The following is a 57,671-nucleotide window of genomic DNA, read 5'->3' as shown; positions in this document are numbered from 1 at the left end:
GCCATTCGTCTATCACAATTTTTTGTGTTATTTTTATTTATGATTACTGTTAATGGGATGCTTGAATCCTATTTACAGGCATACCGCAGTTTTATACCTGCGCAAGTTTCGAGGATATTTGGAACTCTTACTGGGGCATTTTTTGCTCTTGCTTTTTCTAATATATGGGGAATCGATAGCCTGGCATATGGTTTTGTCACAGGAATATTTCTCGGCATCGTTGTCCAAGTAGTTTACCTGAAAAAGTATGGATTTAAATGGATGCCAGTATTTTCGTTGGAGAAAGAATTCAGGATTACCTTTTTGAGCTTGTTTCTTCCGGCAATTCTGAGTGCGGTACTGGGGCAAATCAATGTAACCGTGGACCGTATATTTGCGTCTAACACAATTGAGGGAGCTGTTACTTATTTAAATAACGCGTCCCTGATTGTAAGTATACCGAATGCCATTCTTGGAACGACAATCATCGCGATTGTTTTTACACTGCTTTCTGAAAATGTTAAGGTGAAAGCCAAATTTCAGGAAACGGTTTTGTTAGGGCTTCAGATGTCAGCCGTGTTGTTACTCCCGCTTACCGCAGGGCTTGCAATATTGGGGAAATCAGTGATTGGCTTTATTTTTGAAAGAGGAGCATTCACTTCAGCTGATACAATCAACACTTATTTAGCTTTATTATTCTACTTGCCACTTATCGTCACGCAAGGGTTGCAAATAATTGTGTTGAAGGCTCTTTATGCGAAAGGAAAAACAAAGCTGATTTTTAAGTTAAGTTTTGTCACAATTACTTCCAATATGATCTCTAATTATTTCCTTGCAAAATGGCTAGGGTATTTAGGCCCTGCGCTTTCAAGTTCAATTATTGCAGTAATATTTTTAGTGTTAACATCGAAGATTATGTACAAAGACTTTGATGAAGGTGAAGCTCAAAAGTTTTTCCGGTCTGCCGGAAAACTTATCTTACCAACGGCAATTATGGCTGTAGTTGTGACGGTTACTAATTATTTCAGTGTTAGGTATATAAATTCTTATATAATTTTGATCATTTTAAATGGCATAACGGGGATCATTGTATATTTTGTTGCTTTAAAATTTTTTAGTCCTGCTGCCTTTGCAAAATTAATGACTCTTTTACCTTTGAAACGTTTTAAAAAGTGATTGCATTAAGAGACGAGTGATGAAAATGACAATGAATAAAATTAACATTTTAAATATGAGGTTTGATTCCTTGCTAGCGAAAGAACTAGTGGGAAAGTTAAGTAACCGAGTCGCTCAATCAGAGAAGACCTTCGTGGTGACGGCCAATCCTGAAATTGTCATGTACGGGGAAAAGGATGAGCGGTATTTAGATGTAGTAAACCAAGCTGACTATGTAATTCCCGATGGGTACGGGGTAATCCTTGGTTCAAGAATACTGGGACGACCTCTGCCTGAGCGTATTCCTGGATTTGATTTAATGAATGAACTGCTCAAATCAGGGAATGACAAGGGTTGGAAGGTCTATTTACTTGGAGCTAAAAATGAGGTAGTCAGCAAGGCTGTGGAGAATATTAAAATGAAATATCCACAGCTAGAGATTGTTGGGTGGCATGATGGATACTTCGATTGGGAAACAAATGAAATAACAGAAGAGATAATTGGCCTTGAACCAGATTTAGTATTCGTGGCTCTAGGTTTCCCGAAACAAGAGATGTGGATATCAGAAAATCTGCCTAGCTTCTCCAAAGGATTATTTATGGGAGTTGGCGGAAGTTTTGATGTATGGGCAGGCACAGTTAAGCGAGCACCTGAAATTTGGCAAAGGCTTAACCTGGAATGGTTTTATCGTCTGATCCAGCAGCCAAGCAGATGGAAGCGGATGTTGGTTTTACCATTGTTTGTTTTAAAAGTAATAAGTAAAAAACTAGGGAGCAATAAACAATGAGGGTTCTTCATCTTAATGCTGGTAATGAGACGGGTGGGGGAATGATCCATATCCTCTCTCTCTTAAGTCAGTTAAAAAGTGATGATATTTATCTTGGGCTTTTGGAAAAGAAAGAGTTTTATTATAAGGCAAAAGAACGGGGAATCAATACTCTTACTTTTGAACAAAGCTCTCGGTATGATTTTTCGGTAATAAAAAAATTAATATCTTTCATTAAAGATCAAAAAATTGATATTATTCATACACATGGTGCACGAGCGAATCTATATGGTTATTTTATAAGTAAATTTACAGATGTGAAGTGGGCAATTACAGTCCATAGCGATCCAAGAAATGATTTCCTTGGGCGTGGAATTAAAGGAAAAATGTTTACAAGCCTAAATTTGGCGGTATTGAGAAATGCAGACCATTTTTTCGCCATTTCCACTCGTTTTAAAGAGATGGTTGAGGGATTTGGTGTAAGTTCCCGTAAAATCACAACCATTTATAATGGTATTGATTTTAACGAGGGTCTAATAAGTTCGAGAAATGTTTCAAGAGGAGATATGAAACTTTTGCAAACGGATTTCGTCTTATTAATGGTTGCCAGGTTTGATCCGGTGAAACGGCACGATATTGCTCTTAAAGCAGTGGAACAAGTTAAACATGTTTATCCAAATGTCAAGCTTCTTTTGTTAGGGGACGGACAAACAAAACCGGAAATTGAAAAACTGGTTAAATCAAGGGATATGGACAAAAACGTCATTTTTCTTGGTTATAAGGAAAATGTAAGAGATTTTTATCGATTAGCGGACATAACATTACTCACCTCACGGACTGAAAGTTTTCCGTTGGTTTTACTGGAGTCAGCAAGGGAAAACGTACCAGTGATCACTACGGATGTTGGAGGAGTACATGAAATGATCCCAGACAGTAAGATGGGTTTTATTGTTCCGGTTGATGATGAAGATTCCGTTGCAAATGCTATCTTCAAAGCTATTAAATTAAAGGAGACAGGCGATTTACAGATCATGGGAACACACTTTAACACATTTGCGTCTGAAAACTTTTCGCTTCAATCCTTTGCTGATAGTGTCTATCAAGCCTATCAATCTTTGTAATAAAAATATAATTTTATTAAACTATTGACTGTGCTATAATCAGGAAGGATTAATTAAGGTACCTTTTATCAAAAAGTTACCATGGATTTTCAAATACATCATTGGACATGATAACTATTACGGAGGGGCTGTATGTTTTACTTAACATTATTGATAAGCTTTTTCGCGGCAATACTCCTCACACCATTAGTGAAAAAATTCGCAATTAAAATTGGAGCGACGGATAAGCCCAATTATAGAAAGGTCCATCAAAATATCATGCCACGCCTTGGTGGCTTAGCTATCTACATTAGCTTTTTAATCGGTATTTTTTTGATATCACCTGATATAAAGTACTATTGGCCGCTCATTATTGGCAGCTTCATAATAGTATTTACAGGTTTCATTGATGATATTAAGGAAATTTCACCAAAAGTGAAATTAACAGGTCAGATTCTTGCTGCTTTGATTGTTGTAGTTTGGGGAGATTTGAATGTTGAGTTCATAAATTTACCGTTCGGCGGTGGTCAGCTCAACTTTGGTATTATGAGCTACCCAATTACAATGATTTGGATCATTGGTATTACAAATGCAATCAATCTTATTGACGGCCTTGATGGTTTAGCTGCAGGAGTTTCCACTATAGCTTTGCTTTCTATAGCCGGCATGGCGGTTGTAATGGGGAATCCATACGTAATGATGATTGCCCTTATCGTGGCAGCTTCGTCCATCGGTTTCCTATTTTATAACTTCCACCCAGCAAAAATCTTCATGGGAGATACAGGCGCACTGTTTTTAGGATATATAATTGGTGTACTTTCATTATTAGGGTTCAAGGGAGTTACTGTTCTATCCTTGATCATTCCGATTATTATCTTAGGAGTGCCAATTTCAGATACGTTCTTTGCAATCGTTAGACGACTGGTTAATAAACAGCCGTTATCAGCACCTGATAAGTCCCATTTACATCATTGTTTATTAAGAACGGGTTATTCTCATCGACAAACAGTTTTGTTAATTTATGCAATGAGTGCAATTTTTGGCTTAACCGCGTTTATTTTTTCACAATCCACTGTATGGGGTTCGGTTATCATACTGACCACATTGATTATTGTGATTGAGGTTATTGTTGAGAAAATCGGATTAGTCAGGGAAGATTATAAACCATTGATTAAATTCTTTAAGGGATTAAAACCTGTAAATGCTAAGGATAAATATTAAAAAGCAGCCAATGGGCTGCTTTTTTTGTTGTTCGTTTAATGTAATAATAAAATAAGACCCAATTAATGTTAATTGGGTCTTTTGGTTAATTAGTATCCTCTGACATAAATTCATCGCTATCAGTTGCTTTTGTAAGAGTATTATCATTTGTGTTATTGTAACTTTCAATCGCCAGGTGATTTCGGAGAACAGACCTGATTTCTTCTACTGAATCTTCGTCCGGCTCATAATAATAAACACCTTTGATCATGGCATCTTTCCCAGCGATATTTAGCGTTTCAATATTTAAGTTATCTAATGCTAATGCATAGTCTGTGAAAGACTTCATTTCACTGAATGTCAGGTTAGTAGTCATATTATCACCAACTGCTTCAATAACATTTGAATAACTTGTTATTGATGAAGCAGAAGCAGCTTTTTTAAATATTGCTTTGAAAATTTCTTGCTGTCTTTTGCCGCGTTCAATATCATTATCAAGTTTTCTTGTCCTGGCGAGTGCCAGTGCCTCTTCTCCATCAAGCTTTTGGTATCCAGCTTTCAGACTGATTGCATCCGCATTATCTTCGGAATCTTGCTCTGAAAAGGCATATGGCACATCAACCTTAATTCCATTTAATGCATCGACAACATCAATAAACGCATTGAAATTTAATTTCACATAGTAATCAACCGGAATGTTCAAAAATTCTTCGACTGTTTCAATAGTTAATTTTACTCCACCGTACGAATGTGCATGGTTAATCTTCGTATAGACGTCCTTTTCAGGAATATGAACATAGGAATCACGAGGGATACTTACTAACTTAACTGACTTTTCTTTTTCATTAAATGTGGCTAACATTAAGGCGTCCGTTCTGGAACCCTCTGAGAATTTTCTTGTTTCACTGTCATCTACCCCTACAAACAAAATAGATATATTGTCTATATTGGGATCTACTCTTTTTTCACGCTTAGAATCACGGTCCAGAGGCTTATATGAATCAGAAATGACGGATTGTGCTTTATTATATAAGAACGCTCCGTAAGATGCGGTGCTGAGAAGAAGAACGATTGTTGGGAGAACGATCCAATAAAATATTCTCCGTCGCTTCTTCCTTACTCTCTCCACTTTAAACGAGCGTCGGTCGTTATAAGACATATGACAATCTCCTTTTATTTATAAATGTCCTAGTGCGAATCTTCAGCACCAAATTCCATTTTACTACTATTTTAGAAAGAGGTAAATTGAATTTTTAAATTGAAACATTTGAAAATATTACGCTTGTGAGCCACCAATTGTATTGACGAAAAGATGGGGGAAAAGTTACATGATTTTTAGTTCTTTATTTTTGACGCAAAGGTTGAAAGTGTCATTCCGGGTAATATAGCTATCCTATTGAGCTGGAACTTATCATCACCAATTTTTACCTTGCCTAGTTTCGTTGTGAATGCCATTCTATACTCAAGTTTTCTCAGTAGGCTAATCGTATTTTCATTGTACTGCCCAAATGGGTATGCAAAGTAAGAAGAATCCAACTTTGATTTGCTGAGCAGAAGATCTGCTTCGACAAAGCTTTCAGGCTGAATGACTAAATAACTCTTCTTTTCTGTATTATATTGATGAAGGTCATCCGTATGACTATGGAATTCGAATACTTCCTTCATTTCATTCATTTCTGGAAGTGAAATATATTGTAGCCCATCTGGATGGAATTCTTGTGGGGAATCATATATTTTACTGGTTATCATGAATTCCGAAGCCCGGAAATCGTATTGATTCAATACTGGAAATGCATATTTATAAACAGACTTCAGACCATCGTCAAAAGTAATAACCACAGCATTCGATGGAAGGTTGCTTCTTTTATCTAAATAACTTTCCAGTGTTCCTAGAGTGACTGGAATATATTCATTATCGAATAGATACTTCATTTGGCTTTCAAACTCTAAATCAGTTATGGTAGTGGACACGTTTCGAAAGATTTTATTTTCTTCATCTTTCAGGATGTGATGGTACATAAGTATTGGAATCCCATTATCCAAAGAAACATCTTGTTTTCTGATATATCCGTTGAAGCCACCGATATTGATTATAAAACTGTCGTTGGTCTCAGCAGAGATCGGTAAGCGTTGTCCTTTTTTTAATGTAACAAGTGGTGTGTTAAGACTTCTGTCAAAGATATTGACGTCCTCTTTGTCTAAAAGGATGGTTATGTCTGTATTCCCCGGATTGTTCTCTAGATTTTTCACCATAAAGATTTGCTCAAAATCCATATTCGATATTGCCATACTATTATCTATTTTTATCTTTGAATTTCCATAGGGAACAACAATATCTTCTTCTGAATCTTCACCAGAGAAGATAACATCCGGATACAAAATGCCAGCATCATTTATCTCTGAATTCAAATCAGAAAAATTTAATGGATTCTCTAGTGAAAAAAATGTTTTGGACTGCAATTCCAAGAGTGCCTTTTCAGCCATAGGGCCAATTGCGTTCTGTCCTCCTAGAATATTGAAATACTGAGTGTTAAGTTTTTTGAAAAATAACTGTGCGCTTAAGGGGATATCTGTATTCACTAATACAATTGGTTCGCCATGGACTGAAGCCAATATTGAACCAGTTAAAGCGTCAGCAAAATGATTACCGGTCGCAATATAGGCAGTTTGAATATCTTTATCAAAGTAATGTACAATTCGGAGATTCGTTTCGTATCGATTCTTGCCACTGATACGAATCGTTTCTGGGAAAGGCTTCAATATAGAGTCATTTACTGCCTGCTGGCCGCCAGCAATTATCGTCATTGCTCGCATTTGTCTGTGTATCTCTAATGGGAGCTTATCAGACCTTGTAAGAAGAATTGGATAACTGTTCTTTGCTGCATAAGGTGCAGTTGCCAGTGCGTCGGGAAAGTTCTGGCCATTGGCTAAAATAGCAGTGTCAGAAGGGATTCTATCAGCAATCAGAGCTGAAGTCTCATATCTGTTTTTTCCTGCAATTCTCTCAACCTGCAAGCCCAATGCTTTTAGTCCATTGACAACTTCTGTTGATATGGCTGAAGTACCACCGAGTATAATCGCTTTTTCAGCACCTAATCTCTTTATTTCATTTGCTGTCTGATCTATTAACTTTCCTTGTGTGGTCGTTAATATGGGGGCATTATACATAAATGCTAATGGTGCCCCAGATAATGCGTCAGGAAAATCAGTTCCTGTCACAAGTACAACAGTATCCGTTCCCTCCGGAAAAGTAGATTTTGAGATTTCTATAGCTGTGTCGTACCGATTTTTACCTTGAATTCTCAAAACATTGTTTTCCTGGGCAGTGACATTAGTAGCTAACAGAATCCATAAAACCATAAGAAATAAAATTGAAGCAATTTTTTTTTGCACTGGTGTAAACCTCCTTGAAGTAATTACCTTTTAGCAAGTCGTTTGACCTGCTTATTATCGGCAACGTTTACAAGGGATTTAATGGATTTTAGATATAAATGTATAGTTATTTGGAAATGAGATGTAAAAAAGGATTCCTGATTGGAATCCCTTTGGAATTTTTTAGTGCTATTGAACTATGAGAGTGTGTTAGTTTATTGATTCTTCCAGGTAAACTGTTTGTCCTTCTTGTATATGAGACTGTCCGCTCGTCAGGTCTGTCATCCATTCTTGGAAGGTAGCTGTTTGAGCCTCTTCAACATATGTCTCAATTTTCACTTTGTCCAGATAGTGAATTTCCTTCAATTTAAATAAAGAAGACCTAAGCTCATTTTCCACTTTACCAAGCATGGTATAGTCAATTGTCGTATGCATAACCTTCATAAGCTTGCGTTCTACTATACCTGTTGAGCTCAGACCTTCAGATGTAGCTTTTCCGTATGCCCGAATTAATCCGCCGGCTCCAAGTTTAATGCCTCCAAAGTAGCGGGTAATGACAACGACGGTATCTTTTAGTTGCCTCTTCTTGAGGACTTCAAGAATTGGTACACCAGCAGTCCCGCTTGGTTCTCCATCGTCATTTGCTTTTTGGATCTGGTCGTTCTCACCAATCATATAAGCCGAGCAATTGTGAGTCGCATTCCAGTTCTGCTTTTTAATTTTCTGAATGAATTCCTGTGCTTCTTCCTCAGTTTCTGCTCGTGCAATATATGCTATGAATCGGGATTTCTGGATCTCGATTTCATGTTCTCCATATCCTTTTACTGTATGGTAACTTGGCAGCAATTCTTTCTCCCCCTCTATCGAAAAATTTCCCAACTTCATCTATTAAATCTTCGACATCGTTTTTATGTTCGACAATGGTACTTAGTGCTACAATTCATTATAAGTTGACGGCAATCGGGGGACAATGGTGTCTTATGATTGTAATATAACTTTAATACTGAAAATGGGTTTGAATGTTATAATAGTTAGTGGTCTGACAAGGCCTGAATTACTTTTGGAAAAATGTTTTTATTTTAAAATTGGAGTTTAACTCCTAAAATAATAGGATATAAGACTTAGAATCGAAAATCAATTCTGTGTCTTTGTATCGATTTTCGGCAAAAATGGCATGATTTTCTTGTTGAAAATTAGTAACAAATTAGTTTTCAAGTTAAAATAACTTTAGTGCCGCCCTTGGGGGAGTTTTACATGGCGATTAAAAAATTCGACACGAAAGCCCTCGATCTGATTTTAGAAAAAATGATCGAAACCGTTGGAGACAGCAAAGACGAAATCTTCCGAATAGGCGAACAGTGCCGGACGGATTATGAGTCTATCACCGACGAATTAAAAGAGATTAAGAGGAAGGTCGCCCAAATCATCAATGATGGCGACAAGCTGGATGCCCAGGTTAGGAGGGCGAGGCTGCGGCTATCGGAAGTAAGTAAGCATTTTAAAGACTATTCCGAAGCGCAGGTTCGTGAGGCATATGAAGTGGCTCATAAGCTTCAGATGGACCTGACTATGAATAGACAATCGGAAAAGCAGTTGCGGGAAAAACGCGATGACCTTGAGCGAAGGCTCGTAGGTTTAAATGAAACGATCGAACGCGCTGAACATCTTGTTTCGCAAATTTCAGTCGTTATGAACTATATGATGAGCGATATCCGCCAAATGGGTGAAGCGCTTGAAACAGCGAAGCAAAAGCAGGACTTCGGGCTGAAGATCATCGAAGCCCAGGAAGATGAGCGGAAAAGACTTTCCCGTGAAATTCATGATGGCCCGGCTCAGATGATGGCTAACGTCATGATGCGCTCCGATTTGATTGAAAGGGTTTATAAGGAACGAGGAGCAGAGGAGGCAATCCAGGAAATCAGGAGCATGAAAAAGATGGTCCGTTCTGCCTTGTATGAAGTCAGAAGAATCATTTATGATTTAAGGCCAATGGCACTTGACGATCTCGGCCTGGTCCCTACCCTCAAAAAGTACTTGCAGACAATCGAAGAGTATCATAAGACAACCAGAATTCAATTCACTAATATCGGTGAAGACAGAAGACTGCCATCCAACTATGAAGTTGCCTTGTTCCGGATCATCCAGGAATCGGTACAGAATGCACTAAAACATGCGGAAGCGTTATCGGTTCAAGTGAAACTGGAAATCAAGAGAGACCACCTCATGGCTGTCATAAAAGATGATGGCAAAGGTTTTGATATTAATGAAAGCAAACCAGAATCATTTGGACTGCTTGGAATCAGGGAAAGAGTTGAACTACTGGAAGGTGAGCTGACGATTCATTCAAAAATTGGCACTGGAACGCTGGTCATCATCCAAATTCCGATGAATTTATAAACAATAATAAAATATAGAGAAAAATAGAGATAGAAGCCGTAAGGGAGGCGAATGTTATGACAACAAAGATTGTCATTATTGACGACCATCAACTATTCAGAGAAGGGGTAAAACGGATCCTGGATTTTGAACCATCATTCGAAGTGGTTGCAGAAGGAGACGACGGCAGTGAAGCTATTTCGCTCGTTGAACAGCACCAGCCTGACGTAGTCATTATGGATATCAATATGCCTAACACGAATGGTGTGGAAGCAACATCTGGATTAATTGAACAGTATCCTGAATCAAAAGTCATTATCCTATCCATCCACGATGATGAAAACTATGTCACTCACGCACTAAAAACTGGAGCTACAGGCTACCTATTGAAAGAAATGGATGCCGATGCACTGGTTGAAGCAGTTAAAGTCGTGGCAGATGGCGGGTCTTACCTGCATCCGCGAGTTACGCACAATCTGGTTAAAGAATACCGTCGATTATCTGCTGATGAAGGCGGCCCAGATAAGTACATATCACCGGTCGAAATTCGCCGGCCGCTTCACCTGCTGACACGCCGCGAATGCGAAGTCCTCCAGCTACTTGCAGATGGCAAGAGCAACAGAGGGATTGGCGAAGCACTGTTCATCAGTGAAAAGACAGTTAAAAACCACGTAAGTAACATCCTGCAAAAAATGAATGTAAATGACCGTACCCAGGCAGTGGTCGTAGCGATCAAGAACGGCTGGGTAGAGGTAAGATAATCTTAAGAAACCACATTTGTCGAATCGACAGATGTGGTTTTTTGTCGATTTCTGTATGAATATGTTGGAAAAATACGACAGAAAATCTCCTATTCATTTACAAAAACTTAATAATATCCGATATAATTAGGAAAACGAAAAGTAAATGCAGAAGGGGTGGTCACAATTTCTTTACTTTGGGAACTCTCAGATGAAAAATTAATCGAAGCATACCAACAGGCTACTCTGTTGAATCTAGATGAAAACTTTATTGAAATGCTAATAGAAGAAATAGATACCAGAGGGCTTGAGATTAGAATCAATTCATATGTTTCTTAAATTTGTGACGCTGCGCAATCGATTGCCAGCGTTTTTCTTTTATAGCCAGTGTAAGGACTGCTTTTACTATAATTTTCTTATTAGGAGGAGTCTTTAACCCGAACTGAAGTGTAAATTCTAAGAAAAACAATTCAAATTCTTGTCGGCGAGTTATGGGAATTTTGATTGTTTTTCTTCTATTGTAATAACATTGCTTGAATTAAAAAAATTTGAATCGGGGTGTGAAATTTTGACGATGTGGATGAAACTCACTCTTATTACAATAATCTCTTTCATGCTACTTTTTGTGCTGATTGGTTTAGTTAGTTTTTACTCTGCGTAGGACTACCAGTTGTCGCTTTATTGAAAATTGAAAAAACATAGTACAAAAATAAATAACAGTAAATTTCGTTACGACTCCTTAAAATCAAGCCGTCCATTTCTTGCCTCAACTAGAATGTGAACACCCTTTACAAAATACTTTTTAAGAAAACATGCAATTTGTATTAAGTTCATATAAAATGGGATTGTACAAACTGTAGAGAAAAACATAAGGATGGTAATATAATAATGAAAACGGCAGTTATCACGGATAGCACTGCGTACATCCCGAAGGAATTGCGGGAGAAATGGAATATCCACATGATTCCGTTAAGCGTGATTTTTGATCATGAGACATATAGAGAAGAAATAGACATCAGCGCTGAAGAGTTTTATGAAGAAGTGAAGCATAGGGAGCTTCCGACAACGTCGATGCCTCCAATTGGCGAGTTCGTTGAGCTTTTTGAGAAATTGGCCAAGGATTACGATTCAGTCATCAGTATCCATTTGTCCAGTGGTATTAGCGGCACGTACCAGGGTGCGGTGAGCGCTGGTGAAATGGTAGAGGGTATAAAAGTATATCCATTTGATTCTGAAATCAGCGCAATGGTCCAGGGGTTCTATGCTCTTGAAGCAGCAGAGTTGGCAGAGCAGGGTGTTGAACCTGAGAAAATCATCGAGCGCTTGAATGAAGTGAAAAAATCCATCCGTGCTTACTTCATGGTGGATGATTTAAGCCATTTACAACGTGGTGGAAGATTGTCCAGTGCCCAGGCGTTGATTGGGAGCCTGTTGCAGGTGAAGCCTTTGCTTCACTTTGAGGACAAGAAAATTGTTCCGTATGAGAAGGTCCGTACGCGTAAAAAAGCAATGAACCGTGTTGTCGAATTGCTAGCGGAAGATGCGAACAGCGGCGGTAAATACAGGGCGGTCGTCATCCATGCTAATCGTGAAGCAGAAGCACTTGAATGGAAAAGTGAGCTAGAAGCTCAGTTCCCGAATGTTGAATTCATGCTCAGCTATTTCGGTCCGGTCATCGGAACCCATCTTGGAGAGGGTTCGATGGGGATGGGCTGGTACAAAAAGTAATTTACGGAAAAGTTCTTACAACAATGATGAAGCGCCAGATCCGTAGGGGGAGTTGGCGTTTCTTTTCTTTATCCACATAAAAACAGTGGTTACCAACAAAACGATCCACTTATTAACAGGTATTTAACACCCCACTCCTATTTATCCACAGTAATAACCGCTTACATCAACTTGAACAAACACTTACCAACAAATTAACCCACATTATCCACATTAAAATTATGTTATCCACATAAAAATCCACAAAGGTTGTGATTAACTTTGTTAAAAGAAGAAAATTTAGTCCCCAATTCAAAAAATCCTGTTGATGAACGGATATTCACCAACATGGATGCTCCTCAGTTTTACTCGTTATCCACAAATCGTTCTTTCCAATACAATCCTGAACTGCAAAAAATCTTAACTGGGAAACAGCTGTTGCTGGAGGAATTGTCATTTTCGATGGAGGAAGTACGTAGACACCATGAAGAGGGTTATGTACTTTATCGGAAGGGTATCAATCATGATCAAGTGTCATGCACAAGATGCGGCGTGACTGATCCTTCGTGGTTTGCGGAGTTTCCCTGTTCGCGTTGTGAAAAAGTTGAGATGTATTGCCGTAAGTGTTTAATGATGGGAAGAGTGAGTGAGTGCACGCTGCTTTTCAGCTGGGCGGGACCGGAGCCGGAGATCAATAGAATTGTGGAACCTCTTCAATGGGAAGGGAATTTATCAGCAGGACAGAAGATTGCTTCCAGTCGAGTTGCCGAAGCTGTGGAAAACTCATCGGAGCTCCTTGTCTGGGCGGTTGCCGGCGCTGGTAAGACGGAAGTATTATTTGCAGGGATCGCACAGGCTCTATCCACAGGCAAGCGGGTTTGCGTGGCTACGCCAAGGACGGATGTGGTTCTTGAGCTGGCTCCTCGTTTTGAAAAAGTGTTTCCGGGTATTAAAATTGCCGCTCTGTATGGTGGCAGCGAAGACCGCCTCGAATTTGCCCAGCTTACCATCGCTACCACGCACCAGCTGCTCCGCTTTTACAGGGCGTTTGATGTTATGATCGTCGATGAAGTTGATGCCTTTCCTTATTCCATTGATGAAACTCTTCAATATGCTGTGCAGCAATCCAGAAAGCCCACTTCCTCTTTGATTTACGTAACTGCCACCCCAAACAAACAATGGCAAAAAGAATGCCGGTTAGGAAAAAGGGATTTCGTCACGATTCCTGCCCGATACCATCGACACCCATTGCCTGTGCCTAGATTTGAATGGTCAGGGAACTGGGAGAAGAAGCTTTCTAAGGGGAAACTTCCTCCTAATATTATGAAATGGGTAGAAGCTAGATTAGCCAGCAGGAAACAGCTCCTTATTTTTGCCCCGAAGATCACCGTCATGGAGAAAATCCTTCCTATCTTTCGTCAGTTGAATCCTCTCATTGAATCAGTTCATGCTAAGGATCCTGACAGGAAAGAAAAGGTTATGAAGTTCCGAAACAAAGATATCCCCATCTTGCTTACAACAACAATTCTTGAACGCGGTGTTACCATCCCTAATATTGATGTAGCTGTCATCGGCTCAGAGGACCGGATTTTTACCGAGAGCGCTCTTGTCCAGATTGCGGGCCGGGCAGGGAGAAGTGCTGTGTATCCAACGGGGAATGTTACATTCTTTCATTATGGTAAAACAGAAGCAATGCTCAGTGCCCGCGGTCAAATTATGATGATGAACAAAGAAGGGGTCAAGAAAGGGCTGATTGATGTATGAAAGGGAGTCATTGTCTGATATGCAATGAGGAGATTGAAGCTATTCTATCTTGGAATACTCTTTTTGGCAAAGAAGAAAAAGAACCAAAGATTTGCGGAGAATGCAACGAAAACTTTGAGCGTATTACAGGCGAAGTATGCGAGATTTGCGGCAGGCCATTTGCCTTTTTGAAAGCGGAATATAGAGTGGAGAATTTATGCTTCGATTGCAAGCGATGGGAGGAAGACGTGCACTGGAGCGGGAGTCTCGACCAAAACCGCGCACTGTATCGTTATACTGATTTTGCAAAAGACGTAATGGCGAAATTTAAGTTCAGGGGGGACTATGTACTTGCGGAGGTTTTTGCAGAAGGTCTCTGTCAGGCTTTGCAATCTTTCCAATATGATTATATTGTCCCCATTCCGCTCAGTGAAGAACGACTCCACGAAAGAGGCTTCAACCAGGCAGAAGCGCTAATCACCACTGCCGGCTTTAAACCAACAAACATGCTCTCCAGAGTCCATACCGAAAAACAGTCAAAAAAATCACGTTCAGAAAGAATAGATCTACAGCAGGTGTTCAAATTTGATACAGACCAAAACCTTAACAGTAAAACTATTTTGCTGATTGACGATATATATACTACAGGCTCAACGCTGAGGCATGCGGCCAAAATACTAAAAGAAAACGGAGCGGCGAAGGTGTATTCATTCACTTTGGCCCGCTAGATGAGATAAAATTGAAGGAGGAAGGACATTGGACCTTCAAAATTGCCCAAAATGCGATTCACTCTATGTGAAAAATAAATTTCGTGATGTATGTGAAAAATGCTGGAAAGAGGAAGAAGCAGCGTATGATACGGTAGCTAAGTTCATGAGAAAGCGTGAGAACAGAGCAGCAACTGTCTTGCAAGTCGTGGAAGCGACTGGTGTCCCGGAAGACCTTATCTTAAAATTCATCAGGGCAGGCCGGTTTCAGCTGACTCAATTCCCTAATTTCGGTTATCCTTGTGATAAGTGCGGAAGTGTCATTCGTGAAGGCAGAATCTGCGCTGCTTGTGCAAGCAGTCTAAGAGCTGATTTGAAAACGGTGGAATATGAGGAACAACGGAAGAAAGAAATGGGAAAACGCGCGACTTTTTTCACACATCAAGATTAGGTGAAAAGAATCATTAAATATCGCCAGATAATTGCCGATAATAAAAGTAGAAATCGTTCTGAAAGTGAGGTTTAGACGATGAAAATCAACAATAATATAGGTCCATCAGGGATCAATCCATATAAACGCCAGATGAACAAACTAGATGCAACAGCGAATACGCAAAATAAAAAGGCGGATAAAGTGGAGATTTCTTCGACTGCAAAAGAAATGCAGCAGCTTTCCCAAGTATCCGTTCAGCGCCAGCAAAAGGTGGAAGAGCTGAAGCTTCAGGTTGAAAACGGTACTTATAAGCTAAATCCTAAAGAAACAGCTAAAAGCATCATTAATTTTTATCATAATAAATAGGTCGAATACTCGTCTTTCTGACGAGTGTTTCTTTATGCGGAAAAGGTGAATTTTCTAACTTAGAGTAGTGTCCAGCTCCAGCACCTAGCCCCTCGAGTCGCTTCGGCCCGCCCAATGAAGTCAAAGAGAGACTTCACTGGTCGGTCCTCCAGCGCTTGTCGGGGCTGACCAAGGTGCTTGCGCTTTTCACAGAAGGAGGGCAGTGTATGTCTGCTGAAACACTTGTTGTAATTATGAATAAAATGCTCAAATTGCATAAAAGCCTTTACGAATTGACCGTAAAAAAAACGGACATCGTGAAAAAAGGAGACACAGCTGCCCTCGACCAGCTCTTGAAGGATGAACAGGCGCACGTGACTGCGATTAATAAGCTGGAGCAAGAGCGGCTGGCGGTAGCTAAAAAATTTTCCCCTGATGCGTCATTACAGGAAATAGCAGAGGCGAATCCAGCCGAGAATGATCAGCTTTTGACAATCAAAGAAGAACTGGTAGAAGTCATTTCAGAAATAAAGGCACGAAACGAACTGAATCAGAAATTAATCCATCAATCACTGCAATTCATCAATTTTTCAAAGAGCCTTGTGATGCCGCAGGAAAAGGAAATCAACTACGGACCGCCTGCCGGCAAGAAAGCAAAGCCTGGTCAATCACCGGGGATGTTCAACTCAAAAGCATAATATTTGGAGGAACGAAAAATGCGTTCAACCTTTATGGGATTAGAAACAGCGCGCCGCGGAATGTTCACGCAGCAGAGCGCTTTACATACAACCGGACACAATATTTCAAATGCCAACACACCTGGCTATACTCGTCAGCGTATTAACTTTGAGCAGACTGAGCCATACCCAAATGCTTCACTTAACCGCCCGCAGATTCCTGGGCAGGTTGGTACGGGTGTAAAGGCTGGATCGATTCAGCGTGTGAGAGAGAGCTTTCTGGATATCCAGTACCGCAGTGAAAATAATAAACTGGGATACTGGGAAACTAGAGCAGAAGCTTACACTAAGCTTGAAGAAGTGTTGAATGAGCCTTCTGAATCTGGCCTCGCGAAGACGATGGACCAATTTTGGCAGTCACTGCAGGATTTAGCGGTTAACCCGACAAATCCTGGTGCTCGCTCAGTTGTTCGTCAGCGCGGAATTGCAGTAGCTGAGACATTTAACTATCTGCAAAATTCTCTTTCTTCCATTCAACGAGATTTGAAGAATGAGGTTTCTGTTACTGAAAAAGAAATCAACTCATTAACTTACCAGATTAGTAAGATTAACGGTCAGATTGCGGATGTTGAACCACATGGTTATCTGCCAAATGATTTATATGATGAGCGCGACAGGTTGATCGATCAATTGGCCTCAGTGGTAAATATTAAAGTTGATTATACAAATTCAGGCGGCGATGCACTGAAAATGGCAGATGGACAAGCCGTCATCAAGATGGTCAGCGACAGTGGGAAAGAGCTGGGTATTCTTGTCAGTGGAGACCGTAATAACAAGATGACGGTAAACTTTGATGGTGCTGATGATTCAGTTAAAACGGTTTCTATTGGCGATACTAAATTTAACTTTACAGATTTAAATTCAACAGGAAAGCTTAAAGCTTTAGTAGATTCATATGGGTATGAGGCAAACGGAAAAGTGGCTGGTGTCTACCCTGAAATGATGAAGGAATTAGACAACCTTGCCTTTACCTTTGCGACTGAGTTTAATGATGTACACAAGGATGGAATGAGCCCCAATGATATTGCCAGCACAACAAAGGCAAGAAATCCATTCTTCGCTGATGCGGATAACACCAACCCTCTACGTAATGGGTTCGCAAGTCGAATTGAACTAGCGGATGCGATTAATCAAAGCCTGGATAATATCGCAACAGCAGATGGAAGTAGTATCACTGGAGCAACAATCGGTGACTCTACTAATATCTTAAAGCTAGCGAACATCATTAACGATAAATTTGATTATGCTGGAGACAACGAACAAGCAAACTTCCGCAATTATTATGAAGGTGTAATTGGCGGCATGGCCGTAAAATCACAAGAAGCCGTTCGATTAACTCAAAACAGCGGTTCACTAAGAGAATCGGTGGAAAATCGCCGGAAGTCAGTCGGCTCCGTGTCACTGGACGAAGAAATGACAAATATGATCCAGTTCCAGCATGCCTATAACGCATCAGCCCGGATGATCACCCTCCAGGACGAGATGCTCGATAAAATCATCAACGGCATGGGAACCGTAGGAAGATAGGTGAAATAAAATGCGCATAACACAATCAATGCTTTCTTCTAACTCGCTTCGCAATTTAAGCGAAAGCTACCGCCGTATGGGCCAGTATCAGGATCAGCTTTCTACTGGCAAAAAAATCACTAAACCATCGGACGATCCTGTTGTTGCAATGAAGGGTATGTTCTACCGTTCAAATTTGACTGAGGTCGAGCAGTATAAACGAAATCTTTCTGAACTTTATTTGTGGATGGAGAACTCTGAAGCGGGGATTGAACAGGCGAATAATGGCTTGCAGCGCGTGCGGGAACTGGTCATCCAGGGAAAGACAGGTTCATTAAGTCCGACTGACCGGGAAGCGATTGCCCGAGAGGTTGAGCAGATTAAGGATGATTTAGTACAAGTTGCGAATACACAGGTTTCCGGCCGTTATATTTATCACGGTACAGATACGGACAATCCGCCGGTGCCAACTACGAATCCGCCAACGGTAGCAGCTAACCTGGCTGACCCAAGCATCAATACTTATAAAGTGGAAATATCGCGCGGGGTCTCCTTAAGAGCGAACGTCGATCCAAACGGCGTTTTCAATCAGGAACTTTTTGATGTTGTCCAGGGTATACAGACGGCATTGGATGATGACAAAACGGCTGATCTTGAGGGATTGCTGGGGCGTTTGGACGGAGCGATGGACAAGCTTTCATCCGAACGTTCTGAGCTGGGTGCACGCTATAATCGTCTTGAGATGATCGACGACCGGATTGCTCAGCAAGAAATAATGGCAAACCGTGTTCTCTCAGATAACGAAGACGCGGATATTGAAAGGGTCATCACCGATTTAAAGACCCAGGAAAGTGTCCACCGTGCGGCACTTGGAGTCGGAGCCCGAATTCTGCAGCCGACACTATTGGACTTTTTAAGATAGCTATTCTCATTGGGAATAGCTTTTTTTTCTAGGAGGGATGAATGATGCAATTTCCTCAAATACGTTTGCAATCAACTTTTGCCCAGACAGAAATCCGTACCCAGCAGTCGCGGCTTGAAATGGAGCAGCCCAAAGCGGAATTGAGCATACAGCAGCCGGCAGCCGAGCTAAATATTAACCGTAAGCCAGCAAGACTGACGATTGATCAGACTGAAGCTCGCGCGGATATGGATTTAAAGCATATATCCCGCCGTATTGATGAGGCGGCACAGCAGGGTTACCAAGATTGGCTCTCTGGTCTCGCGCGTGTGTCCCAGGATGGCGATGAATTGATGATGATTGAGAATGGTGGCCATCCGATTGCAGATCAGGCGAAGCGGAACAGCGAGTCGCCAATGCTTGACTTTAATATTGGCTGGACTCCCTCTGCTGGTAGTGTGAAAGTAGAATATGATCCTGGCAAAGTCGAGATCAACTGGAAAACAAACCGACCAGTGATTGAAAGCCAAATCAATAAGCCAGTGATCAGTTATACGCCAGGCAAGGCGGAAGTCAACCTGAAGCAGCATCCATCATTGAAAATAGATTTTGCCAATTTAAAGCATGTCGGAATTAATTATGAACAATCTATTTAAGGAAGGGTTCTAATATGAAAATAAACACGAAATATCATGGTGAAGTAGAAGTGGAAGAGATTCTAACTTTTGAAAAAGGGCTACCGGGTTTTGTGGATGAAAAGCAATTTGCCTTGCTGCCCTTGTCTGATGACGAATTCTATTTTGTCCTCCAATCTGTGTCGACACCGGGACTGGCGTTTGTATTGACGAATCCGTTCCATTTTATGAAAGAGTATGATTTTCAGCTGGAAGATGCGACGGTCGATGAATTGAGCCTGGAGAGCGAGAGAGATGTCGCTGTCTATTCCATCCTCACCGTTCAGGATCCATTCGAAAAAACAACCGCAAACCTGCAGGCACCAATTATCATTAATCAGAGAAACCGCAAGGCAAAGCAAGTCATCCTGCACGATGAACAATACAAGACCAAACACCCAATCTTTAAAAAAGCAAAAGCGAAGGGGTGACCAGACATGCTCGTACTCACAAGAAAAAACGGCGAAAGCATCAAAATCGGCGATGACATCGAAATCACCATCGTCTCCGCTAAAAATGACCAAGTAAAAATAGGCATCAAAGCACCAAAAAACATCGAGGTCTTTCGAAGTGAAATCCTCGAACAAATCAAAACCGAAAACGAACAAGCATCACAAGACATCTCAACCCTATTAAAATTTATGAAAAAAAATTAAAAACACTATTAAACAATCCAAAACCCAAGACGATAAAACTATTGTAAGAGAAAATAAGGGCGGCCGACCTTATCAACTCAGACAAATAAAACCATTGTTCACAAGGATGTGAACAACAAATTCAAGGAGGAAATAACGTAATGAGAATTAATCATAATATTGCGGCGCTTAACACTTACCGTCAGTTAAACAGTGCATCAGGTGCACAAGCTAAATCTATGGAGAAATTATCTTCAGGTCTTCGTATCAACCGTGCTGGTGATGATGCAGCGGGCTTAGCAATCTCTGAGAAAATGCGTGGGCAAATTCGGGGGTTAGATCAAGCATCTCGTAATGGACAAGATGGTATTTCTTTAATTCAAACTGCTGAAGGTGCTTTAAATGAAACACATTCTATCCTCCAACGTATGCGAGAACTAGCAGTTCAATCTTCAAATGATACAAATACTGATGTGGACCGTGAAGAAATTCAAAAAGAAATGAATCAATTGGTAGAAGAAATAGATAGAATTGGTAACACAACAGAGTTTAATACAAAAAAACTAATTAATGGTGGAGCTAATGTTAGTGGTAGCGTAGGAGCTTCTCTTACAGATAAAGTTGCAGTTGTAGGTGGTACTGGAGATACAACCGTAGGGAGCACTGTAGTTGTAACAGATGCTACTGTAGCTACTGCTGCTACTGAAACAAAAGCAGCTGCGTTTACGTCAGGTGCTGTTGCAAGCTCCGCATTAAGCTTTACGGTTAATGGAACAAGTTTTTCTTTTGCAGTTGGAACAACAAATGAAAAAGTTGCAGAAACAATTAATAATGCAGGGCTTGGAGTAAATGCAACATACACTGCTGCTAATTTAACTCTTACGACTCAAGCAGTAGGGAGTTCAGCTGAATTAACTACAACTATGTCAGGCTCACTTGCAACCGACACAGGTTCAGATGCAACAGTTACCTTGAGCGGTGGAGAACAATATTCTGCAAATGGAAACAAGGTAACTATTGAAAGTGGCTCAGCTAAAGGATTAGAATTAGAAGTCAAAGCTGCTGTAACAGGTGCTTCGGGTGCGGCTGCGACTGTTACTGTTGCAAGTAACGGTACCTTGAATTTCCAAATCGGTGCTAATGCTGATCAAGAGATGAATATTTCTATTAGTGACATGAGGAGTGGTGCACTTGGTGTCAGTGGAATTGATGTAACAAGTCAAACATCTGCAAGCGATGCTATCACTACTATTCAAAGTGCAATTGAAACCGTATCAGCAGAACGTTCTAAATTGGGTGCTTATCAAAATCGCTTGGAACATTCTATAAATAACCTAAATACATCTTCAGAAAACCTAACTGCTGCGGAATCTCGTATCCGTGACGTAGATTATGCTTTAGCTGCTTAGGCAGTGACAAGCACAGTCGTCCTGGCTGGTAACGGCTAGAGATCATAATCGGGTGAATTGCTGGAAACCCCTTAGAGCTTTTCTTGCCACAACGAAGTTGGAAACGACAAGCGTGATGGCTTTATAAAAGAAAAGATTGGGCAATCAGCAGCCAAGCTCCTGTCTCTAAAGAGTGGAGAAGGTTCAACGACTAGGATAGACCATCTAAGGCGAAAGCTATGATGATGAAATCCGTAGGTGAAACAATGGTCATCAGCATTGTGAATCCGAAGTGCCCGACCCCTACTAGATTGCTAGAGGGTGAAGATATAGTCTGGTCATTTGTGAAAGCAAATGTTCGCACGATGGCGAAAGAAATGATGAACCAAACTAAGAACTCCATCCTATCTCAAGCTGCTCAAGCTATGTTAGCGCAGGCGAACCAGCAGCCACAGGGAGTTCTACAACTTCTTCGTTAATATCATTAAGAGGTCTGTCCATTGGATAGGCCTCTTTTACTTTTTGTGCAAATAATATCGTAAGAATCTCACTCATTCGCAAACCTGTCCTGTTTTGTGCTTTAAAGATTTTTTTTAGTTCTAATTCGTTTAACGTAACCTGGTGACTATATTTTAATATAGCAGCTGTTTCATTGTTTTTATTAAAATAGGTGAACCAATTATTAATAAAAATTTCCGGATTGAATTTTGATAAGATTTCCCTAATCTCTTTGGTGGGAGTTGTTAACTTAAACGGTAAATAGATAGTCGTTCTTCTTTGCATTTTCTTTATCGGAGGGGCTATTTGACTATACAATGGCATTTTCCTTGCCATTGAAAAATGAATAAAATCCTCTACTAAATAAAGAAAATATCGTATTTGAGGTTGGTCATATATGCACAATCTATTTTGACTATCTAAAGAAAATTCTAGGTGAAATAACTCTCTTAATATTTTTATGAGGCTCAGATTTTCTTCTAGAGTGAAATTATCAGTAGATAGAATTATTTTTTGTGGTGAACCATTCTTCCAGACTAAATGCCCATCATCCTGGTACCACCATGCTAAAGCTTGTGGGATGAGAGTTCGTTCTATTAATTGTAAAGGAACTACTTTTTTCTTTCCGGCATACCAGGAATTTTTTAGAAGGGTAAAGACAGGTGCCGTCTTGGATTGTACATAGAATGTTTCTGAAAAACCGGCATTGATTCTTAGATCAATATTCTTTTTATATTTAGGAGAATTGATTGGTATGCAATTGCTAAGTCTTGCATAACAGAAATGACACCAACCTCTGTCTGCATAACTGTGCTGAAACCTGAACCTTGGTTGTTTTGTACCTTCAATTGTTAAATTCCCATCTCCTAGTAGCTTTGCGTTGATTAGTGATAGTGCACGTAACGGTATGTGTTGTAGAAGTTCTTCGAGCAGATCCACTTAATTCACCTCCAATTATATGAGAACATTTGTTCTATGTAATTATAACGCATTCTAAATAGATAATAAACTAAACAAACCTGACATCACTCCGATATAACTAGTAAAAGAATAATAATTCCAGGGGGATACCGAGATGATTGATCGCATATCATCCAATCAATTTTCCTCACAGCTAAGAACGACCGAAATCGGTGAAATGACAAACCAGACTCAGGAAAAAGAATTTGAAGTATTTAAATCAGCAAATGAAGATACTCAAGAGAGCATGACTTTTCCAAGAGAAAAGGTTAAAGAGATTGTAGACAGCATGAATAAATTTATGGAGGCATCGCCAACTGCCTTGAAATTTGAGTTCCATGAAAAGCTGAATGAATATTATGTAAAAATTATTGATGAGAAAACGAAAGAAACGGTTCGGGAAATTCCGCCAAAGAAAATGCTCGACTTTTATGCGGCGATGACTGAGTTCATTGGTCTAATGGTGGATAAAAAGATCTAAAGGTGAGGGTGAATGTCAACTATGAGAATAGGTGGTTTAGCTAGCGGCATGGACATTGACCAGCTTGTTGGTGATTTAATGAAGGCTGAGCGTATTCCGCTTGATAAAATAAAGCAAAAGAAACAGATTCTTGAGTGGCAGCGTGACGAATATCGTGAAATGAACAAGTTAATGTACGAGATGCAGACAGCCGCACGGGATATGAACTATGAAAAGACTTATGCCTCTAAAACAACAACAAGCTCGAATGAGGGTGCGGTTTCAGCAACAGCTTTTCCCAGTACCTTGAGTGGGACATATAAGGTGAAAGTAGACAGATTGGCATCTGCGGCTGTCCGGGTGAGCCAGGATACTGTTTCAGCGTCAGGAGAAAAGATTGATGCTAGTAAAGCGTTTAAGGATCAACTCGCAAGTTTTAAGGCAGCTCCAGACTTTAGCAGTGGCCCGATCAGCTTTACTTTAGCGACTTTCAAAGAAGATGGTACAAAAGTTGTAAAACCTTTTAACGTCTCAGAAACCGATACATTAAATGATGTCCTGAAAAAAATCAATGACTCAGACTTGGGAATACGTGCTTTCTATGATTCAACAGCCGATAAGGTTGTAATGGAACGGACGGTTACAGGAGATTTTAACAAAAACCCTCTGGAATATCTAGGCGCAGAGATTGGTTATAATGGTACAACAGCAGGATTTATTGCTAACGTGCTACAAATGAAAGCAGGCACAGAGACGCCTGCAGGTTCAGGCGTCTGGAAAACGACTGAAACAGGAGGCACAAACGCCAAGTTTACATACAATGGCTCTTTAACCGTTGAACCTCCTACGAATGAATATAAAATCAATAACATTCAATTTAATTTCAAACAAGTGACTGCAGGCGAAGAAACCATTACTGTGGGGAACAATACGGAAGCTGCTTTTGACAGCATTGTCAAGTTCGTCAATAAATATAATGAAATGATAGAGAAGATTAACGGTAAGTTGGATGAAAAGCGATATCGCGATTATCAGCCACTATCTGATGATGAAAAAGAAGCTATGGAAGAAAAGCAAATCGAGTTATGGGAAGAAAAGGCGAAAAGCGGTTTAATCCGTAATGACTCAACTCTTTCCAATGGTTTGAATAATCTGAGGCTTGATTTCTATTCCCCTCTTGAAGGAGCTCTAAAAGGATTTGGGCAGCTTGCGGAGTTAGGAATCAAAACCACTTCAAACTATGGTGATAAAGGTAAGCTTGTAATTGATAACGAAGAATTATTAAAAAGTAAGCTGGCGGAAAACCCAGATGCGGTATACAAGTTGTTTGCAACAGATGGTGATGGAAAAACAAGAAGTACCATGGGGATAGCCGAACGATTGATCAAAACAATCGATTCAACAATCAAAACGATTGAAGAAAAAGCAGGTAAATCAACATGGGTGAATGATAAGTTTACATTAGGAAAAAACTTGAATGATGTTGACAATCAAATCAACCGCTTCGAAGACCGCCTACTCCAAATCGAAGATCGCTACTGGCGCCAGTTCACCGCAATGGAAAAGGCGATCCAGCGTTCGAACAGCCAATCGATGTACTTGATGCAGCAATTCAATATGTAATTTTTACAAGGGAGCGTTTTAAATGGCAGTAAATAATCCGTACCAGTCTTACCAGCAGAGTTCTGTGAACACCGCTTCGCCTGGGGAGCTGACGTTGATGTTATATAATGGTTGCCTGAAGTTTATTACCCTGGCGAAACATGGAATTCAGTCGAAGGACATTCAGGTAAAGAACACGAATATCCAGAAGGCACAGAACATCGTCCAGGAGTTGATGGTGACGCTGAATATGGATCTTGAAGTCTCGCAAAGTATGATGTCGTTGTATGATTTCATGAACCGCCGCTTGATTGATGCGAACATCAAGAATGATATTGGTGCTCTTGAGGAAGTGGAGGGACTTGTGACAGAGTTCCGCGATACGTGGAAGCAGGTCATCCAGATGAACCGCCAGAAGCAGTATGGCCAGGGTGGTATGGCGTAGTGAGCGCTGTCAAGGACTTTTACGAGGCGACGCTTGAGTTGATTCAGATTTTGCAAAAGCCTCTGGAAGAGCGGGATGAGAAGATTTTAAAAGTGGAGGAGCTTTTGGAAAAACGGGAGGTCCTTATGAAGGGAATCGTCCCTCCCTATACTCTTGAGGACGCCGAACTGGGCAGGCAAATCGTCCAACTGAACACCAGGCTTGACCAGCTTTTGATAGCTGAAAAGATTTGGATTCAAAAAGACATCAAGAATTTGCAAACGAAAAAAGAATCCAACACAAAATATGTCAATCCATATCAAAACCTTTCGACAGATGGCATGTTTTACGACAAGAGGAAATAGGTGAATGGATTGAATGCGTTAAGTGAAGAGAAAATGCTCTTGGTTAGGCAGTATATCGGTTTGCTGGATACCATTGAAGAAGCATTTGGACATATCTTTCGTTGTCTAGAAAAACTGAAGCTGGAGGACGCTGATCACTTGTGGGATGATGTCAGTTTGGCGTTTGGGCAAATCCATCTCTCCAACCAGGTTCTTGCTGAGCATTTTGCGGAGCGACCGGAAGTCCTGATCCAATTCACTTCTTTTACGAATGTATGGGAAAAAGCTCAATTACTTCATCATTCCGATTACAGTATATGGGAAGAGGTAATTGGTGAAAGTATTTATCCTGCTTTTTCCGAATGGTCCAGGGAAATCAATAAACAATTCAGGCCCTATTACATCAACTAAACCGCCCAATCCCGGGCGGTTTTTCCATATTCGGACAACCCTCACCAAATTATCCACTATTCCGACGGTAAAAACAGACATAAAAATGTCAAATCTTCAGACTGTTTTTGCAGGAGTTCTTTGGGGTAAAATAGAATTAGTAATACATAGTCATATCCCAAAGGAGGAGTCCACTATGAACTACAACATTCGTGGAGAAAACATTGAGGTAACTCCAGCAATCAGAGAGTATGTTGAGAAGAAGGTTGCTAAGCTTGAGCGTTATTTTACGGAGTCACCCAATGCCAATGTAAATGTGAATTTGAAAGTTTACCAAGATAAAAAATCAAAAGTTGAAATTACAATTCCAATGAAGGATCTTGTGCTTCGCGCAGAGGAGCTTCATGAAGATATGTATGCTGCGATTGATTTGATCACTGATAAGCTTGAGCGTCAAATCCGCAAGCACAAAACGAAGGTAAACCGCAAATTCCGTGATAAGGAAAGCCTGAAGGATTTCGTTCCGATTTTCACAGAAGTTGAACAGGTTGAAGAAGATGAAGACTTGGAAGTTGTCCGTACTAAGAGTTTCGATTTGAAGCCAATGGACAGCGAGGAAGCGATCCTGCAGATGAACATGCTGGGCCACAGCTTCTACGTGTTCACAAACGCTGAAACAAACCAGACAAATGTTGTTTACAAGCGTAACGACGGCCGTTATGGTTTGATTGAAGCACAATAAGAAATATGGCTGCAACGGCTTGATTGAATCTCGCCGCCTATCACATTAATCTAACATTCTACCCACAGTCAGAAATTGGCTGTGGGTTTTAATTTGTTCTTTTGAAGGAAAAATTATACCGAGTGCCGAAATAATTTTTACAGGAGGCGATACATATGACATTTTCAATCGCAGGTTATGATCCACAGGAAAAAGAATGGGGAATTGCGGTACAGTCTAAATTTCTTGGAGTTGGGGCGGTTGTTCCGTTTGCGAAGGCCGGAGTTGGAGCTGTGGCGACGCAGTCTTACGCGAATACAGCGTATGGTCCCCAGGCGTTGGAGTTGATGGAACAGGGGAAAACTGCTGAGGAAGTGATGGAGCTGATCACAAAGGACGACCCTGACAAGGAAATGCGCCAGGTCGGCTTGATTGATGCTAAAGGTAACCCAGCAACTTTTACAGGTACATATTGCTATGACTGGGCAGGCGGAGTGACAGGGAAGCATTTCGCGGCACAGGGGAATATTTTAGTAGATGAGAATACTGTAAAAGCTATGGCGGGAACGTTTGAGTCAACTGAAGGCTCACTTGCCCATCGGTTGCTGCAAGCGCTCAATGCCGGGCAGCAAGCTGGAGGGGATAGCAGAGGCCAGCAGTCGGCGGCGCTCCTTGTCGTTAAGGAGAAGGGCGGTTACGGTGGCTACAACGACCGATACATTGATCTTCGCGTCGATGACCATCCGGAACCAATCACGGAACTGATCCGTATCTACGGCCTTCAGCAGCTTTATTTTGCAAAATCAAAGCCTGAGAATGTAGTTGCCATCGAAGCTGAGGTCAGGGAAACAGTCGTCGAGCATCTTAAGCGACTCGATTATCTGAAGGCTGATCCAACTGACGGCGAAGAGCTCCATAAAGCGCTCACGTCCTACTTCCATACCGAAAACTTCGAAGAAAGAGAACAGGAGAAAGGCAAGATTGATTTAGAAGTGCTGGAGTTTATGAAAAATCAATAAATCCTTAAGTCCCCTGTCAGCCGGCAGTGGGACTTTTCGCATACCTCGATTGGTTGTCACCCCTTGCTGTAAGTGGTAAGATAGTATTTAGCAATAAATCGAATTTTTCTAAAAGGGATTCGGTGCGTTTACAGCGAATCTTTTTTCTTTGTTAAGGAAATTATAAAAATATTTAGGTGTGGATAACTGCATGTAGTTTTCTTAATCCAGCTCCAGCGCCTAGCCCCTCGAGTCGCTTGTCTAGTGTCGCCTCCTAGAAACTCCGAAACTTCAACTCCGCCGGCAGAAGCAAAAAGCGCTTCTTTGTCGGAGTCTCCAGTTTCTGCGTTTCTGGGCAGTCGGCTATACATTTCTATTTCGATCCGCCCATTGAAGTCAAAGAACGACTTCATTGGGCGGCTCTCCAGCGCTTGTCGGGGCTGAACGAGGCGCTTGCGCTTTTTGTTCTTGGGACAATTTATACGACTATCAACTTATAAATACAACGAGATTCATTAGATAAAAGGAGCGTCTGTATGGGGATTTTAACGAAAATTTTCGACCAGAATAAACGCGATATCAAGAGATTGACGAAAATGGCGGACCAAATCGATGCACTTGCAGGCGATATGGAAAAGCTTTCGGACGATCAGCTTAGGGAAAAAACTGAGGAGTTCAAATCCCGTTACCAGAACGGTGAGTCTACTGATGACCTGCTGATTGAAGCGTTCGCAGTCGTCCGTGAAGGTGCAAAGCGTGTCCTTGGTCTGTATCCTTATAAAGTCCAGCTGATGGGTGGTATTTCCCTCCATGAAGGAAATATCTCTGAAATGAAGACTGGTGAAGGTAAAACCCTGACTGCTACAATGCCGGTTTACTTGAACGCGATCACAGGACGTGGCGTACACGTTATCACGGTCAACGAATATCTGGCAAGCCGTGACGCCGTTGAAATGGGCAAGCTGTATGAATTCCTTGGCCTGTCTGTTGGCTTGAACCTGAACAGCATGACGAAGGAAGAAAAGCAGGAAGCGTACCGTGCCGACATCACTTATGGTACGAACAACGAGTTCGGCTTCGACTATCTTCGTGACAACATGGTGCTGTACACAGACCAGAAGGTTCAGCGTCCATTGCACTTCTGTGTCATCGATGAAGTTGACTCCATCTTGATCGATGAAGCGCGTACTCCGTTGATCATTTCCGGCTCTGCTCAAAAATCTGCTGCGCTTTATATTCAGGCTAATGCATTCGTGCGCACTTTGAAGCGTGAAGAAGATTACACTTATGATGAAAAAACGAAGGGTGTCCAGCTGACGGAGGAAGGAATCACGAAGTCCGAGAAGGCTTTTGGCATCGAGAACCTTTTTGACATCAAGCATGTGACATTGCTTCACCATATAAACCAGGCGATGAAAGCTCAGGCGAGCATGCACAAAGATGTGGATTACGTCGTCCAGGATGGCGAAATCGTCATCGTTGACCAATTCACTGGCCGTCTGATGAAGGGCCGCCGCTACAGCGAGGGCTTGCACCAGGCAATCGAGGCAAAAGAAGGCCTTGAGATCCAGAATGAAAGCATGACGCTTGCGACAATTACATTCCAGAACTACTTCCGTATGTACGAGAAGCTGTCCGGTATGACGGGTACAGCGAAAACTGAGGAAGAGGAATTCCGCAATATATACAATATGAATGTTGTCGTTATCCCGACGAACCGTCCAATCGCGCGTGACGACCGTCCGGATTTGATCTACGCATCGATGGAAGGGAAGTTCAAGGCAGTAGCTGATGACATTGCCGAACGCCACCAGGCTGGACAACCAGTCCTAGTTGGTACAGTTGCGATTGAAACATCTGAAATCATTTCTGCGTTCCTATCAAAAAAGGGCATCAAGCATAATGTCCTGAACGCGAAAAACCATGAGCGTGAAGCGGAAATTATCGCTGAAGCCGGTCATCAGGGCTCCGTTACGATCGCGACAAACATGGCGGGCCGTGGTACGGATATCAAGCTTGGCGAGGGCGTTAAAGAAGTTGGCGGTCTTGCGGTAATTGGTACAGAGCGTCACGAGAGCCGTCGTATCGATAACCAGCTCCGCGGACGTTCCGGACGTCAGGGAGACCCTGGTGTGACTCAATTCTATCTCTCTATGGAAGATGAACTTATGCGCCGCTTCGGTTCTGACAATATGAAATCGATGATGGAGCGCCTTGGCATGGATGATACCCAGCCAATCCAGAGCAAGATGGTCTCAAGAGCCGTTGAGTCTGCGCAAAAACGTGTGGAGGGCAACAACTTCGATGCTCGTAAGCAGTTGCTTCAGTACGATGATGTTCTTCGCCAGCAGCGCGAAATCATCTACAAGCAGCGTGACGAGGTTCTTGAATCTGATAACCTACGCGACATCGTTGAAAAAATGATCAGGTCTGCATTGGAGCGCAATGTCTCTGCCCATACACCAGCGGGCGAGGATATGGAAAAATGGGATCTGAACAGCATTCTCGACTACGTGAACGGCAACCTGCTTCATGAAGGTGACATCACTGCTGAAGACCTTCGCGGCAAAGAGCAGGATGAAATCATTGAAGTGATCATGGCGAAGGTGAAAGAGCGCTATGATGAAAAAGAAGAACTGTTGACTGACGAGCAAATGCGAGAATTTGAAAAAGTAATCGTACTTCGTTCGGTCGACTCAAAGTGGATGGACCATATCGACCAGATGGACCAGCTTCGCCAGGGTATCCACCTTCGTGCATACGGTCAGATCGATCCACTGCGCGAATACCAGCATGAAGGCTTCGCGATGTTCGAAAACATGGTTCTTTCAATTGAAGACGACGTTGCAAAATATATCATGAAAGCTGAAATCCGCAGCAACCTTGAGCGCCAGGAAGTAGCGAAAGGCCATGCAGTGAATCCAAAAGAGGGCGAAGGCGGCAAAGTGAAGAAAAAGCCTGTCGTCAAGTCGATGGATGTCGGCCGTAATGATCCTTGCATCTGCGGCAGCGGCAAGAAATACAAGAATTGCTGCGGAAAAGCGGAATAAGCTTTATTGCGCGCGCAGAATAATTTTTCAAGCAAGAGGGCCGAATCTTCGGCTCTCTTTTTCCTTGGAACATACAATACGGTATAATGGAAAGTAACTTAACTATGAGGTGAACGATATGGAATTAGCAGATATCAGGAATGAACTTGAGAAAACAGCTAAGAAATTAGCGGGCTTCAGGGGGTCTCTTTGACCTAGAAAATAAAGAAGCGCGAATCGCTGAGCTAGAGGATGGCATGCTTGCGCCAGACTTTTGGGATGACCAGCAGAAGGCACAGGTTGTCATCAACGAAGCGAATGCGCTTAAGGAACAGGTTAATGTTTTTAACGAGCTTAGCGAGACTTACGAAAATCTCGATTTGACTTATGAGCTTGTGAAGGAAGAGGACGATGCGGACCTTCGGGAAGATTTGGAGAAGGAGCTTATCGAATTCAAAGAGCGCATGAGCGAGTTTGAACTTCAATTGTTGTTGAGTGAAGAGCATGATAAAAACAATGCGATTCTTGAATTGCACCCTGGCGCGGGTGGAACTGAGTCTCAGGATTGGGGTTCCATGCTGTTGCGTATGTACACGCGCTGGGCAGAAAAGCGCGGCTTCAAGGTGGAGACACTGGATTATCTGCCAGGAGACGAAGCTGGGATTAAGAGTGTCACTTTGAAAATTAACGGCCACAATGCCTACGGTTACTTGAAAGCGGAAAAAGGCGTTCACCGTCTGGTTCGTATTTCGCCGTTCGATTCTTCAGGACGCCGCCATACTTCATTTGTATCTTGCGAAGTGATGCCGGAATTCAACAATGAAATCGAAATCGACATTCGCACTGAAGACCTGAAAATCGACACGTACCGTGCAAGCGGCGCCGGCGGTCAGCACATCAACACGACTGACTCAGCCGTCCGTATCACGCACTTGCCGACCGGTGTTGTTGTTTCATCACAGGCAGAACGTTCACAGATCAAGAACCGTGAAACGTCAATGAAGATGCTGAAAGCGAAGCTTTACCAGCGCGAAATCGAACAGCAGCAAGCCGAGCTGGACGAAATCCGCGGCGAGCAAAAAGAAATCGGTTGGGGCAGTCAGATTCGTTCTTACGTTTTCCATCCATATTCCATGGTAAAAGACCACCGCACCGGTGCCGAATCCGGTAATGTGCAAGGAGTCATGGACGGGGATATTGATATGTTTATTGATGCTTATTTGAGGTCTAAGTTGAGTTTGGGTGAGTAAAATTGATCCGCATATGAGTTTTGTGGTCCCCCGCCGGGTTGGCGGGGGATTTTTATTTGCGTTGGTACCTTCTGCTTTTTGTTGCTCCAGTTGTTTTGAGATTTGAATTTGCCAACAACTTGGATGCTAGTTTTTGTGATGGTAAATGTACGAACAACCGAAACTGCTGATTATTGATGCTTGGGTTAATTAAAAGAAAATAGTCTTCTAATGCTTGTAAGTGGGCGTCTTTTGCAGTAGTCCCGCAGTGGTGACAATTCCAAGTACCGCTATATCGCTCCATTGCATATCGATTGCAAGACGGGCATTGGACTCCGGTAAGGTATTCAGACGGATTGATTTGAAATCTTGGAAGGTGTGATTCCGGAGGCTGGTCGCTCTTTAGCAGATGCTTACTTAGCTTCTTAACTTCTTTTATGGTAAGTAATGTTTTTGGATATTTTGAAAGAAACTCTTCAATTTTGAATATGAGTCTACCTGGCGGACACACACGATGATATATTTCAGGATCATTAGAGGGGTTTCGCAAGGCAGTTGAAGGGTTGCTGCTAAAGACTAAATATTCGATAGGAATCATAGGATAATGGTGGTGAATCAGCCATCTTAGGAGGAGAATACGGTGTCTCTTGGCTTGAAGAAGTGGGTCATCAAACGTATCTGTTTTATCATTCAGGCTGCGTTCCATTTGATTGAATTGGGAATTAAAAGTGAGAGTGCCGGCCATGTTTTTGGATTCAATTATAATGGCGAATGAAGGGGAGATGAGTAGGGAGTCCATTTGGAAATGTGTTTCACCGGTTTTTAAGCGCAAACCCTGGAAGATGTGGAAATCTTCTTCATGGAGGAGGCTAGTGTAATAGTCCAGAGTTACCTCGCCTTTGTGGCCAGCTCCAAATCGCATGGAATCCTGTATTACATCAGCCCGTTTAGGATGTGTTTCAGGTAACCTCCTTAAGATTGCATCATTTATTATTAGTCTTAATGGTATTTTTCTTTTTTTAACGATCAAAATTGTTTCCTCCTTGTGTATGATTATTATTTCTTCGACAAAATTCATGATAATTCCTGCTAAAAGCAATGAAGAGGGAGGAAGATTCAAAGCATTTAATCATAACGAGGGATAATCTCTACGGAAGCTTAACTTTTCTCTACGAAAAAAGGATTTTCTCTATGATAAGAAATGTATTCTCTACGAAATTCCCCGTAATCTCTACGTTTACCATTTAACTAGGAAAACCCAAGGGCAAATTACCTTTTTCTAGCAACCCCACACCCCTAGAAAGAGCATTTTCCATAAAAAAGCGGCCTCCCACGAGAAGGCCGCTCTCCAAATCAATATTAGATAAACAAATTCAATCCAGAATCCTCAGCATCCCCAAGATAAGCTGCTACGCCGCCGATTTCGACTCCGTCGATGAGTTCTTCTTTTGAAATCCCCATGATGTCCATGCTCATGCCGCAGGCTACTAGCTTGACGCCTGCATCCATGGCGTTTTTCATCAGAGTTTCAAGGCTGTCGACGTTTTTGTTGGCCATGACGGTCTTGACCATCTTGGAGCCCATGCCGCCCATGTTCATCTTGGACAATGGCAGGTCGTTTGCGCCCTTCGGCATCATCATGCTGAACATTTTTGCCATCATGTCTTTCTCGGTTGACGGTGCGTCGCTGCGCTTCAGGATGTTCAGTCCCCAGAAGGTGAAGAACAAAGTTACTTCTTTACCCATCGCCGCGGCACCGGATGCGATGATGAAGGTTGCGATGGCCTTGTCGAGGTCTCCGCTAAACACGACCATCGTAGCGCCATTTTTAGCAGGCGACGCAGTTGGAACCTCAACAGGTGCTGCCATCGTATTCATAGGCACGACCACATTGCCTTTCATGATCTGGGCCTTGAACTTTTTATCTTCAAATTTGTTGCTGATTAGCTTGTTGCCAGTTTTCTCACACCATGCTTTGATGTCCTTTGCGAAGCCCGGGTCTGTTGCGTGTACCTCCATAACCTCGCCGTCCTGCATATCGCCAATAGTCTTATACACTTTCATAATAGGACCAGGGCAAGATAGGCCGCAAGCGTCAAGAGTCGTTTTTACAGTCGGCGGTACAGCTGCCACGTCAGGAGCGGCAGGTGCCTGAGCAACAGGAGCAGCCTCAACAGCCAATCCAACGCTAGACTGGGCAGCACCAGCAGCGATTTCTTCCATCGCAGCATTACGCTGGGCCACGCCATTGTCGCTGATTGGTGTACCACAGTTTTCACTTGCATCTGGTTCATACACGCAAGAGTAAGTCTTGTATCCGCCATCAAGGTTCTTCACCTTGAATCCAGCCTGCATCAGGATACGTGTAGCAAGGTAACCGCGAAGGCCGACCTGGCAATATACGTAAACTTCTTTCACCGGAATTTCACCAAGACGGTCGCGAAGGTCACCCAACGGGATATTCACAGATCCCTCGATCATGCCCATGTCGCGCTCGATTGGCTCGCGGACGTCGATCAGGTAGCCGCCGTCAGCAAGAATGTCGTTGATCTCATGCCATTGAACAGTTTCCACTAGGCCTTCCGCAATATTCTTCGCTGCGTAGCCAGCCATGTTGACCGGGTCTTTTGCAGAAGAGTATGGCGGCGCGTATGCCAGTTCTAAATCCGGCAGGTCGAAAATCGTCATGCCGCCTTTAATCGCAGTTGCCAATACGTCGATGCGTTTGTCTGCGCCATCATAAGATACAGCCTGTGCACCGAAGATTTTTCCTGTTTCGCGGTCAAAGATTAATTTTAGCGCGATCGGGAATGCGCCAGGATAGTAGCCAGCGTGAGAGCTTGGGTGAACATGCACGACATCATAAGAGATGCCAAGGCGCTTCAATGTCTTCTCGTTATTCCCTGTTGCCGCAACGGTCATGTCGAACACCTTCGCAATGGATGTGCCAAGCGTGCCCTGGTATTTTGAATCAATGCCATTGATATGGTCAGCGACAATACGTCCCTGGCGGTTGGCCGGCCATGCAAGCGGAATATGAGTCGCCTGTCCGTTGATATAGTCTTTCACTTCGATTGCGTCACCGATTGCGTAGATGCTATCGTCAGCCGTCTGCAAGCGCTCGTTGACACGGATCGCACCGCGCAGACCAAGTTCAAGGCCAGCATCCTTAGCCAATTTATTCTCAGGAGCAACACCAATCGCCAGGATCACCAAATCAGTATCAACTTGTTTGCCGCTGTTCAGATTGATCAGCTTGCCGTTTTTCTCAAAAGATTTAACACCATCTTCAAGAACAAGGTTCACACCTTTTTCACGAAGGTGCTGATGTAAAATAGAAGCCATTTCAAAGTCGATTGGCGCCATTATCTGGTCTGCCATCTCGACAAGTGTCACTTCAACACCGCGTTCCCAGAGGTTTTCAGCCATTTCAACCCCGATGAAGCCGCCTCCGATAACAGTCGCCTTCTTCGGCAGCTGCTCATCAACATACGCCTTGATTTTATCAGTATCAGGAATATTGCGAAGCGTGAACAATGCTTCAGCTTCATTGATTCCTGGAATAGGAGGCTTTACAGGGCTTGCACCTGGTGATAAAACAAGCACATCGTAGCTTTCCTCATAAGTTTCGCCAGTTTTCAGGTTCTTGATTTCAACCACTTTGCGCTCGCGGTCGATGCGAGTAACTTCACTCAGGTTGCGGATATCCATGTTGAATTTTTTGGACATGCCTTCAACTGTCTGGACAAGCAATGCGTCGCGTTCCTGGATTGCACCGCCAATATAATAAGGAAGTCCGCAGTTTGCGAAAGAAATATATTCACCGCGTTCGATCATCACGATTTCTGTTTGTTCATCCAATCTTCTTAAACGGGCAGCTGTTGTAGCTCCACCAGCAACTCCACCTACGATCACAACTTTTTTAGCCAAATTAATTACCTTCTTTCTGAAAAATTTTATATAGTTTCGATTTGTTTTTGGTTAATTACTTTGCCATTACATTCTGTAGTCTACAGTCTGGCCAGATGCTGGACTCGGATATTGTGTAATGGTGAGCATGTAAGGTATTAAAAAAATGTATTTTTCTTTTCTACAGGAAAGACTAATCAATATGACCGCCTCCTTATACGTGAAATATATCACAAAGTACGACTAGGGGTAAGGGTATTTGGTGAGACGTCAAAAAATGTTCATAATTTCACAAACTCAATAAGTAAGTAGAAAATTTTGCTTGCAAAAATAAACAAGATGGATTGTTTCTATATTATGGGCAACAGTGTACTTCCAGTGGAGCAGTATTAAAAAGTGCATATACTCAGTATTGCAAAATAGAAAGGGCTTAATAAAAGTTCACCCAAGAAATGAATATCAGAACAGCATTTATCAGACCAACCATGCAAAGTTTATCCTAAAAAGTACCCTTTCATAATTAAAACTTTGCTCCTTTAACACGGCGCACTATTAGCGTTTACAGAAAATTCGACACGTGCTATACTCACTGACGGCATTAAAGGAAAAAGGGGATAGGACTTTGAAGAAAAGGCGTAATCATACATTAAATCCAACTTTAGAAAAGCTTTTTGAATATGTATATGTGCTCATTGGATCGGCAATTGTGGCAATTTCGTTCAATGTGTTCTTGCTGCCGAACCGGGTTGCGTCCGGCGGAGTGAGTGGAATCAGTACAATCCTTGATGCGACGCTCGGCTGGGAACCAGCTTACGTTCAGTGGGCGTTTAATATACCGCTGTTTATCGCAGGGGTTGTTTTACTTGGAAGGCAATATGGGTATAAAACTCTTGCAGGAACTATTTTTCTACCATTTGTAGTGTTCCTTACAAATGACGTAAAGCCATGGACTCTTGACCCTTTGCTTGGATCATTGTTCGGCGGCATCGGTGTCGGCCTCGGTCTTGGTATTGTTTTTAGAGGGAATGCGTCAACTGGCGGTACGGATTTGGCGGCGCAGATCATCCACAAATACACGGGACTATCACTAGGTACCTGCGTGGCGTTGATTGACGGACTGATTGTATTATCTGCGGCGATTGTATTCGATATTGAACGCGGTCTTTATGCTTTGATCGGGCTTTATGTGACCAGCAAAACGATTGACCTGGTGCAGGTTGGCATCGGGCGCTCGAAGATGGCGATGGTCATTACAAACCGTCAGGATGAAGTTCGTGAAGCGATTTTGAATAAAATAGACCGCGGAGTGACAAAACTATCAGCATACGGCGGCTATACGGACCAGGAACGGCCAATTATCATGTGTGTTGTAGACCAGACGGAGTTCACAAAATTGAAACAATTGGTTCAATCCATTGACCCTGCTGCATTCGTTATTGTAATGGATGCTTCAGAGGTATTGGGTGAGGGTTTTAAAAGAGCTTGATATTGGTATAAAATAGTCGTGTATGCAAAATTTTCTTAGGGGGAGTTAAGTTGAAGAAGAAATTATTGGCTCTATTAATGGGAACCTCCTTGGCACTGGCAGCCTGCGGTGGCGGCGGCGATGAAGCTGGCGGCGACAAAGCTGGTGCAGATCCGGAAAAGCTTTTTAACCAGAAATGTTCAAGCTGCCATGGCGGCAATCTTGAAGGCGGCGTAGGCCCGAAGCTTAGCGACGTAGGCTCACGCTTATCACAAGAAGAAATTGAAAGTGTAATTGCGAACGGCCAGGGATCAATGCCTCCGAAATTGCTAGAAGGCGAAGATGCTTCAGCAGTGGCTGAGTGGCTGGCAAACAAAAAATAAGAGTAATAAGGAAACGTCCTGAAATCGTCGGGACGTTTTTTTGTGCTGTTTTTTCCAATTCAGATATAGTTGGAATGCTGTCTTTATGCATTTCCGTAAAATCGCCAAATTATTTAGCAATTCAGCAAGCTTCACATTTTGTACATACAAGTTATGACAAAATTTTGATATACCACGGTAATAAAACTAAAAATTCTACTAAATAAGAAACTCGACAATAGAAGGATTTTACTAGGTAAATAGCTAAGTTTGACAATTATTATATTAGTTAGAATAACCTCTATAGGAATATAGTGGAATTTTATTTGCAATTTGAAAAGAAACTGTAATATTTAAAAGGGTTTTTTTGATAGAGGGAGATGCTATAATAGGTTTGTTAGAAATTGTCGAAGTTTAGCCGTGTGAATAAGACTAACTATCTAAGGTGATACAAAAATGATAGATATGCAGGATGTTTACAAAACATACCGAAACGGCATTACTGCCGCGAATGGGATCAATGTTCATATAGATGCAGGTGAATTTTTATACGTAGTAGGGCCCAGCGGTGCTGGAAAATCTACTTTTATAAAGATGATGTACCGTGAAGTTAAGCCTACTAAAGGTTCCATCATTATAAACGGTGTCAATCTAGCAAAGCTGAAGGACAGCAAAGTACCATTGCTGCGCCGGAATATTGGCGTCGTGTTCCAGGACTTCAAATTGCTGAATACTCTTTCAGTCTATGAAAATGTCGCTTTTGCGATGGAAGTTATCGAGGAACAGCCGCAATATATCAAAAAGCGCGTGATGGAAACTTTGGAACTTGTGGGACTTAAACACAAAGCAAGAGCACTTCCTACTGAACTTTCAGGCGGAGAGCAGCAGCGTGTTGCCATCGCTCGTTCAATTGTGAACGCACCAAAAGTGGTGATTGCCGATGAGCCTACGGGAAACCTTGACCCTGATACATCATGGGAAATCATGAACATTTTTGAGGAAATTAACCTAAGGGGGACCACGATCGTCATGGCCACCCACAATAAAGAAATCGTCAACACAATCCAGCATCGAGTCATCGCGATCGAGAATGGCAGGATTGCCCGTGACGAAGTGAAAGGTGAATACGGATATGAAAGCTAGAACATTTCGCCGCCATGTCCGAGAGAGTTTTAAGAGTTTGGGGCGGAACGGCTGGATGACGTTTGCATCCGTAAGTGCCGTAACGGTTACCTTGCTTTTGGTCGGTATCTTTTTCGTCATTATGATGAATTTAAATAAAGTCGCAACCACTATTGAGGAAGATGTAGAAATCCGAGTCCATGTGGATGTAGCTGCGAACGACAAAGATAAAGAGGTATTGGAGCAGCAAATCAATCAGGTTTCCGGAATCAAAAATGTGACCTATTCTTCCAAAGAACAAGAACTTGAGAGCTTGATTAAAAGCCTGGGAGATGAAGGGGAAGCCTTTCAGTTGTTTGAGCAAGACAATCCTTTAAACGATGTCTTCGTCGTAAAGACGAAAAATCCTACTGATACAATGAGAGTTGCAAAGCAGATTGAGAAATTCAATTATGTTTCTTCTGTAAAGTATGGACAAGGCAAGGTTGAGAAACTATTCAGTTTTATAAAAGTAAGCCGAAATGTGGGACTCATATTAATTGTCGGACTTCTTTTTACAGCAATGTTCTTAATCTCTAACACAATTAAAATTACGATCATGGCACGTAGACGAGAAATTGAGATTATGAGACTTGTAGGTGCGACAAACGGTTTCATCAGATGGCCGTTTTTCCTCGAAGGTCTTTGGTTAGGAATCCTGGGAGCGATTGTGCCGATCGCTGTTGTCTCCGCAGCCTACTATTATGCTTACGATTACTTAAACGATAAGCTGAAAGACCATTTTATAAAATTGCTTGAATTTAATCCGTTTGTTTACCAATTGTCAGCAATTCTGATCATTATGGGAGCTGCTATTGGAATCTGGGGAAGTCTCATGTCCGTCCGCAAGTTCTTGAAGGTGTAAGGGGCGAGTTTCCGGGTTTTACCGGAAATTCTTCCTAAACACTACATAGCCAATAGACGATAGATAGAAAGACAAAGTTACGAAACTATCATGAGTAAGAGAGGGGAAAGATCTAGTGAAAAAGCAGATACTCTCACTAGCAATAGTCAGTACTTTAAGCCTGGGTTCTTTGTTAAGCCCATTAACCGTAGATCAAGTCACAGCAGCCAGTATTTCGGAAATGCAAAAGCAAAAGAAAGAGCTTGAACAAAAACGCTCAGGCATTACTTCTGAAATTAATGAGAAGGATTCTAAAATCGGTGAACTGCAAAATGAACAGCAGGTGTTGAATGACCAAATCAAAAAACTTGATTTTGCCGTAAATGATGCCGAACAGAAAATCCAAGCGAAGAACGAGGAAATTGCGCAAACAACTGGAGAAATTGAGCAACTAAAAGTAGAGATTGCTGAATTGGTAAAGCGCATTGAGCAGCGTAATGAGCTGTTGAAGGATAAGGCACGCTCCCTACAGGAAAACGGTGGTACAGTAAACTATATGGACGTATTGCTAGGAGCACAAAGCTTTAGCGACTTTATCGATCGTGTGAGTGCCGTTACGACAATTGTACAAGCTGACAAAGGGATTCTTGAACAGCATGCAAAGGATAAAGCAGAGCTTGAAACGAAGCAACAAGAAGTAGAAACCAAGCTTAATAATCTTCAAGTGATGAAAAAAGATCTCGAGGCGTTAACAGTTACGTTGAATGCACAGATAGAAGAAAAGAATAAGCTTATGAGTACGCTTAAACATGAAGAAGAACAGATGCATGCGGCTAAGTTAGATTTGGCAGAAACTGCGGATGTCTTGGCGGCACAGGAAGCGGCCATGGCTCAGGCAATTCAATTGGCTCAAAAACGTGAAGCTGAAAGACAGGCAGAACTTGAAAGACAAAGAAAAGCAGCAGCAGAGGCAGCGGCAGCACAGAAGAGTAGTGGTGGCAGCTCAACTCCAGCTCCTGCACCAGCTGTTTCTGCACCAGCGTCTTCTGGTGGCATGATTATAATGCCGGCAAGCGGACGAATCACTTCAGGTCTGGGAAGTCGATGGGGTTCATACCATGCTGGTATAGATATTGCAAATAAAGCAGCGAATGTGCCGGTTTATTCTGCTGCCGACGGTGTCGTTATCCGTTCGTATTATTCTTCAAGTTATGGAAATGTAATCTTTGTTGCACACTCTATCAATGGACAAACTTGGACAACTGTTTATGCACATTTGAGCTCACGATTGGCTGGAAATGGTGCAGTTGTTTCTCGTGGCCAACAAATTGGTGTAATGGGCAACACAGGACAATCTTACGGCCAGCACTTGCACTTTGAACTTCACAAAGGATCTTGGAACGCATCTAAGTCAAACGCTGTTAATCCAGCGGCATATTGGTAAATTTTTTTCTGGAAGAGACCTATGTCTCTTCCTTTTTCTTTTTCCCGTTTAAAAGTCTCAGAAACTTGTAAATTATATCCATATGAAAGTTTGCTCCAAAATTAATCCTTCATACCCTGTCCCTGTTCGTCATATAATTGGAATCATAGAAATTTTTACGGCAGAGGAGCAGTAGATGCGGTAAACAGGGAGGAGTTTGGCAATGGAACGCAAGTGGATTGCCTTTTTGATGGCGGGCTCGCTGCTTACAGGTGCGGGGAGTACATACGCTGGCATGCAATGGTACGAAAGCAAGGCGGGTGTTCTGGAACGCCAGATTGTGCCCCTTAAAGATCATGCGGGTGCACAGGCTGGTGATGCGAGCAGTCTCGAAAAAGTTGAGCAGGCATACAGTTTGATTTTTAACAGTTACGTTGAAAAGGTTGAAGAAGAAGAGCTGATTGAAGGGGCGATACAGGGAATGCTCTCAACCCTGGAGGATCCGTATTCCGTCTATATGGACAAGGAGACGGCCAAACAATTCAATGAGACGCTGGAGTCGTCTTTTGAAGGAATTGGTGCTGAGGTCAGTACGGTTGATGGGAAAATCATGATTGTTTCACCTTTTAAAAATTCCCCGGCTGAGAAAGCAGGCTTGAAGCCGAATGATCAGATTCTGAAGGTCGATGGCGAAAGTATCGTGGGACTGGATTTATATGAGGCAACTTTGAAAATCCGGGGCAAAAAAGGGACGCCTGTTGTTCTGGAAATCGAGCGCAAGGGTTTGAAGGATCCGCTGAAGGTTAAAGTGGTTCGTGATGAGATTCCGCAGATTACCGTCCATGCTGACATGAAAAAGGTGAATGGAGAGAAGATTGGTTACATGGAGATTACTTCGTTCTCAGAAGATACCTCCAAAGAGTTCAACAAGGAGCTAAAGGCTTTTGAAAAAGAAGGGATGGATGCGCTGCTGATCGATGTACGCGGTAATCCTGGCGGCCTGCTTTCCAGCGTGGAAGAAATCCTAAGAGAAATGATTTCAAAGGAGAAGCCGCTCTATCAAATTGAAGAGCGCAACGGCGATAAGACTCGCTATTTCTCCAATCTGGAAAAAGCGAAACAATATCCGATTGCTGTATTAACAGACGACGGCAGTGCCTCAGCCTCGGAAATCCTGGCCGGGGCATTAAAAGAAGCGGGAGGTTATCCAGTCATTGGCGAGAAGACCTTCGGCAAGGGGACAGTCCAGCAGGCTGTGCCGATGGGAGATGGCAGCAATATCAAGCTGACTCTGTTCAAATGGCTGACGCCTGACGGAAACTGGATCCATAAAAAAGGCATTGAGCCAACCGTCGAAGTCAACCAGCCAGCGCTCTATGATACCCATCCAATCCAGGCGGAAAAACCACTCAAGCTGGATATGAATAATGAGCAAGTGAAAAATGCTCAGGAAATCCTCGCTGGACTCGGTTTTGAGCCGGGACGTACTGACGGATACTTCAGTGGCATTACCGAAATTGCGGTAAAAGCATTCCAGCGGAAAAACAACTTAACCGTTACAGGTGTGATTGACGCAAAAACAGCCACCGCACTCGAGGATGCAGCAAGGGAAGCAATGAAACAAGAAGAAAATGACCTTCAGCTGCAGACCGCGTTGAGGCTGCTGGCGAAATAGATACCTTATCCGCTGTACCAAAACTTGGTACGGCGTTATTTTTTACATTGATTTGGAAAAAGTAGTGATTACAGCAAAAATCGTAGTGATTAGTTTGAAAATCGTAGTGATTATTCGAGATATCGTAGTGATTACTTACAAAAACATAGTGATTTTTGGTAATTCCATAGTGATTTGGATCCTTATCAGTATAAAACAAGAAAAAAGAGTTCTATTGATGCTTCTTTTTCGGATTTCACTAAGTATTTCATGTTCTACTCCTACTCTAGAAAAAAATCCCACCATTAATCCACAACTATTGATAGGTTTTACCACCCAGATTTGATAGAATAAGCTTAATATCATGTAATTTATGAAGGCTGGTGACATAGGGGTGGCACAGGATTGGTTCATTGAACTTTTGAAAGGGACGGGCAGGCTTCTGCTTCACCCTGTGTTCTATTATTCTATATTTTTGGCGGCTGTCCTTGGTGTTTCGCGCGTGAGGCGGGAGCGGAAGAACTTTACTGTGAGGGCGAACGATGCGTATTTTGAGCTCAGGCAGCTGTTTCCGGTGGGTTTGCTGGTCGGGCTCGCCATCTCAATCATAACCATTGCGGCGGGCATCGCGATTCCATTCGGAGCAATTGTTTTAGTTGCCGCAGCAACACTGCTGTTGAGTCTATTAACAAAAGTCAGGCTCCTTGCGCCCGCATATACGGTCGGCGCTGCGTTTTTCTCGTTGATCTTCTTATCGGGAAAGGAAATCGATCTTCCGTTAGTGGGCGACTTATTTTCAAGTCTTGATGAAAAAATCTATCCTTCCATTGCGATTTTATTAGCATTGTTAACGATCGGTGAGGGCTTTCTTATTTTACGAAATGGAAAAAAGGGGACTTCTCCTAAATTGATTAAGAGCAAGCGTGGCCAGACGGTTGGTGTCCACGAGGTAAAACGCCTCTGGGTCGTGCCGGCGTTTATGCTCATTCCTGGCAACATTCTGTCAATGCCGTTCGAATGGTGGCCTGTGTTCACGCTTGGAGGCAATACATATTCATTGATTCTTGTTCCATTTGCGATTGGATTACATCAGCAAGTCCAGGGGATGCTGCCAAAAGAAGCTGTCCGTCAGCTCGGAAGCCGAGTAGTTGGGCTCGGAATCCTGATCACGCTGATTGCCGCAGCGGGTTACTGGTACCCAATTGTGTCCGTCATTGCAGTCGCGATCGCGATGATCGGCCGCGAAGCCTTGACGCTCATGCAGCGGATGCAGGAGGAGAACATGCCGTTCTATTTTTCGAAAAAAAACCATGGCGTGATGATTCTTGGTATCCTGCCTGAATCTCCGGCTGATAAAATGGCCCTTGGTGTAGGCGAGCTTGTTACAAAGGTCAACGGCACGAATGTCCGTGATGAACAAACATTCTACGAGGCTCTGTCACGAAATAGGGCGCATTGCAAGCTGGAAGTCCTTGATACAAACGGTCAAATTCGCTTCGTGCAAAGGGCGCTGTATGAAGGTGATCACCATGAACTTGGCATCCTTTTTGTTTTGGATGAGAAGAAGTGGGATAGTGCGGTTGTTTAATGTTGTTATTTTGGAAGTTTGTCAGAATTCTTGGCGAGCTGCTAAGTCCTTTGAGATAATAACTCGAAGGACTTTTTTTTCATCTTTAGCTGCTAGTTGAAAATTGATTATAATTGTGGATAACGGTATACCCCCTGAAGGATAATGATGCAACTCTAAAGGGACAAGGCTACGTCTGCCAGTTACCGATTCCGGGGTATAATGGGATTGGTCTCTTTTCACTTAAAGGAGAAAACATAATGAGGAAATTAGGCTCTCTGCAGAACTTCAAAAGAACTGTCTATCTAAGTATGATCATTCCCAGTCTTCTGGCTATGATTTCTTATAACTTTTTCGTTTTCAACCATCCGGAACATAAAAAATATATAGTGTTAACAGGGGTACTGACTTGCTGGTTCATAATCAGTTTAATACTGTTATATCAAAAAAGGCATATGAGACTTGTGGAGTATGGTACATTAATATTCATTTCTGTCATGCATATCGGAACAGTATACGATGGCTTTTTTAATTATATTGCCGTCGATAAAACGGGTGCATTTGGAGTTACAGTCATGTGGGTACCTGCTGTAATTCTCAGCTTTTTTCTTATTCTCGGAGCAAGGCGAGGGCTAGTCTTTTCTCTATCTGTTTTTTTGGTCATCTTTGTAATGGGTTTATTGAATTTTCCTGAAATGTCCGAGGATTACTTAATATCGGTTATTCAGTTTTATGTTGCCTATCTTTTTTACATCCTGATTATTTATTTCTCCCAGTTTTTAATTAAACTTTTTGCAGACTTTGAGGATATGAAGGAGAATGCTTTTACTGATGCATTAACAGGAACCGCCAACCGTCATCAAATCGACATATGGCTGGAAGAAAAAGTTTCCGGAACAACTGAAGTTCCTGTATCTTTATTATTTTTCGATATTGATCATTTTAAGGCTGTTAATGATACATTTGGACATAAAGTAGGGGACTCCGTCCTTGAGGAGTTAGCCGGACTTGTTAAACAAAATCTGACACCACACGAACAATTTGGGCGCTGGGGAGGGGAAGAGTTTATTATTATTTCCTCTCAATCTGGCGAAAATGCACTGGAACTGGCTGAAAAACTGCGCTTAAAAATTAATCAATATCCCTTTAAAACAGCTGGACGACAGACAGTAAGTTTTGGGGTCACTGAGTTTAGAGCGGGTGAATCAGTCGATTCATTCATTAGCCGTGCGGACAGAGGTTTGTATCAGTCAAAACATGAAGGGCGGAACAGGGTTGCAATTTTATAGAAGTGGCGGGAGGAAGGGTCTCAAACTCCTGGAACGGTTCTGTTTTGGAGTGCAATATGTTTAAAAACCGAAAAAGGGATATCTAATCGCAATGATTTGATATCCCTTTTTTCATGGTTAAGGAAACTTATCGGCTAAATCGACAGGAACCTGGCCTCCGAAGAAAAATTCAGCACGTACAACGCGCTTTCATTTATCAAAATTTACTCAACCACCCCGGTCCTCAAAATCTCAAACTCAATCTTCACATCGACGTTGCTCTCCGGGTACATGCGGTGCCATTTTTCAGAGGTCAGGTTGGCCTGTCTGACACTCTTTCGATAGATCTCACCGAATCCAAATGGGTCCGCACCTAAATCACGAGCTTTTTTAATCAACTGCTCAATATCGGAAGTGATTTTTTCATCAAGCTTTGATTCTAATTGTTTGAGGTATTCCGGATTTTTCAAGTCCAGTGCCTGGTTGATTTCCAGCAGTCTTGTTTTTAATTTGATTTTCAAATCGAATTGGAGGTTGTCTTTGCTGATCAGGTTCATGTCACTTGTGCTGTGAATCGTGTCAAGGACCACTGCCAGATTTTCTGGAGATTCAGGAGTCTCTTCCAGATCAAAACCTTGCTTGTCGACTTCAATTTCTATCGCTCCCGCCTTGTAGCGATCATTGATCAGCTTTAGGTAAAAAGCTTCTTTGGCATTGATTTTACCGACCATTTTATCATCCTTTATCAATGCCATACCGGTAATTTTAACGATGCCTTCATCATTTTTTAAAGTAGGCATGATTGGGTCAATTCCTGGTGCGTAGAAATCATGCATTACTTCCTGCAGGGTGGAAGATGGGATTTTTTCACCTTTTATATTTTGATCGAGTTCCTTGTATATGAGCTGGCTGATATCGGAAAATTGTTCATTCCTTTGGTTAAGGAGCTTGTTTGTACTTCCCTCAACTACTGCAAGATAGGTAAGGTCGCTGATCGAAGGATCACGGGCAAGTGTATCTGCCAGATTGATGAGCCCCGAACTGACAACTTCTTCGCTGAAAAGCGCTACCCGCAGCTGACCTGACTGTAATCTTTTAGGACTTTTCAGATCGGCTTCATTTCTTGCCCCCTTACTTGTTGCCGACTTCGCGGATAGGATGAGTGAACTCTGCGGAGCCTCGGGGTCGATTTGGAGAAGCACCATTGTCGCCAAAATCTGCTTATCCTCTGTGAGGTCATACCCCACCGTTGTCACCAGACCCATCTTCTCGAGTGTTTTCTGTTCTGCGCATCCAGAAAGGAAAAGCACAACCAAGGCAATCAAGAGCTTATTCACTTTTTTGCGCATTGGCCTCATCCTTTTTACGGAAAAATTTCTTCTTGATCATAACAGCACCGAATAGAAGGAATGGATAGACAAAAACAATATAGAAAGCGCCCCTTGCGAAATAGTCGTTGAACATATTGGTTTGGACTCTGGTGAGCGGATAAAGCAGGGTCAGGAAAATAAATGAAATAAGAATCCAGCTGACCTTCTGTTCTTTTATATTAAAAATCCTTGAAATTCCCCGCGTGGCTGACCACATATAGAGCATCAGGTTTGGCAGGATCAGCAGGACCCAAAAAGTGATAGCGACGTACTCAAATCTTTCAATGAAGGGGAAGCGAACGATTTTAAAAAGGGATAGCGTACCCCAAATCGTCCGTTCAAGCTGGCCGCCGCTGAAATAAGCCAGGGAGATAACCATGAGCGCAAGATACAGCATGGTCGTGAAACCAAGACCATATTGCATATGTTTATGGACCTTGTCTTTCTCTTTTAAAAAGGGATAGATGACATAAATGATTTCAAAGCCGATGACAGTGAAGGTCATTTGCTTTGCTCCTCTTAGTATTTCAGTTATACGCGCTTCGAACATCGGGAATAAGTAATCCCATTTAGCAAACTGAAAGGGATAGGCGAGCAGCAGGATCAGCCACAGGGATAAGATCACACTGAAGAAGCTGACACCGACAACTGTTCGCAGCCCGCCATTCAAACCGTAGTAAACAAGGTAAACGAGGGTCAGAGCAAGCAGCCAGTTGGGGATTTCAGGGAAAACCCACGCCTGCAGGACCTCGATATAATTCCGGACGATGATGTGAAAGCTGCCAAGAAAATAGAGAACAAATAGGATATTAATCAGGTTTCCGAGCCACTTTCCTAGCACGTCATATTGGATTCCATATAAATCCGAATTCTCATACACACTTAATGTTTTCACCATTATGAAACCAACGATTGCAGTGGCAACCCCGCTGAGAATCACAGAAATCCAGGCGTCATGCCTAGCTTCCATGTAGATGATTCGCTGGAAGCCCTGGATGCCAACACCCAGCTGCATAGAATGGATCACAAAGATGAGCAGGAAAGTATTGACCATATTTTGGGACTTAGGCTCGATGTGAACTTTCATTCATAACACCACAACTTAGTTTTTGTTTTTTCGATATCTGTATTTCAATCTATCCAATGGCCTTGTCTGTACCGGGCGGCTGTTGGTCCAGCCGATCGGAAGACGAATGATGCTGTCGCGCCAATCTTCAAACCTCGGCGGGTAAAAGGGAGCCAAAAACGGCGTCCCAAGACTGGATTGACGAAGCAGATGGATCAGCAGGAAGCAAAATCCGAACATCAGGCCATAAAACCCCCACATTCCTGCGAAAATGATTAATGGGAAACGGAGAATTCTGATGACATTGCCCATCATATAGTTTGGCGTTGTAAATGAAGCGAGTGCGCTAACGGCGATGATGATGATTAGGATGTTGCTTGTGAATCCCGCGTCTACAGCAGCAGTTCCGACGACGATACCGCCAACGATACCCATCGTCTGGCCGACCTTTGTTGGCAGCCGGGCTCCGGCTTCCCGCAGGAGCTCAATCATTACTTCTAGCAATAAAGCCTCAATTATAGGCGGGAAGGGTACACGTGACCTTGACTCACCAAGCGGGATCAGCAGTGTTTGAGGGATGATTTCATAATGGAAAGTCAGAGCTGCCACATAGATCGCCGTGAAAAAAATCGACACGATCATCGAAAATACCCTCAAAGCCCTGATAAACGTCGCGATTTGCCACCTGACACTTTCATCCTCCATACTTTGAAAAAATTCAATGAAGGTTTGCGGCGCACCGATTACCTGGACACTGCCATCCACCAGGACCAACATTTTGCCATTCAACAGCCAGGCACAGGCACGGTCCGGTCTTTCTGTCAGCAGCATCTGAGGAAAAATGGCAAATGAATTGTCTTCAATGAGCTGTACCAGGTTTGAGCTATCTAGCACACCATCAATGTCGATTGATTTGATCCGCTCGCGCATCCGGTCGATCATATCATCGTCAGCAATTCCCTTCAAATAGAGAAGCGAAATTGCTGAATTCGTTTGTTTACCTACAGAGTAGCTTTCATTGCATAGATTGGGGTTGGTGAGAAATCTTCGGATCAGGGATATATTGGTCGCAAGACTCTCATTAAAGGCGATTTGGGGCCCCAAAACCTGTGACTCATTTTCCGGTCGGGTCAATGACCGGTTTTCCTGGGTGCCGACCATTGCACTGATTATCACAGGGTGGCCTGCTGAATGGACCGCGACTGCTCCTTTTAATAGGGAATTAACCACGTCATCGACATATTTATATTTAGAAGTACTGGAAACGGTAATATGTTTAAGCGCTTCGTTAGGGGTGGCTTGCGCATCTTCGAGACGAGCGAGAACATCTCCATTTAGCATCTTCTTATCTGTCAAAGTATCAAAGAAGATTAGTGTAAACCCATTCGTGAGTTCCTTGATATTTAAGTCCGCACTATCATGAAGTTGCTCCTTCATTTTCTGGATGAAATCGGCCTTATCTACAGGTATTAATTCCTTGTCGTCGAGGTTTTTTTGATTCATGTTGTTGTCGGCTTCGCCTTTCTTTTTCTTGAAGAACATCAAAAATCCCTCCGCTGCAGTCATCTACTCAACAGGTTTTGCTTTAATGGGAAAAATTATACTGCTGATAGTTTTTTAGGAATGCATGAAAAAAGAAGCTGACGTTTTGTCAGCTTCCTAGGATAAAACTCCAAGTGAATCAAGGAATACAATGATGATAACTACTGGCACGACAAACCTCATCACATTGTACCAGAGATTGAAGAGCAGGCTTCCACCTTTTGAATCCGTTAGCAGCTCCTGGCGCAATACTTCCTTTTTGATTTTAAGTGGGACGAATATCGAAATCAGCAATACTCCAAGCGGCATCAGGATGTTGCTTACAAGGAAATCAGCTGTGTCAAAGATGTTTTTTTCGAAAATCGTTGCATCCGACATCGTTCCGAATGACAGGGCAGAAGGGATGCCAAGCAGGAAAATCAATCCGCCGGCTATCCATGCAAATTTTGCCCGCTTTTTCTGATTGTCTTTTGCAAGGGTGGCAACGACGATTTCAAGCATCGAGAACGCCGAAGTCAGTGTCGCGAACAGGAACAAGGCAAGAAATAGGAGCAGGAACAGTTCGCCGAATACCATTTTTTCAAAGACTGCTGGAAGGACGACGAATAGCAGCCCCGGTCCTTCTGCCGGTTCAAATCCGAGCGAGAAAACAGCTGGGAAGATCGCCAGACCAGCAAGCAATGCGATAAAAAGATTCATCCCTACAACCGACAGCGCAGGCTGGACGATGCTGCCTTTTTTCGGAAGGTATGAGCTGTATGTCACCATAACTGATACACCGACGCTCAGGGAGAAGAAGGATTGTCCCATCGCAAAGAGTATACTTTCCGAGGTGATGCTTGAAAAATCAGGCGCCAGGAAAAACTTCACGCCATCAAGTGCATGGTCAAGCGTTAAGGAGCGGATGATCAAGATGATGAAAAGCAGAAACAAAGCCGGCATCAGAATCTTGCTCGCTTTTTCAATCCCGGATTGAACGCCCTTTGCGACGACAACAATCGTAACTAATAAGAAGGCAGCCTGAGCAGCGAGCACGCTCCATGCACTGCTAATCGTCTGTCCGAACAAGCCTCCATAATCAGCTCCTTTTTCAATCACTCCGCCAGCCAGCCCTTTTACAAAATAAAGGCTGATCCACCCGCCGACAACACTGTAAAAGCTGAGCAGCACAAAGCTTGTGACAACCCCGAGTATGCCAATCAAATACCATTTGCTTTTTGGCGCAATTTCCAAATAGGCACGGATGGCCTCCTTGCCGGTGCTGCGGCCGATGACAAACTCTGCCAGCAATAGTGGCAGCCCGATGAATAACGAGAATAAGATGAACATCAGGAAAAATGCCCCGCCGCCGCTCACTCCCGTTACATATGGAAGCTTCCAGATTGCCCCGATCCCGATTGCCGAACCAGCTGCGGCCAGTATGAATCCAATTTTTGATGACCATTGTTCTTTCTCCATGTTGATTGCTCCCTTTTTCTCTCTATTTCAGCTGAATTGATTGATGTCGGGCAAAATAAAAAGCCACGCCTCTATCCATCAATCTGGATAGGGACGTGGCTGAACACGCGGTACCACCCTAATTGGAAGCATGCTGCTTCCCGCTCAAGTTACTGGATAACGGCCAAACCCGTTCCTTTTTGTTGCTGTTTCCTCAATGCGAAAACTGCAATTTTTAAAAGGAAAAGCTCCAAGAACGAAATTCACCTGGCCTTTGTATCAGTTTCCACCAACCACTGATTCTCTATCAACAGGGAGACCGGCTTAATAGACTCTCTTCAACGCTTCAACTTATTAAAATATATTACTTGAAATTATAGTGTGATAATGAAAGGGTGTCAAGGATTGATAATATAGCTTAACCTTTTATTAATTTCAGGCTATCCAAAAGCCTTGTCTCGAAATGGAAATGCCTTATAAAAAATAACTGACAAAAGCCCAGGCCGCAGCTATGAATAAACCAGTGAATCCGAAAGTGTAACAAATCATCTTTCTGGCCTTCTGTTTTTTAGCTAAAAGGTATTGCCTATAGCTAAGCTCCCCCTTAGCAAATCGCAGCCCCAATTCATCCGGCTCCACAATAAACTGCTTTCCAGTTTTTGTTTGTAAAATGAGATTCTTAATCAATGGTAGGTTATCGATACCTTGAAATTCGGCTCTTAAAGATGTCTCCTGCTCACATTCAAGAAAAGTACCTCCGATAAAATCAACACGTACAATGTTGTATAATGAGCTTTCCTGAATCTTTTCGGAAAAATGGTATGCTTGGAGCTCGATTGCATTATTTGATACGCACATATATTCTCCACCTCGCGCTCACTTTGCTGTTCATTATATGCTAAAAGTGATCGGTTGCTGATGTTCCAATGCCTCCAATCCTTTCTGGGTGATCATTGTTCCGCTTCTGCCCCGGCGAACGACAACAAAGCCCTGGTGTTCGAGTTCTTTTAAGCGCAGGCGTATTTGCTGTTCGCTAAGTGGGTTGCTCGTATTAGACATCATGAGACTAAGCTGTGGCCTGCCGGAGCTTTTTCCTGCCAAGTTCAATTGTTTGATGAATTGAAGAAGGGTTCTGTACTCTTCAGCCTTTTTATAAGCAGTCAGGTCTGTTTCAGGAAGAAGCCTTTTTTCCTGCTGGTCAACAGGGAGATCTTCAGTGCCAATGAGTTCTCCTTCCGAAACAGCGAGCATGTACAGCAAAGTGTTTTTTAGCTCGCGGATATTTCCCTTCCAAGGCATCTCTGTTAATCTAGTTATGGTCTCATGGTCGATTTTTGCCTTTGGTTTATGGCTTTCATGGATAAAATGCTGAACCAAGAGAGGGATATCTTCCGTACGCTCCCTTAGTGGGGGCAAACTCAGGGAAAGAACCTTCAAGCGGTGATATAGATCCTCTCGAAATTCACCTTTCTCAATCATTTCCTTAAGATTCTTGTTTGTGGCTGCGATGATCCGGACATCAACGGGTATATTCCTGGTTCCGCCAATCCGGCGAATCTCCTGTTCTTGTAACACACGCAACAGCCTTGCCTGCAGCTTCATGCTGATGTCACCGATTTCGTCGAGGAACAGTGTGCCGCCGTCTGCCTGTTCGAATACTCCTTTTTTGCCCCCTTTTCTTGCACCTGTAAAAGAGCCTTCTTCGTAACCGAACAATTCACTCTCCAGCAGATCTTCTGGCAGTGCATTGCAGTTTATCGCCAGGTATGGAGCGTCCTTCCGGCTAGATACCATATGTATGGCACTGGCGAAAAGCTCTTTTCCTGTTCCGCTTTCCCCCTGGATCAAGATTTGCAGGTGGGTCCTTGCCAGCTTGCGAGCAATTTTCTTCGTCTCTTTGATTGCTTTGCTTTTGCCGAGGATGTTTTCGAAAGTATGTTTTGCAACATAGCCTTTCTTCTGGAGCTCGAGCCTGACTGCTTTCTCCATTTCAATCGTTTCATCCATGTTTTTGAATGTGACAACAACCGTTTCTTCCTGTGTAATCGGCATCCGGTGGACCATGACATTCGTTTGCCTTACCAGAAACGGATAAGGTTCTTCAGTATCAATCTCTTTCAATAAAAAATGTAAAAGATCGGGATTTTGGAAAATGTCATTTACCTTCCTGTTCAGGGCCCTTTCTTTCGGTATGCCCGTGATTTTTTCCAGAACATCATTAAAAACCGTGATGCAGCCTCTGGAATCAAATGCCATGATACCGTCATTCACGCCATCGACTACATGTTTCAGATACTGGTTTAACTTGGCTTCTTCCTCTTTCAGAAAAGCTAGTTTCTGGCTTAATTCAATGATCCTTCTCGTATACCTGTCAGCGACCTGAATCCCGAGCGCCTCAGGCAGGCCAAGCCGGTCAACGATTTTCATTATCGTGTGAATATCAATCAGCCTGACGCCGAGATTGATTTTTGTTGTGATTGAATCCGGAATCAGCTTCATTTCCCCGGGGGTAACGGCAATATTAATTGCCTGGGGGTATTTTGTGCCGGGAAAGTAGGGATGGTATTGTAAGTGATCAATTCCAAGTGCTTTTAAGGTGTGGATGGAGTCATTAACACTCTCAGGAAAGTCATTAACATAAAGGACACTGGTGCCCGTCGGGAGGCTGAACAGCCTGTCGATATATTGGTGGTTGATGGTCCTGTTCGCAATAATGACCTCGCAGTTTTCGCCAATGACATGTTCCACTTCTTCCTCAATCAGGTAGGATGAGTAGATAACAATCGTATCAAAAATCCTTTCCGGCAAGGTTTCCTCGGACGAATAGCTAACGATTGACACATAATTCCCCAGGATGCTTTCCAGTTGGTCTTGGAGTGCTAATCTTGTTTCCTTTGTTCCAGCTAAAAGAGTGATTTGTTTTTTCATTTTAATTGGTCCTTTATGGTTTTAATTTGTGTTTATTATATCATTTGAAAGAACCATAAAGAACCAATTAAATTTAGAATTTCAGCAAGGAAACTAGTATTTTCAAAGACTTAACGGATTCGTAAATATTGGCACGAAAATTGCAAAAACTTAAGTGAGGAATTATTTTATAAAATCAAGGGGGTTTAAGTGATGGAAAATAAAGTTTGGAAGGTTCCGCACACATTTGTCATTGTGTTTTTCGTTGTCATGCTTGCGGCAATCGTGACGTACTTCGTGCCGGTGGGCCAGTTCGAAACGAAGGAAATCACCTATAGCGACAATGGAGAGGAAAAAACGAAGACGGTGTTGGATCCTGAGAGTTTTCAGATTGTAAAAGATGAACAGGGGAATCCTGTCCATAAAGGAACAGATTTGTTCGAAGCAGGCGGAGAAGCAGGCTTCCTGAACTTTGTCTTTGAAGGGCTGGTTTCTGGTGATAAATGGGGCTCTGCTGTCGGAGTTGTTGCATTTATCCTGATCATTGGCGGAGCTTTTGGCATCATCATGAGAACGAGGGCAATCGAGGAAGGCATCCTGAATGTCATCGACAAGACAAAGGGTAGGGAAATCCTTATCATCCCGATCATGTTCTTCTTATTCTCGCTTGGCGGTGCTGTTTTTGGGATGGGGGAAGAGGCGATCGCATTTGCAATGATTCTCGTACCATTGATGGTTGCGCTTGGATATGACGCTATTACAGGCGTAATGATCACTTACGTGGCCACACAGATAGGATTCGCAACATCATGGATGAATCCTTTCGGTGTCGCGATTGCACAGGGAATTTCTGGTGTTCCAGTTTTGTCCGAGTCTCCGTTCCGCATGGCAATGTGGGCCGTATTCACTCTGCTCGGAATTATCTACACATGGCGCTATGCGGCAAGCATCAAAAAGGATCCGGTAAGGTCGCTATCCTATAACAGTGATGATTATTTCCGCAAGGATATGAAAAGCCATGATTTAAACGTGAAATTCACCTTGGGGCACAGCCTTGTGATTTTAACGATTTTGGCCGGAATCGCCTGGATTGTCTGGGGGGTTATTGAGCATGCATACTATATTCCGGAAATTGCTTCACAGTTTTTCACCATCGGACTTGTGGCTGGAATCATTGGCGTCATTTTTAAATTGAATAATATGAAGGTCAATGATATTGCAGATGGATTCATTGACGGCTCGAAGGACTTATTGCCAGCCGCCCTCGTTGTCGGAATGGCCAAAGGAATCGTCATCATCCTTGGCGGCGACAGTCCGGATGCACCATCCGTGCTAAACACGATGCTTTTTGGAGCAGGTCAGGCGATCGGTGATCTGCCGGCATCGGTTTCGGCGGTGTTCATGTATTTGTTCCAATCCGTTTTCAATTTCTTCGTTGTATCTGGGTCAGGGCAGGCAGCGTTGACGATGCCATTAATGGCGCCGCTTGCGGATATCGCCGGAGTTTCCCGTCAGGTTGCAGTCCTTGCTTTCCAGTTGGGGGATGGCTTGACAAACATCATCGTACCGACTTCAGCTGCATTGATTGGCACGCTGGGAGCAGCTCGGATTGACTGGGGAGTATGGGCAAAGTTCATTGGCAAATTCATGCTTTTGTTAGTAGCAGTATCAATCATATTTATTATTATTGCTGTATCCATTGGTTTATAATGGGCAAAAAGATTGCAGGAGGGGACCCTAGTGCTGACGTTAATAAAGAATGGAGACATTTACGCACCAGATTACCTTGGTAAAAAAGATATATTGCTTGTTGATCGTAAAATTGGATTTATCCAGGATGAAATCGAGCTACCTGAAAAATTCGTAGAAATAAAGGTCATTAATGCAAAAGGGAAGAAGGTCGTACCCGGATTCATTGATTCCCATGTCCACTTGATTGGCGGAGGCGGGGAAGGCGGGTTCCGGACGCGCACACCGGAAATCCAGCTGACACAGGCAACGACTGCGGGGATTACGACGCTTGTCGGTGTGCTTGGCACAGATGGGACGACGCGGACGATGCCAGACCTGATTGCCAAAGCCCGCGCTCTTGAAGAAGAAGGGATCACCACCTATGTCCAGACAGGCTCCTACCAGGTCCCGGTCAAAACGCTGACCGGGAAAATTGAGGACGATATCATTTTAATCGATAAAATCATCGGTGCAGGGGAAATCGCGATTGCCGACCATCGCTCATCACAGCCAACTGCTGAAGAAATGGCCAAGATTGCTTCAGCAGCAAGGATTGGCGGTATGCTTTCAGGCAAAAGCGGCATCGTCAATGTCCATGTTGGCGACAGTTTTGACCATTTGAAGCTGATTGAGGAAGTTGTAGAGCATACGGATATCCCAATCAGGCAGTTTTATCCGACGCATATGAACCGCAATCCGCATCTGTTCGAAGCCGGGATTGAATATGCGAAAAAGGGAGGCTGGATTGATTTCACAACCAGTTCTATTCCTAAATTCCTGGAGGAAGGCGAAGTTAAGTGCAGTGTAGGCTTGAAGCGAATGCTCGAAGCAGGTGTCGACATCAGCCAGATCACCTTCACCTCCGACGGACAGGCCAGCTTGCCTGATTTTGATAAAAATGGAGAGTTGATCGGCCTGCAGATTGGCCAGGTTTCCTCTTTGTACGAGGCGGTACAGGAAGCTGTTTTAACGGAGGGAGTTCCGCTTGAAACGGCCATCCGTGTGATTACCGCAAACCCGGCGACGGTATTGAAGCTATCACAAAAAGGGCGGATTGAAGCAGGACGGGATGCCGATCTTGTGCTGCTCGATGACAATCTCGAGATTGATACGGTCGTCGCAATGGGGAAAGTTGTGGTAGAAAAAGGGGTTGCCTTAGTAAAAGGGACGTTTGAATGATTTGAAGAACCTTGTCCGTGAGTGGGCAAGGTTCTTTTTTACTCTATGCACGTATCTATGACCGACTTGGTCGATATATCTGGAAAAGTGGTCGATATATTCGAAAATGTGGTCGATATAATTAAAAATCCGCCAATATATTCAAAAATGTGGTTGAAAAAATCATATTTTCGCCAATAAAATCTACTTTTCCTGAAATCTGAAATGAGATTACCAGTGATTAATCAAAGTATTGCTGGTAAACGGCGAAAAACCGGACAGACGCCCGATTTATTTTAAAAAATCATATACAAAACCATTCCGCCAACAGCTCCAGTAACTACGACAATCCACGGCGCAAGCTTCCAATACACAAGCATGCTGAACAGCACAGCGGCAAACACGAAATCAATCGGCTCGAGAATCGAACTCGTCCAGATTGGGTGGTAGAAGGCAGCAATCAGGATTCCAACGACCGCTGCGTTAACGCCCATCAAGGCGCGGCTGATATTGCTGTTTCGTCTTAATGCGTCCCAGAACGGCAGCGTCCCGAGGATCAGCAGGAATGCCGGCAGGAAGATTGCGACAGTCGCGAGCAGGCCGCCTTGCCAGCCGTTGATGATTGCTCCGATATAAGCGGCGAACGTGAACAATGGACCTGGAACTGCCTGGGCAGCGCCATAGCCTG

At 42.8% G+C, this 57,671-nt stretch carries 53 protein-coding genes, 1 pseudogene and 1 other annotated feature (2 of these 55 cut by a window edge); of the genes and pseudogenes, 39 read left to right on the top strand and 15 right to left on the bottom strand.

From position 1 onward, the window contains the following. The 4 genes from murJ to J7E32_RS11790 form a co-directional block, all read left to right on the top strand. Window positions 1-1,155: the 3' portion of a murein biosynthesis integral membrane protein MurJ gene (gene murJ / locus J7E32_RS11805; RefSeq protein WP_214907464.1), read on the top strand. Its footprint begins 378 nt before the window's first position; only the last 1,155 of its 1,533 coding nucleotides appear in the window; the start codon falls outside the window, past its left edge; its stop codon occupies window positions 1,153-1,155. Window positions 1,156-1,186: 31 nt separating this feature from the next. Then, window positions 1,187-1,921, top strand: coding sequence for a WecB/TagA/CpsF family glycosyltransferase (locus J7E32_RS11800; RefSeq protein WP_353654040.1), 735 nt, complete (start codon window positions 1,187-1,189; stop codon window positions 1,919-1,921). Continuing rightward, a complete protein-coding gene (locus J7E32_RS11795; protein WP_214907462.1) occupies window positions 1,918-3,021 on the top strand; it encodes a glycosyltransferase family 4 protein in 1,104 nt (367 codons plus the stop codon). The genes J7E32_RS11800 and J7E32_RS11795 overlap by 4 nt, the downstream gene beginning before the upstream one ends. Before the next feature lie 132 nt (window positions 3,022-3,153). Beyond that, complete coding sequence (locus J7E32_RS11790) at window positions 3,154-4,221, top strand: glycosyltransferase family 4 protein (protein WP_214907460.1); 1,068 nt, start codon at window positions 3,154-3,156, stop codon at window positions 4,219-4,221. 85 nt (window positions 4,222-4,306) lie between these two features. Here J7E32_RS11790 and J7E32_RS11785 read toward each other — a convergent pair whose 3' ends face one another. The 3 genes from J7E32_RS11785 to J7E32_RS11775 form a co-directional block, all read right to left on the bottom strand. Then, window positions 4,307-5,359 carry an LCP family protein gene (locus J7E32_RS11785; protein WP_214907458.1) on the bottom strand — a complete coding sequence of 351 codons (1,053 nt, stop codon included), beginning with the start codon at window positions 5,357-5,359 and terminating at the stop codon, window positions 4,307-4,309. Window positions 5,360-5,535: 176 nt separating this feature from the next. Continuing rightward, window positions 5,536-7,593: a cell wall-binding repeat-containing protein gene (locus J7E32_RS11780; RefSeq protein ID WP_214907456.1), complete on the bottom strand. Its 2,058-nt coding sequence runs from the start codon at window positions 7,591-7,593 to the stop codon at window positions 5,536-5,538. A 189-nt stretch (window positions 7,594-7,782) separates the two neighbouring features. Further along, on the bottom strand, window positions 7,783-8,418 hold the full coding sequence (locus tag J7E32_RS11775) for a YigZ family protein (RefSeq protein ID WP_214907527.1): 636 nt from the start codon (window positions 8,416-8,418) through the stop codon (window positions 7,783-7,785). A 408-nt stretch (window positions 8,419-8,826) separates the two neighbouring features. On the opposite strand from J7E32_RS11775, the gene J7E32_RS11770 reads away from it, so the two are divergent. The 15 genes from J7E32_RS11770 to J7E32_RS11700 all read left to right on the top strand — a co-directional run bounded on the left by J7E32_RS11770 (window position 8,827) and on the right by J7E32_RS11700 (window position 21,485). Continuing rightward, a complete protein-coding gene (locus tag J7E32_RS11770; protein ID WP_214907454.1) occupies window positions 8,827-9,969 on the top strand; it encodes a sensor histidine kinase in 1,143 nt (380 codons plus the stop codon). 56 nt (window positions 9,970-10,025) lie between these two features. Next, entirely contained in the window at window positions 10,026-10,709 is a 684-nt protein-coding gene (locus J7E32_RS11765) for a response regulator (RefSeq protein ID WP_214907451.1), read from the top strand. Between the two features lie 156 nt (window positions 10,710-10,865). Then, window positions 10,866-11,027, top strand: coding sequence for a sporulation histidine kinase inhibitor Sda (sda, locus tag J7E32_RS11760; RefSeq protein ID WP_353654039.1), 162 nt, complete (start codon window positions 10,866-10,868; stop codon window positions 11,025-11,027). A 549-nt stretch (window positions 11,028-11,576) separates the two neighbouring features. Next, window positions 11,577-12,416 carry a DegV family protein gene (locus tag J7E32_RS11755; protein ID WP_214907449.1) on the top strand — a complete coding sequence of 280 codons (840 nt, stop codon included), beginning with the start codon at window positions 11,577-11,579 and terminating at the stop codon, window positions 12,414-12,416. Between the two features lie 327 nt (window positions 12,417-12,743). Beyond that, a complete protein-coding gene (locus tag J7E32_RS11750; RefSeq protein ID WP_214907448.1) occupies window positions 12,744-14,159 on the top strand; it encodes an ATP-dependent helicase ComFA in 1,416 nt (471 codons plus the stop codon). After that, window positions 14,156-14,866 carry a ComFC family protein gene (locus J7E32_RS11745; protein ID WP_214907446.1) on the top strand — a complete coding sequence of 237 codons (711 nt, stop codon included), beginning with the start codon at window positions 14,156-14,158 and terminating at the stop codon, window positions 14,864-14,866. The genes J7E32_RS11750 and J7E32_RS11745 overlap by 4 nt, the downstream gene beginning before the upstream one ends. 28 nt (window positions 14,867-14,894) lie before the next feature. Continuing rightward, window positions 14,895-15,296: a TIGR03826 family flagellar region protein gene (locus J7E32_RS11740; protein ID WP_214907444.1), complete on the top strand. Its 402-nt coding sequence runs from the start codon at window positions 14,895-14,897 to the stop codon at window positions 15,294-15,296. A 78-nt stretch (window positions 15,297-15,374) separates the two neighbouring features. Continuing rightward, window positions 15,375-15,644, top strand: coding sequence for a flagellar biosynthesis anti-sigma factor FlgM (flgM, locus tag J7E32_RS11735; protein ID WP_214907443.1), 270 nt, complete (start codon window positions 15,375-15,377; stop codon window positions 15,642-15,644). A gap of 206 nt (window positions 15,645-15,850) precedes the next feature. Further along, window positions 15,851-16,321 carry a flagellar protein FlgN gene (locus J7E32_RS11730; RefSeq protein WP_214907440.1) on the top strand — a complete coding sequence of 157 codons (471 nt, stop codon included), beginning with the start codon at window positions 15,851-15,853 and terminating at the stop codon, window positions 16,319-16,321. Window positions 16,322-16,339: 18 nt separating this feature from the next. Next, complete coding sequence (flgK, locus tag J7E32_RS11725; RefSeq protein WP_214907438.1) at window positions 16,340-17,887, top strand: flagellar hook-associated protein FlgK; 1,548 nt, start codon at window positions 16,340-16,342, stop codon at window positions 17,885-17,887. Between the two features lie 10 nt (window positions 17,888-17,897). After that, window positions 17,898-18,788 carry a flagellar hook-associated protein FlgL gene (gene flgL / locus J7E32_RS11720; protein ID WP_214907437.1) on the top strand — a complete coding sequence of 297 codons (891 nt, stop codon included), beginning with the start codon at window positions 17,898-17,900 and terminating at the stop codon, window positions 18,786-18,788. A 41-nt stretch (window positions 18,789-18,829) separates the two neighbouring features. Further along, window positions 18,830-19,423 carry a DUF6470 family protein gene (locus J7E32_RS11715; RefSeq protein ID WP_353654038.1) on the top strand — a complete coding sequence of 198 codons (594 nt, stop codon included), beginning with the start codon at window positions 18,830-18,832 and terminating at the stop codon, window positions 19,421-19,423. A gap of 14 nt (window positions 19,424-19,437) precedes the next feature. After that, window positions 19,438-19,872: a flagellar assembly protein FliW gene (fliW, locus tag J7E32_RS11710; RefSeq protein WP_214907435.1), complete on the top strand. Its 435-nt coding sequence runs from the start codon at window positions 19,438-19,440 to the stop codon at window positions 19,870-19,872. A gap of 6 nt (window positions 19,873-19,878) precedes the next feature. Beyond that, the gene (gene csrA, locus J7E32_RS11705; protein WP_214907433.1) at window positions 19,879-20,097 is read left to right on the top strand and encodes a carbon storage regulator CsrA; all 219 of its coding nucleotides are present in this window, start codon (window positions 19,879-19,881) and stop codon (window positions 20,095-20,097) included. 140 nt (window positions 20,098-20,237) lie between these two features. Beyond that, on the top strand, window positions 20,238-21,485 hold the full coding sequence (locus J7E32_RS11700; RefSeq protein ID WP_214907431.1) for a flagellin N-terminal helical domain-containing protein: 1,248 nt from the start codon (window positions 20,238-20,240) through the stop codon (window positions 21,483-21,485). A 190-nt stretch (window positions 21,486-21,675) separates the two neighbouring features. Here the strand turns inward: J7E32_RS11700 and J7E32_RS22890 are convergent, their stop codons facing one another. Beyond that, the gene (locus J7E32_RS22890) at window positions 21,676-21,867 is read right to left on the bottom strand and encodes a hypothetical protein (protein ID WP_286183050.1); all 192 of its coding nucleotides are present in this window, start codon (window positions 21,865-21,867) and stop codon (window positions 21,676-21,678) included. Between J7E32_RS22890 and J7E32_RS22885 the strand changes: the two are divergent. Beyond that, window positions 21,827-21,943, top strand: a pseudogene (locus tag J7E32_RS22885) (flagellin); the annotation flags it as partial. The gene J7E32_RS22890 and the pseudogene J7E32_RS22885 sit on opposite strands and share 41 nt — an antisense overlap. Here the strand turns inward: J7E32_RS22885 and J7E32_RS23325 are convergent. Further along, window positions 21,888-22,901, bottom strand: coding sequence for an endonuclease (locus J7E32_RS23325; RefSeq protein ID WP_214907429.1), 1,014 nt, complete (start codon window positions 22,899-22,901; stop codon window positions 21,888-21,890). The pseudogene J7E32_RS22885 and the gene J7E32_RS23325 overlap by 56 nt on opposite strands. 136 nt (window positions 22,902-23,037) lie before the next feature. On the opposite strand from J7E32_RS23325, the gene flaG reads away from it, so the two are divergent. From flaG to J7E32_RS11655, 7 genes are all read left to right on the top strand, one after another. Beyond that, a complete protein-coding gene (gene flaG, locus J7E32_RS11685) occupies window positions 23,038-23,403 on the top strand; it encodes a flagellar protein FlaG (RefSeq protein ID WP_214907427.1) in 366 nt (121 codons plus the stop codon). Between the two features lie 12 nt (window positions 23,404-23,415). Then, window positions 23,416-25,005: a flagellar hook-associated protein 2 gene (locus J7E32_RS11680; protein ID WP_214907425.1), complete on the top strand. Its 1,590-nt coding sequence runs from the start codon at window positions 23,416-23,418 to the stop codon at window positions 25,003-25,005. A gap of 22 nt (window positions 25,006-25,027) precedes the next feature. Then, complete coding sequence (gene fliS / locus J7E32_RS11675; protein ID WP_214907423.1) at window positions 25,028-25,429, top strand: flagellar export chaperone FliS; 402 nt, start codon at window positions 25,028-25,030, stop codon at window positions 25,427-25,429. Further along, a complete protein-coding gene (gene fliT, locus J7E32_RS11670; RefSeq protein ID WP_353654037.1) occupies window positions 25,369-25,773 on the top strand; it encodes a flagellar protein FliT in 405 nt (134 codons plus the stop codon). Before fliS ends, fliT begins: the two co-directional genes overlap by 61 nt. Continuing rightward, window positions 25,774-26,163: a DUF8042 domain-containing protein gene (locus J7E32_RS11665; protein ID WP_214907421.1), complete on the top strand. Its 390-nt coding sequence runs from the start codon at window positions 25,774-25,776 to the stop codon at window positions 26,161-26,163. A 175-nt stretch (window positions 26,164-26,338) separates the two neighbouring features. Next, window positions 26,339-26,884, top strand: a complete 546-nt coding sequence (gene hpf, locus J7E32_RS11660; RefSeq protein WP_041963944.1) for a ribosome hibernation-promoting factor, HPF/YfiA family — start codon at window positions 26,339-26,341, stop codon at window positions 26,882-26,884. Between the two features lie 155 nt (window positions 26,885-27,039). Next, on the top strand, window positions 27,040-27,882 hold the full coding sequence (locus tag J7E32_RS11655) for a DUF1028 domain-containing protein (protein WP_214907419.1): 843 nt from the start codon (window positions 27,040-27,042) through the stop codon (window positions 27,880-27,882). Between the two features lie 128 nt (window positions 27,883-28,010). Here the strand turns inward: J7E32_RS11655 and J7E32_RS11650 are convergent, their stop codons facing one another. After that, complete coding sequence (locus J7E32_RS11650; RefSeq protein WP_214907417.1) at window positions 28,011-28,274, bottom strand: hypothetical protein; 264 nt, start codon at window positions 28,272-28,274, stop codon at window positions 28,011-28,013. 123 nt (window positions 28,275-28,397) lie between these two features. Here J7E32_RS11650 and secA point away from each other — a divergent pair, with 123 nt between their 5' ends. Beyond that, a complete protein-coding gene (gene secA / locus J7E32_RS11645) occupies window positions 28,398-30,911 on the top strand; it encodes a preprotein translocase subunit SecA (protein WP_214907415.1) in 2,514 nt (837 codons plus the stop codon). Window positions 30,912-31,029: 118 nt separating this feature from the next. Continuing rightward, window positions 31,030-32,140 (top strand): peptide chain release factor 2 gene (gene prfB / locus J7E32_RS11640; protein WP_214907413.1). Its coding sequence is split into 2 segments (ribosomal slippage): window positions 31,030-31,101 and window positions 31,103-32,140, totalling 1,110 coding nucleotides; the frame shifts between segments, so codons are not numbered across the junction. Between the two features lie 52 nt (window positions 32,141-32,192). On the opposite strand, the gene J7E32_RS11635 is transcribed toward prfB, so the two are convergent. Together J7E32_RS11635 and J7E32_RS11630 are read right to left on the bottom strand one after the other, a co-directional pair. Continuing rightward, complete coding sequence (locus tag J7E32_RS11635) at window positions 32,193-33,149, bottom strand: NERD domain-containing protein (protein ID WP_214907411.1); 957 nt, start codon at window positions 33,147-33,149, stop codon at window positions 32,193-32,195. Between the two features lie 329 nt (window positions 33,150-33,478). Further along, the gene (locus J7E32_RS11630) at window positions 33,479-36,049 is read right to left on the bottom strand and encodes a CoA-disulfide reductase (RefSeq protein ID WP_214907409.1); all 2,571 of its coding nucleotides are present in this window, start codon (window positions 36,047-36,049) and stop codon (window positions 33,479-33,481) included. A gap of 601 nt (window positions 36,050-36,650) precedes the next feature. Between J7E32_RS11630 and J7E32_RS11625 the strand changes: the two genes are divergently transcribed. From J7E32_RS11625 to J7E32_RS11590, 8 genes are all read left to right on the top strand, one after another. Further along, on the top strand, window positions 36,651-37,514 hold the full coding sequence (locus J7E32_RS11625; protein ID WP_214907408.1) for a YitT family protein: 864 nt from the start codon (window positions 36,651-36,653) through the stop codon (window positions 37,512-37,514). A 50-nt stretch (window positions 37,515-37,564) separates the two neighbouring features. Further along, window positions 37,565-37,876: a cytochrome c551 gene (gene cccB, locus J7E32_RS11620; protein ID WP_214907406.1), complete on the top strand. Its 312-nt coding sequence runs from the start codon at window positions 37,565-37,567 to the stop codon at window positions 37,874-37,876. 435 nt (window positions 37,877-38,311) lie between these two features. Continuing rightward, entirely contained in the window at window positions 38,312-38,998 is a 687-nt protein-coding gene (gene ftsE, locus J7E32_RS11615; protein WP_214907404.1) for a cell division ATP-binding protein FtsE, read from the top strand. Beyond that, window positions 38,988-39,881, top strand: a complete 894-nt coding sequence (gene ftsX / locus J7E32_RS11610; protein ID WP_214907402.1) for a permease-like cell division protein FtsX — start codon at window positions 38,988-38,990, stop codon at window positions 39,879-39,881. The genes ftsE and ftsX overlap by 11 nt, the downstream gene beginning before the upstream one ends. A 115-nt stretch (window positions 39,882-39,996) precedes the next feature. Next, a complete protein-coding gene (locus tag J7E32_RS11605; protein ID WP_214907400.1) occupies window positions 39,997-41,304 on the top strand; it encodes a murein hydrolase activator EnvC family protein in 1,308 nt (435 codons plus the stop codon). Window positions 41,305-41,506: 202 nt separating this feature from the next. Continuing rightward, entirely contained in the window at window positions 41,507-42,958 is a 1,452-nt protein-coding gene (locus tag J7E32_RS11600) for a S41 family peptidase (protein ID WP_214907398.1), read from the top strand. A 373-nt stretch (window positions 42,959-43,331) separates the two neighbouring features. Further along, entirely contained in the window at window positions 43,332-44,525 is a 1,194-nt protein-coding gene (locus J7E32_RS11595; protein WP_214907396.1) for a PDZ domain-containing protein, read from the top strand. Between the two features lie 239 nt (window positions 44,526-44,764). Continuing rightward, window positions 44,765-45,793, top strand: coding sequence for a GGDEF domain-containing protein (locus J7E32_RS11590; protein ID WP_214907395.1), 1,029 nt, complete (start codon window positions 44,765-44,767; stop codon window positions 45,791-45,793). Window positions 45,794-45,996: 203 nt separating this feature from the next. Here the strand turns inward: J7E32_RS11590 and J7E32_RS11585 are convergent, their stop codons facing one another. The 6 genes from J7E32_RS11585 to J7E32_RS11560 all read right to left on the bottom strand — a co-directional run bounded on the left by J7E32_RS11585 (window position 45,997) and on the right by J7E32_RS11560 (window position 54,115). Next, window positions 45,997-47,121 (bottom strand): Ger(x)C family spore germination protein, encoded by a 1,125-nt coding sequence (locus J7E32_RS11585; protein ID WP_214907393.1) that lies wholly within the window; start codon window positions 47,119-47,121, stop codon window positions 45,997-45,999. Continuing rightward, on the bottom strand, window positions 47,102-48,229 hold the full coding sequence (locus tag J7E32_RS11580; protein WP_214907391.1) for a GerAB/ArcD/ProY family transporter: 1,128 nt from the start codon (window positions 48,227-48,229) through the stop codon (window positions 47,102-47,104). The genes J7E32_RS11585 and J7E32_RS11580 overlap by 20 nt, the downstream gene beginning before the upstream one ends. Window positions 48,230-48,244: 15 nt before the next feature. Further along, the gene (locus J7E32_RS11575) at window positions 48,245-49,774 is read right to left on the bottom strand and encodes a spore germination protein (RefSeq protein WP_286183030.1); all 1,530 of its coding nucleotides are present in this window, start codon (window positions 49,772-49,774) and stop codon (window positions 48,245-48,247) included. Window positions 49,775-49,867: 93 nt separating this feature from the next. After that, entirely contained in the window at window positions 49,868-51,208 is a 1,341-nt protein-coding gene (locus J7E32_RS11570) for a sodium-dependent transporter (RefSeq protein ID WP_214907389.1), read from the bottom strand. 86 nt (window positions 51,209-51,294) lie between these two features. Further along, window positions 51,295-51,538, bottom strand: a binding site (T-box leader). A 123-nt stretch (window positions 51,539-51,661) separates the two neighbouring features. After that, window positions 51,662-52,045: a hypothetical protein gene (locus tag J7E32_RS11565; RefSeq protein WP_214907388.1), complete on the bottom strand. Its 384-nt coding sequence runs from the start codon at window positions 52,043-52,045 to the stop codon at window positions 51,662-51,664. Window positions 52,046-52,078: 33 nt separating this feature from the next. Beyond that, window positions 52,079-54,115 (bottom strand): sigma-54 interaction domain-containing protein, encoded by a 2,037-nt coding sequence (locus J7E32_RS11560; RefSeq protein ID WP_214907386.1) that lies wholly within the window; start codon window positions 54,113-54,115, stop codon window positions 52,079-52,081. A gap of 192 nt (window positions 54,116-54,307) precedes the next feature. Here J7E32_RS11560 and yfcC point away from each other — a divergent pair, with 192 nt between their 5' ends. Both yfcC and iadA read left to right on the top strand, forming a co-directional pair. Then, window positions 54,308-55,804, top strand: coding sequence for a putative basic amino acid antiporter YfcC (gene yfcC, locus J7E32_RS11555; RefSeq protein ID WP_214907384.1), 1,497 nt, complete (start codon window positions 54,308-54,310; stop codon window positions 55,802-55,804). 30 nt (window positions 55,805-55,834) lie between these two features. Continuing rightward, a complete protein-coding gene (iadA, locus tag J7E32_RS11550) occupies window positions 55,835-57,004 on the top strand; it encodes a beta-aspartyl-peptidase (RefSeq protein WP_214907382.1) in 1,170 nt (389 codons plus the stop codon). Window positions 57,005-57,279: 275 nt separating this feature from the next. On the opposite strand, the gene chrA is transcribed toward iadA, so the two are convergent. Next, window positions 57,280-57,671: the end of a chromate efflux transporter gene (gene chrA, locus J7E32_RS11545; RefSeq protein ID WP_214907380.1), read on the bottom strand. The gene runs 802 nt beyond the window's last position; only the last 392 of its 1,194 coding nucleotides appear in the window; the start codon falls outside the window, past its right edge — the gene reads right to left on this strand; it ends in the stop codon at window positions 57,280-57,282.

The sequence above is a fragment of the Bacillus sp. ISL-55 genome (genome assembly GCF_018613155.1).
Lineage (GTDB): Bacteria > Bacillota > Bacilli > Bacillales > Cytobacillaceae > Mesobacillus.
The sequence above is the reverse complement of the archived record's forward strand: the minus strand, read 5'-3'. Positions and strand labels throughout refer to the sequence as shown.

Coding starts and splice junctions, on each gene's coding strand:
- J7E32_RS11800 (WP_353654040.1), top strand. CDS start 1,187: ATGAATAAAATTAACATTTTAAATATGAGGTTTGATTCCTTGCTAGCG.
- J7E32_RS11795 (WP_214907462.1), top strand. CDS start 1,918: ATGAGGGTTCTTCATCTTAATGCTGGTAATGAGACGGGTGGGGGAATG.
- J7E32_RS11790 (WP_214907460.1), top strand. CDS start 3,154: ATGTTTTACTTAACATTATTGATAAGCTTTTTCGCGGCAATACTCCTC.
- J7E32_RS11785 (WP_214907458.1), bottom strand. CDS start 5,359: ATGTCTTATAACGACCGACGCTCGTTTAAAGTGGAGAGAGTAAGGAAG.
- J7E32_RS11770 (WP_214907454.1), top strand. CDS start 8,827: ATGGCGATTAAAAAATTCGACACGAAAGCCCTCGATCTGATTTTAGAA.
- J7E32_RS11765 (WP_214907451.1), top strand. CDS start 10,026: ATGACAACAAAGATTGTCATTATTGACGACCATCAACTATTCAGAGAA.
- J7E32_RS11755 (WP_214907449.1), top strand. CDS start 11,577: ATGAAAACGGCAGTTATCACGGATAGCACTGCGTACATCCCGAAGGAA.
- J7E32_RS11750 (WP_214907448.1), top strand. CDS start 12,744: ATGGATGCTCCTCAGTTTTACTCGTTATCCACAAATCGTTCTTTCCAA.
- J7E32_RS11745 (WP_214907446.1), top strand. CDS start 14,156: ATGAAAGGGAGTCATTGTCTGATATGCAATGAGGAGATTGAAGCTATT.
- flgM (WP_214907443.1), top strand. CDS start 15,375: ATGAAAATCAACAATAATATAGGTCCATCAGGGATCAATCCATATAAA.
- J7E32_RS11730 (WP_214907440.1), top strand. CDS start 15,851: ATGTCTGCTGAAACACTTGTTGTAATTATGAATAAAATGCTCAAATTG.
- flgK (WP_214907438.1), top strand. CDS start 16,340: ATGCGTTCAACCTTTATGGGATTAGAAACAGCGCGCCGCGGAATGTTC.
- flgL (WP_214907437.1), top strand. CDS start 17,898: ATGCGCATAACACAATCAATGCTTTCTTCTAACTCGCTTCGCAATTTA.
- J7E32_RS11715 (WP_353654038.1), top strand. CDS start 18,830: ATGATGCAATTTCCTCAAATACGTTTGCAATCAACTTTTGCCCAGACA.
- fliW (WP_214907435.1), top strand. CDS start 19,438: ATGAAAATAAACACGAAATATCATGGTGAAGTAGAAGTGGAAGAGATT.
- csrA (WP_214907433.1), top strand. CDS start 19,879: ATGCTCGTACTCACAAGAAAAAACGGCGAAAGCATCAAAATCGGCGAT.
- J7E32_RS11700 (WP_214907431.1), top strand. CDS start 20,238: ATGAGAATTAATCATAATATTGCGGCGCTTAACACTTACCGTCAGTTA.
- J7E32_RS22890 (WP_286183050.1), bottom strand. CDS start 21,867: ATGGAGTTCTTAGTTTGGTTCATCATTTCTTTCGCCATCGTGCGAACA.
- flaG (WP_214907427.1), top strand. CDS start 23,038: ATGATTGATCGCATATCATCCAATCAATTTTCCTCACAGCTAAGAACG.
- J7E32_RS11680 (WP_214907425.1), top strand. CDS start 23,416: ATGTCAACTATGAGAATAGGTGGTTTAGCTAGCGGCATGGACATTGAC.
- fliS (WP_214907423.1), top strand. CDS start 25,028: ATGGCAGTAAATAATCCGTACCAGTCTTACCAGCAGAGTTCTGTGAAC.
- hpf (WP_041963944.1), top strand. CDS start 26,339: ATGAACTACAACATTCGTGGAGAAAACATTGAGGTAACTCCAGCAATC.
- J7E32_RS11655 (WP_214907419.1), top strand. CDS start 27,040: ATGACATTTTCAATCGCAGGTTATGATCCACAGGAAAAAGAATGGGGA.
- J7E32_RS11650 (WP_214907417.1), bottom strand. CDS start 28,274: ATGAAGTCGTTCTTTGACTTCAATGGGCGGATCGAAATAGAAATGTAT.
- secA (WP_214907415.1), top strand. CDS start 28,398: ATGGGGATTTTAACGAAAATTTTCGACCAGAATAAACGCGATATCAAG.
- ftsE (WP_214907404.1), top strand. CDS start 38,312: ATGATAGATATGCAGGATGTTTACAAAACATACCGAAACGGCATTACT.
- ftsX (WP_214907402.1), top strand. CDS start 38,988: ATGAAAGCTAGAACATTTCGCCGCCATGTCCGAGAGAGTTTTAAGAGT.
- J7E32_RS11600 (WP_214907398.1), top strand. CDS start 41,507: ATGGAACGCAAGTGGATTGCCTTTTTGATGGCGGGCTCGCTGCTTACA.
- J7E32_RS11590 (WP_214907395.1), top strand. CDS start 44,765: ATGAGGAAATTAGGCTCTCTGCAGAACTTCAAAAGAACTGTCTATCTA.
- J7E32_RS11585 (WP_214907393.1), bottom strand. CDS start 47,121: ATGCGCAAAAAAGTGAATAAGCTCTTGATTGCCTTGGTTGTGCTTTTC.
- J7E32_RS11580 (WP_214907391.1), bottom strand. CDS start 48,229: ATGAAAGTTCACATCGAGCCTAAGTCCCAAAATATGGTCAATACTTTC.
- J7E32_RS11575 (WP_286183030.1), bottom strand. CDS start 49,774: ATGACTGCAGCGGAGGGATTTTTGATGTTCTTCAAGAAAAAGAAAGGC.
- J7E32_RS11570 (WP_214907389.1), bottom strand. CDS start 51,208: ATGGAGAAAGAACAATGGTCATCAAAAATTGGATTCATACTGGCCGCA.
- J7E32_RS11565 (WP_214907388.1), bottom strand. CDS start 52,045: ATGTGCGTATCAAATAATGCAATCGAGCTCCAAGCATACCATTTTTCC.
- J7E32_RS11560 (WP_214907386.1), bottom strand. CDS start 54,115: ATGAAAAAACAAATCACTCTTTTAGCTGGAACAAAGGAAACAAGATTA.
- yfcC (WP_214907384.1), top strand. CDS start 54,308: ATGGAAAATAAAGTTTGGAAGGTTCCGCACACATTTGTCATTGTGTTT.